At 58.9% G+C, this 55,708-nt stretch carries 60 protein-coding genes and 1 pseudogene (2 of these 61 only partly in view); 27 read left to right on the forward strand and 34 right to left on the reverse strand.

The window, feature by feature from the left end:
• Both N7640_RS06905 and mexE read right to left on the reverse strand, forming a co-directional pair.
• Positions 1-1,092 carry the start of an efflux RND transporter permease subunit gene (locus tag N7640_RS06905; protein ID WP_279902403.1) on the reverse strand. Its footprint begins 2,091 nt before the window's first position, so only the first 1,092 of its 3,183 coding nucleotides appear in the window; its start codon is at positions 1,090-1,092; the stop codon falls past the left edge of the window.
• Positions 1,093-1,200: 108 nt separating this feature from the next.
• Entirely contained in the window at positions 1,201-2,442 is a 1,242-nt protein-coding gene (gene mexE / locus N7640_RS06910; protein WP_279902404.1) for a multidrug efflux RND transporter periplasmic adaptor subunit MexE, read from the reverse strand.
• Between the two features lie 210 nt (positions 2,443-2,652).
• Between mexE and N7640_RS06915 the strand changes: the two genes are divergently transcribed.
• Positions 2,653-3,117: an antitoxin Xre/MbcA/ParS toxin-binding domain-containing protein gene (locus N7640_RS06915; RefSeq protein ID WP_279902405.1), complete on the forward strand. Its 465-nt coding sequence runs from the start codon at positions 2,653-2,655 to the stop codon at positions 3,115-3,117.
• Entirely contained in the window at positions 3,114-3,566 is a 453-nt protein-coding gene (locus tag N7640_RS06920; RefSeq protein WP_279902406.1) for an RES family NAD+ phosphorylase, read from the forward strand. The genes N7640_RS06915 and N7640_RS06920 overlap by 4 nt, the downstream gene beginning before the upstream one ends.
• Here the strand turns inward: N7640_RS06920 and N7640_RS06925 are convergent.
• Complete coding sequence (locus N7640_RS06925; protein WP_279902407.1) at positions 3,563-4,480, reverse strand: LysR family transcriptional regulator; 918 nt, start codon at positions 4,478-4,480, stop codon at positions 3,563-3,565. The genes N7640_RS06920 and N7640_RS06925 overlap by 4 nt on opposite strands.
• 171 nt (positions 4,481-4,651) lie before the next feature.
• On the opposite strand from N7640_RS06925, the gene N7640_RS06930 reads away from it, so the two are divergent.
• From N7640_RS06930 to N7640_RS06960, 7 genes are all read left to right on the forward strand, one after another.
• Positions 4,652-5,683 (forward strand): zinc-dependent alcohol dehydrogenase family protein, encoded by a 1,032-nt coding sequence (locus N7640_RS06930; protein ID WP_279902408.1) that lies wholly within the window; start codon positions 4,652-4,654, stop codon positions 5,681-5,683.
• 153 nt (positions 5,684-5,836) lie between these two features.
• A complete protein-coding gene (locus tag N7640_RS06935; RefSeq protein ID WP_279902409.1) occupies positions 5,837-6,223 on the forward strand; it encodes an MbcA/ParS/Xre antitoxin family protein in 387 nt (128 codons plus the stop codon).
• A 1,008-nt stretch (positions 6,224-7,231) separates the two neighbouring features.
• A complete protein-coding gene (locus N7640_RS06940) occupies positions 7,232-8,494 on the forward strand; it encodes a TolC family protein (RefSeq protein ID WP_279902410.1) in 1,263 nt (420 codons plus the stop codon).
• Positions 8,491-9,951, forward strand: a complete 1,461-nt coding sequence (locus tag N7640_RS06945; protein ID WP_003452298.1) for an efflux RND transporter periplasmic adaptor subunit — start codon at positions 8,491-8,493, stop codon at positions 9,949-9,951. Before N7640_RS06940 ends, N7640_RS06945 begins: the two co-directional genes overlap by 4 nt.
• Entirely contained in the window at positions 9,948-13,097 is a 3,150-nt protein-coding gene (locus tag N7640_RS06950; protein ID WP_279902411.1) for an efflux RND transporter permease subunit, read from the forward strand. Before N7640_RS06945 ends, N7640_RS06950 begins: the two co-directional genes overlap by 4 nt.
• Before the next feature lie 145 nt (positions 13,098-13,242).
• The gene (locus N7640_RS06955; RefSeq protein ID WP_004574339.1) at positions 13,243-13,575 is read left to right on the forward strand and encodes a DUF2790 domain-containing protein; all 333 of its coding nucleotides are present in this window, start codon (positions 13,243-13,245) and stop codon (positions 13,573-13,575) included.
• A 157-nt stretch (positions 13,576-13,732) separates the two neighbouring features.
• Positions 13,733-15,058: an OprD family porin gene (locus N7640_RS06960; protein WP_279902412.1), complete on the forward strand. Its 1,326-nt coding sequence runs from the start codon at positions 13,733-13,735 to the stop codon at positions 15,056-15,058.
• 178 nt (positions 15,059-15,236) lie between these two features.
• Here the strand turns inward: N7640_RS06960 and N7640_RS06965 are convergent, their stop codons facing one another.
• The 6 genes from N7640_RS06965 to N7640_RS06990 all read right to left on the reverse strand — a co-directional run bounded on the left by N7640_RS06965 (position 15,237) and on the right by N7640_RS06990 (position 20,144).
• The gene (locus tag N7640_RS06965; RefSeq protein WP_279902413.1) at positions 15,237-15,680 is read right to left on the reverse strand and encodes a DUF411 domain-containing protein; all 444 of its coding nucleotides are present in this window, start codon (positions 15,678-15,680) and stop codon (positions 15,237-15,239) included.
• On the reverse strand, positions 15,670-16,512 hold the full coding sequence (locus tag N7640_RS06970; protein ID WP_279902414.1) for a cytochrome c: 843 nt from the start codon (positions 16,510-16,512) through the stop codon (positions 15,670-15,672). Before N7640_RS06970 ends, N7640_RS06965 begins: the two co-directional genes overlap by 11 nt.
• A 9-nt stretch (positions 16,513-16,521) precedes the next feature.
• Positions 16,522-17,613, reverse strand: coding sequence for a copper resistance protein B (locus tag N7640_RS06975; RefSeq protein WP_279902415.1), 1,092 nt, complete (start codon positions 17,611-17,613; stop codon positions 16,522-16,524).
• The gene (locus N7640_RS06980) at positions 17,603-17,917 is read right to left on the reverse strand and encodes a hypothetical protein (RefSeq protein ID WP_024616826.1); all 315 of its coding nucleotides are present in this window, start codon (positions 17,915-17,917) and stop codon (positions 17,603-17,605) included. The genes N7640_RS06975 and N7640_RS06980 overlap by 11 nt, the downstream gene beginning before the upstream one ends.
• Before the next feature lie 12 nt (positions 17,918-17,929).
• Positions 17,930-19,744: a copper resistance system multicopper oxidase gene (locus tag N7640_RS06985; RefSeq protein ID WP_279902416.1), complete on the reverse strand. Its 1,815-nt coding sequence runs from the start codon at positions 19,742-19,744 to the stop codon at positions 17,930-17,932.
• Between the two features lie 193 nt (positions 19,745-19,937).
• A complete protein-coding gene (locus N7640_RS06990) occupies positions 19,938-20,144 on the reverse strand; it encodes a co-regulatory protein PtrA N-terminal domain-containing protein (RefSeq protein ID WP_003139535.1) in 207 nt (68 codons plus the stop codon).
• A 290-nt stretch (positions 20,145-20,434) separates the two neighbouring features.
• Between N7640_RS06990 and N7640_RS06995 the strand changes: the two genes are divergently transcribed.
• Genes N7640_RS06995 through N7640_RS07010 form a run of 4 tightly spaced genes read left to right on the forward strand, consistent with a single transcriptional unit; the run spans position 20,435 to position 22,732 of the window.
• Positions 20,435-20,695 carry a membrane protein gene (locus N7640_RS06995; RefSeq protein ID WP_004577564.1) on the forward strand — a complete coding sequence of 87 codons (261 nt, stop codon included), beginning with the start codon at positions 20,435-20,437 and terminating at the stop codon, positions 20,693-20,695.
• A gap of 44 nt (positions 20,696-20,739) precedes the next feature.
• Entirely contained in the window at positions 20,740-21,576 is an 837-nt protein-coding gene (locus N7640_RS07000; RefSeq protein ID WP_279902417.1) for a DUF692 domain-containing protein, read from the forward strand.
• A complete protein-coding gene (locus N7640_RS07005) occupies positions 21,573-22,367 on the forward strand; it encodes a DNA-binding domain-containing protein (protein WP_279902418.1) in 795 nt (264 codons plus the stop codon). The genes N7640_RS07000 and N7640_RS07005 overlap by 4 nt, the downstream gene beginning before the upstream one ends.
• 50 nt (positions 22,368-22,417) lie before the next feature.
• Positions 22,418-22,732 carry a hypothetical protein gene (locus N7640_RS07010; RefSeq protein WP_004374672.1) on the forward strand — a complete coding sequence of 105 codons (315 nt, stop codon included), beginning with the start codon at positions 22,418-22,420 and terminating at the stop codon, positions 22,730-22,732.
• 19 nt (positions 22,733-22,751) lie between these two features.
• Here the strand turns inward: N7640_RS07010 and N7640_RS07015 are convergent, their stop codons facing one another.
• From N7640_RS07015 to N7640_RS07050, 8 genes are all read right to left on the reverse strand, one after another.
• Entirely contained in the window at positions 22,752-22,952 is a 201-nt protein-coding gene (locus N7640_RS07015) for a heavy metal-associated domain-containing protein (protein WP_003246756.1), read from the reverse strand.
• Between the two features lie 97 nt (positions 22,953-23,049).
• A complete protein-coding gene (locus tag N7640_RS07020; protein WP_033725463.1) occupies positions 23,050-24,477 on the reverse strand; it encodes a UvrD-helicase domain-containing protein in 1,428 nt (475 codons plus the stop codon).
• A complete protein-coding gene (locus N7640_RS07025) occupies positions 24,467-26,194 on the reverse strand; it encodes an ATP-binding protein (protein WP_043242879.1) in 1,728 nt (575 codons plus the stop codon). Before N7640_RS07025 ends, N7640_RS07020 begins: the two co-directional genes overlap by 11 nt.
• A gap of 186 nt (positions 26,195-26,380) precedes the next feature.
• A complete protein-coding gene (locus N7640_RS07030; protein WP_279902419.1) occupies positions 26,381-28,744 on the reverse strand; it encodes a heavy metal translocating P-type ATPase in 2,364 nt (787 codons plus the stop codon).
• A 5-nt stretch (positions 28,745-28,749) separates the two neighbouring features.
• On the reverse strand, positions 28,750-28,998 hold the full coding sequence (locus N7640_RS07035; RefSeq protein ID WP_003246761.1) for a DUF2933 domain-containing protein: 249 nt from the start codon (positions 28,996-28,998) through the stop codon (positions 28,750-28,752).
• Between the two features lie 79 nt (positions 28,999-29,077).
• The gene (locus N7640_RS07040; RefSeq protein ID WP_279902420.1) at positions 29,078-29,611 is read right to left on the reverse strand and encodes a plastocyanin/azurin family copper-binding protein; all 534 of its coding nucleotides are present in this window, start codon (positions 29,609-29,611) and stop codon (positions 29,078-29,080) included.
• A gap of 147 nt (positions 29,612-29,758) precedes the next feature.
• Positions 29,759-30,316 (reverse strand): plastocyanin/azurin family copper-binding protein, encoded by a 558-nt coding sequence (locus tag N7640_RS07045; RefSeq protein ID WP_279902421.1) that lies wholly within the window; start codon positions 30,314-30,316, stop codon positions 29,759-29,761.
• Positions 30,317-30,483: 167 nt separating this feature from the next.
• The gene (locus N7640_RS07050; protein ID WP_009686140.1) at positions 30,484-30,843 is read right to left on the reverse strand and encodes a co-regulatory protein PtrA N-terminal domain-containing protein; all 360 of its coding nucleotides are present in this window, start codon (positions 30,841-30,843) and stop codon (positions 30,484-30,486) included.
• A 207-nt stretch (positions 30,844-31,050) separates the two neighbouring features.
• Between N7640_RS07050 and N7640_RS07055 the strand changes: the two genes are divergently transcribed.
• Entirely contained in the window at positions 31,051-31,728 is a 678-nt protein-coding gene (locus N7640_RS07055) for a heavy metal response regulator transcription factor (RefSeq protein ID WP_004577572.1), read from the forward strand.
• Between the two features lie 2 nt (positions 31,729-31,730).
• Entirely contained in the window at positions 31,731-33,107 is a 1,377-nt protein-coding gene (locus N7640_RS07060; RefSeq protein ID WP_021221950.1) for a heavy metal sensor histidine kinase, read from the forward strand.
• A gap of 35 nt (positions 33,108-33,142) precedes the next feature.
• On the opposite strand, the gene N7640_RS07065 is transcribed toward N7640_RS07060, so the two are convergent.
• Positions 33,143-33,802, reverse strand: coding sequence for a DUF6088 family protein (locus N7640_RS07065; protein ID WP_330099523.1), 660 nt, complete (start codon positions 33,800-33,802; stop codon positions 33,143-33,145).
• Here N7640_RS07065 and N7640_RS07070 point away from each other — a divergent pair.
• Positions 33,780-34,014 (forward strand): annotated as a pseudogene (locus tag N7640_RS07070) (AbrB/MazE/SpoVT family DNA-binding domain-containing protein). The gene N7640_RS07065 and the pseudogene N7640_RS07070 sit on opposite strands and share 23 nt — an antisense overlap.
• 141 nt (positions 34,015-34,155) lie before the next feature.
• On the opposite strand, the gene N7640_RS07075 reads toward N7640_RS07070, so the two are convergent.
• The 5 genes from N7640_RS07075 to N7640_RS07095 form a co-directional block, all read right to left on the reverse strand.
• Positions 34,156-34,398, reverse strand: coding sequence for a BPSL0761 family protein (locus N7640_RS07075; RefSeq protein WP_003246767.1), 243 nt, complete (start codon positions 34,396-34,398; stop codon positions 34,156-34,158).
• Between the two features lie 118 nt (positions 34,399-34,516).
• The gene (locus tag N7640_RS07080; RefSeq protein WP_003246768.1) at positions 34,517-34,906 is read right to left on the reverse strand and encodes an antitoxin Xre/MbcA/ParS toxin-binding domain-containing protein; all 390 of its coding nucleotides are present in this window, start codon (positions 34,904-34,906) and stop codon (positions 34,517-34,519) included.
• Between the two features lie 612 nt (positions 34,907-35,518).
• Positions 35,519-36,199, reverse strand: a complete 681-nt coding sequence (locus N7640_RS07085) for a hypothetical protein (protein WP_012018614.1) — start codon at positions 36,197-36,199, stop codon at positions 35,519-35,521.
• Positions 36,200-36,211: 12 nt separating this feature from the next.
• Positions 36,212-36,949 (reverse strand): HupE/UreJ family protein, encoded by a 738-nt coding sequence (locus tag N7640_RS07090; RefSeq protein WP_012018615.1) that lies wholly within the window; start codon positions 36,947-36,949, stop codon positions 36,212-36,214.
• A 47-nt stretch (positions 36,950-36,996) separates the two neighbouring features.
• On the reverse strand, positions 36,997-37,338 hold the full coding sequence (locus N7640_RS07095) for a hypothetical protein (RefSeq protein ID WP_003246771.1): 342 nt from the start codon (positions 37,336-37,338) through the stop codon (positions 36,997-36,999).
• 106 nt (positions 37,339-37,444) lie between these two features.
• Between N7640_RS07095 and N7640_RS07100 the strand changes: the two genes are divergently transcribed.
• The 5 genes from N7640_RS07100 (at position 37,445) to N7640_RS07120 (ending at position 40,244) form a co-directional block, all read left to right on the forward strand.
• Positions 37,445-37,738 (forward strand): metal-sensing transcriptional repressor, encoded by a 294-nt coding sequence (locus N7640_RS07100; RefSeq protein ID WP_003246772.1) that lies wholly within the window; start codon positions 37,445-37,447, stop codon positions 37,736-37,738.
• A gap of 8 nt (positions 37,739-37,746) precedes the next feature.
• The gene (locus tag N7640_RS07105; protein ID WP_279902422.1) at positions 37,747-38,868 is read left to right on the forward strand and encodes a nickel/cobalt efflux transporter; all 1,122 of its coding nucleotides are present in this window, start codon (positions 37,747-37,749) and stop codon (positions 38,866-38,868) included.
• Positions 38,869-39,309 carry a YqaA family protein gene (locus N7640_RS07110; protein WP_003246774.1) on the forward strand — a complete coding sequence of 147 codons (441 nt, stop codon included), beginning with the start codon at positions 38,869-38,871 and terminating at the stop codon, positions 39,307-39,309. It begins immediately after the preceding gene.
• Positions 39,309-40,010, forward strand: coding sequence for a TraX family protein (locus N7640_RS07115; RefSeq protein WP_003246775.1), 702 nt, complete (start codon positions 39,309-39,311; stop codon positions 40,008-40,010). Before N7640_RS07110 ends, N7640_RS07115 begins: the two co-directional genes overlap by 1 nt.
• A 99-nt stretch (positions 40,011-40,109) precedes the next feature.
• Complete coding sequence (locus N7640_RS07120) at positions 40,110-40,244, forward strand: YHYH domain-containing protein (protein ID WP_021489078.1); 135 nt, start codon at positions 40,110-40,112, stop codon at positions 40,242-40,244.
• 47 nt (positions 40,245-40,291) lie between these two features.
• Here the strand turns inward: N7640_RS07120 and N7640_RS07125 are convergent, their stop codons facing one another.
• From N7640_RS07125 to N7640_RS07140, 4 genes are all read right to left on the reverse strand, one after another.
• The gene (locus tag N7640_RS07125) at positions 40,292-40,615 is read right to left on the reverse strand and encodes a rhodanese-like domain-containing protein (RefSeq protein WP_279902423.1); all 324 of its coding nucleotides are present in this window, start codon (positions 40,613-40,615) and stop codon (positions 40,292-40,294) included.
• Between the two features lie 9 nt (positions 40,616-40,624).
• Positions 40,625-41,971 (reverse strand): chromate efflux transporter, encoded by a 1,347-nt coding sequence (chrA, locus tag N7640_RS07130; protein ID WP_237718116.1) that lies wholly within the window; start codon positions 41,969-41,971, stop codon positions 40,625-40,627.
• A 7-nt stretch (positions 41,972-41,978) separates the two neighbouring features.
• Positions 41,979-42,923: a chromate resistance protein ChrB domain-containing protein gene (locus N7640_RS07135; protein ID WP_122959202.1), complete on the reverse strand. Its 945-nt coding sequence runs from the start codon at positions 42,921-42,923 to the stop codon at positions 41,979-41,981.
• Positions 42,924-43,200: 277 nt separating this feature from the next.
• Positions 43,201-44,160, reverse strand: a complete 960-nt coding sequence (locus N7640_RS07140; RefSeq protein WP_003246779.1) for a site-specific integrase — start codon at positions 44,158-44,160, stop codon at positions 43,201-43,203.
• A gap of 179 nt (positions 44,161-44,339) precedes the next feature.
• Between N7640_RS07140 and N7640_RS07145 the strand changes: the two genes are divergently transcribed.
• The gene (locus N7640_RS07145) at positions 44,340-45,329 is read left to right on the forward strand and encodes a DNA-binding protein (protein ID WP_279902424.1); all 990 of its coding nucleotides are present in this window, start codon (positions 44,340-44,342) and stop codon (positions 45,327-45,329) included.
• 175 nt (positions 45,330-45,504) lie between these two features.
• On the opposite strand, the gene N7640_RS07150 is transcribed toward N7640_RS07145, so the two are convergent.
• From N7640_RS07150 to N7640_RS07165, 4 genes are all read right to left on the reverse strand, one after another.
• A complete protein-coding gene (locus N7640_RS07150) occupies positions 45,505-46,476 on the reverse strand; it encodes an AAA family ATPase (protein ID WP_279902425.1) in 972 nt (323 codons plus the stop codon).
• Complete coding sequence (locus N7640_RS07155; RefSeq protein ID WP_200876640.1) at positions 46,466-48,103, reverse strand: DDE-type integrase/transposase/recombinase; 1,638 nt, start codon at positions 48,101-48,103, stop codon at positions 46,466-46,468. Before N7640_RS07155 ends, N7640_RS07150 begins: the two co-directional genes overlap by 11 nt.
• A gap of 4 nt (positions 48,104-48,107) precedes the next feature.
• Positions 48,108-48,683 carry a recombinase family protein gene (locus N7640_RS07160; protein WP_033902375.1) on the reverse strand — a complete coding sequence of 192 codons (576 nt, stop codon included), beginning with the start codon at positions 48,681-48,683 and terminating at the stop codon, positions 48,108-48,110.
• 207 nt (positions 48,684-48,890) lie between these two features.
• On the reverse strand, positions 48,891-49,787 hold the full coding sequence (locus N7640_RS07165; RefSeq protein ID WP_085986662.1) for a cation transporter: 897 nt from the start codon (positions 49,785-49,787) through the stop codon (positions 48,891-48,893).
• 97 nt (positions 49,788-49,884) lie between these two features.
• Between N7640_RS07165 and cadR the strand changes: the two genes are divergently transcribed.
• From cadR to N7640_RS07190, 5 genes are all read left to right on the forward strand, one after another.
• Positions 49,885-50,292 (forward strand): Cd(II)/Pb(II)-responsive transcriptional regulator, encoded by a 408-nt coding sequence (cadR, locus tag N7640_RS07170; protein WP_024015046.1) that lies wholly within the window; start codon positions 49,885-49,887, stop codon positions 50,290-50,292.
• Between the two features lie 130 nt (positions 50,293-50,422).
• Positions 50,423-50,770: a DUF3703 domain-containing protein gene (locus tag N7640_RS07175; protein WP_024015047.1), complete on the forward strand. Its 348-nt coding sequence runs from the start codon at positions 50,423-50,425 to the stop codon at positions 50,768-50,770.
• On the forward strand, positions 50,767-51,276 hold the full coding sequence (gene lspA / locus N7640_RS07180) for a signal peptidase II (protein WP_003452327.1): 510 nt from the start codon (positions 50,767-50,769) through the stop codon (positions 51,274-51,276). Before N7640_RS07175 ends, lspA begins: the two co-directional genes overlap by 4 nt.
• Entirely contained in the window at positions 51,276-52,022 is a 747-nt protein-coding gene (locus tag N7640_RS07185; RefSeq protein ID WP_036992934.1) for an AraC family transcriptional regulator, read from the forward strand. The genes lspA and N7640_RS07185 overlap by 1 nt, the downstream gene beginning before the upstream one ends.
• 68 nt (positions 52,023-52,090) lie before the next feature.
• Positions 52,091-52,957, forward strand: coding sequence for a sterol desaturase family protein (locus N7640_RS07190; RefSeq protein ID WP_036992931.1), 867 nt, complete (start codon positions 52,091-52,093; stop codon positions 52,955-52,957).
• A gap of 431 nt (positions 52,958-53,388) precedes the next feature.
• On the opposite strand, the gene N7640_RS07195 is transcribed toward N7640_RS07190, so the two are convergent.
• From N7640_RS07195 to N7640_RS07205, 3 genes are all read right to left on the reverse strand, one after another.
• Positions 53,389-54,333 carry a hypothetical protein gene (locus N7640_RS07195; RefSeq protein ID WP_279902426.1) on the reverse strand — a complete coding sequence of 315 codons (945 nt, stop codon included), beginning with the start codon at positions 54,331-54,333 and terminating at the stop codon, positions 53,389-53,391.
• A gap of 107 nt (positions 54,334-54,440) precedes the next feature.
• Complete coding sequence (locus N7640_RS07200; protein WP_053069166.1) at positions 54,441-55,304, reverse strand: TniB family NTP-binding protein; 864 nt, start codon at positions 55,302-55,304, stop codon at positions 54,441-54,443.
• Positions 55,301-55,708 carry the 3' end of a Mu transposase C-terminal domain-containing protein gene (locus N7640_RS07205; RefSeq protein WP_279902427.1) on the reverse strand. Its footprint extends 1,413 nt past the window's final position, so only the last 408 of its 1,821 coding nucleotides appear in the window; its start codon lies beyond the right edge, outside the window; its stop codon occupies positions 55,301-55,303. The genes N7640_RS07200 and N7640_RS07205 overlap by 4 nt, the downstream gene beginning before the upstream one ends.

Genomic DNA, 55,708 nt, shown 5'->3' on the forward strand with positions numbered 1-55,708 from the left:
GGTCTGCAGGAACAGGATCACCACCAGTACCACCAGCACGATGGCCTCGAGCAGGGTGTGCACCACCGCCTCGATGGAGCCGCGCACGAAGATGGTCGGGTCGTAGACGATCTCGTAGTCCATGCCCTGGGGGAAGGCCTGCTTCAGCTCGGCCATGCGCTCGCGCACCGAGTCGGAAATCTCGATAGCGTTGGAGCCCGGGCGCTGGAACACGGGGATGGCCACGGCCGGCTGGTTGTTCAGCAGCGAGCGCAGGGCGTACTGGCTGGAGCCCAGTTCGATGCGTGCGATGTCCTTGAGACGGGTGATCTCGCCGTCGTCGCCGGCGCGGATGATGATGTTCTCGAACTCTTCCTCGCTGACCAGGCGGCCCTGGGTGTTGATCGACAGCTGGAAGCTGTTGCCGGCATCCGAGGGCGGCGCGCCGAGGGCACCGGCGGCGACCTGGCGGTTCTGCTCGCGGATGGCGCTGACCACGTCGGTGGCGGTGAGGTTGCGCGAGGCTACCTTGTTCGGGTCGAGCCACACGCGCAGCGAGTAGTTGCCCATGCCGAACAGCTGCACGTCGCCCACGCCATCCAGCCGCGCCAGCTCGTCCTTGACGTTGAGCGCGGCGTAGTTGGACAGGTAGAGCATGTCGTAGCGCTGGTCCGGCGAGGTCAGGTGGACCACCATGGTCAGGTCGGGGGAGGCCTTGTCCACGGTCACGCCGAGCCGCTGCACCTCGGTGGGCAGGGTCGGCATGGTGCGGGTCACGCGGTTCTGCACCTGCACCTGGGCGTTGTCCAGGTCGGTGCCGAGGGCGAAGGTGATGGTCAGGGTCAGCTTGCCGTCGTTGGTCGACTGGGAGGACAGGTAGAGCATGCCCTCCACGCCGACGATGGCCTGCTCCAGCGGCGAGGCGACGGTCTCGCCGATCACCTTGGGGTTGGCACCGGGGAAGTTGGCGCGCACCACCACGGTGGGCGGCACCACTTCCGGGTATTCGCTGATCGGCAGCTGGAACAGCGAGATCGCGCCGGCGATCAGCACCAGCAGGGATAGCACGGCGGCGAAGATCGGCCGCTTTATGAAGAACTGGGAGAAGTTCATGGAGTCCTCGAACTTGGCGCGTCATGCGCGCCAGGCTTGGGTCATTCGCAGGGCGGGTGAAACCCGCGGGTTCGGTGAGGCGCGGGCATTGCCCGCCCTACGTCTGGCTCAGCTACACGGCGAGCGGGGCAGGGTGGTGTTCTTTTCCGCCACGCGCGGTGCATCGCGGTTGTCGACCGCCTGGCGCAGGCTCGCCAGCTGGGCGAGGGTGGCCTCGTCGGCCATCGGCACGGCCTGCGGCTCGACGGTGGCGCCGGGCATGGCGCGCTGCAGGCCGTTGACCACGATTTTCTCGCCCTTGGCCAGACCGGTACGGACGATACGCAGGCCCTCCAGCTTCGGGCCGAGTTCAATGGCGCGGTAGTCCACGGTGTTGTTCTCGCCGAGCACCAGGACGAACTTCTTGCCGAGGTCGGTGCCGACTGCGTCGTCCTTGATCAGAGCGGCCGGGTAGGTGCTGCTGCCGACCAGCTTGAGACGGGCATAGAGGCCGGGGGTGAATTCGCCCTTGCTGTTGTCGAACACGGCGCGGCCACGGATGGTGCCGGTGCGCGGGTTGACCTGGTTGTCGAGGAAGTCCAGCTGGCCGGCGTGTGGGTGTCCGCTCTCGCTGGACAGGCCGAGGTACACCGGGCTGGCGCCACGGGCGTCGCCGCCGGCCTTGCGGGCCAGCTCGATGTACTTGAGGAACACGCGCTCGTCGGCGTCGAAGTAGGCGTAGACCTTGTCGGTGGAAACCACCGAGGTCAGCAGCGACTGGCCGGCGTTGACCAGGTTGCCCTCGGTGATCTCGGCGCGGCTGACGCGACCGTCGATCGGCGAGGCGACGCGGGTGAAGCTGAGGTTGAGCTGGGCGTTCTCCAGCTCGGCCTGGATGGCGGCGACGGCGGCTTGGGCTTCGGTCGCGGCGCTGGCGCGGGCATCGGCCAGTTCGGCGGAAATCGCGTTGCTCTGGCGCAGGCGCTCGCCGCGACGGGCTTCGTTGATGGCCCGGGTCTGACCGGCGCGGGCCTGTTGCAGCTGGGCCTGCAGGCGCTTGACCTCGGCCTCGAATGGGCGTGGGTCGATCTGGAACAGCAGCTGGCCTTTCTTCACCAGGCTGCCTTCGTCGAAGGCGACGTGGTCGATGTAGCCGGAGACGCGCGGCCTCACCTCGACCGATTCCGGCGCCTCCAGGCGGCCGGTGAACTCGTCCCATTCGTTGATCGGCTGTTCGATCACCTCGGCGACGCTGACCTTGGCGGCCGAGGGCTGCTGGCCGACTTCCTCGCCCTTGCCGCAGGCGCTCAGCACCAGCATGGCCGCGAGGGCCAGGGGGAAGCGCCAGGAGAGATTGCGTGACTGTTCCATGTTTGACTCCGCCAGTCGGATTTGTGGATGGGCGGAGTCTGCGGCGCGGAATTTGAAGGCACGAATCGAACGCCACAAATTCAATTATCAATGCGCGTGATTTTGGTTCATCAAAGCAGGGCGTGGTTATGGAGTTGGCGAGGACGGCGCCAGGCAGTATGATTGCCATATGGCATATATTTTAATGCCATCTGACAGAAGGAGTTCTCCATGGCTATCGTAGCTGCCCTGGCCGAAATGCCGCGCTTCCAGCCGCCGCCGCCCCGCGACGGCTCGATCTGGAGCCTTCTCGGCCTTCCCACCGACGTCAGGCTGCTGCAACGCGAGATAGAGAAGGGCATGAACCACGCGCTGATCGAGCGCTTCGCCCGTATCTCGCACCTGGCGCCAACGCAGATCCTGCGCAGCCTCAACCTGAGCGAACGCACCCTGGCCAGGCGCCGCGAGAGCGGCCGCCTGCAGCGGGAGGAGAGCGATCGCCTAGTCAGTCTGCTGACCATCTACGACGCGGCGCTGCAGCTGTTCGGCGGCAACGCCGAGGCGGCTTCCCGCTGGCTCAACAGCGCCGAGCGGGCGCTGGGCGGACAGACGCCCGTCGAGTACCTGCGCACCGAACTCGGCACCCGGGAAGTCCTGGCGCTGATCCATCGTCTGGAACACGGCGTGTTCATGTGAAGCTCTATCGCATCTGCCGGCGTCGCCATCTCGACAGTTGCTGGAGCGGCCTGGGCGCAGAGCTGTACGGTGGTCGCTGGAACAGCGTCGGGCGGCGCGCCGTGTACTGCGCGACCAGCATCTCCCTGGCCATCCTCGAGGTGCTCGTTCACCTCAAGGACGAGCAGGCGCTGGAGGACTTCGTGGTTCTGGAAATCCAGGTGCCAGACGACAGCCTGATGCGCCTGTTTCCCTTGCCCGAGCAATGGAACGCCGAGCCGCTGACACCGACCTCCCAGCAGGCCGGCGACGCCTGGCTCGATAGCCTGGGTTCACTGGGGCTGGTGGTGCCTTCGGTGATCGTGCCGCCGGAGTACAACGTCCTGCTCAACCCCCGTCATTCCGGTTTCGCCCACTGCCAGGCCACGGCCCGCGAGGTGGAACTGAGGCTCGATCCGCGTCTTCTTTAGCCGAGGCTGTCCGGATCGCCGCAGAACATCTGGATGCGCGAGCGCAGCCAGCGCTCCGCCGGGTCGTTGTCCTGCGCGCCGCGCCAGGCCATGTGCAGCTCGAAGGTGCGGGTCGGCAACGGTAGATCGTCGGCCCGCAGTCCGCCCGCGGCGGTCAGCGTGGCGGCGGTGTAGTCCGGCACGGTGGCGACGATGTCGGTGCCTGCCAGCAGGGTTCCCAGCCCGTTGAACTGGGGCACCGCAAGCACCACCCGGCGCTTGCGCTCCAGCTTCTCCAGTTCCTCGTCGATGAAGCCGGTCAGGTCTCCGGCGAACGAAACCAGCGCATGGGGTCTGGCGCAGAAGTCGTCCAGGCTGATGGCGCCAGGTACGCTGTCGGCCCGCAGCAGGCGGGGCTTGCTGCGGCGCAGCACCTTGCGCTTGGCGTTGGCGGGCAGCTCATCGGTGTAGCTCACGCCCACCGAGATTTCACCGGAGGCCAGCAGGTTGGGCATCAGCAGGTAGTTGGCCCGGCGGATCACCAGCACGACGCCCGGCGCCTCGGCGCGCAGGCGTCGCAGCAGCGGCGGCAGCAGGGCGAACTCGACGTCGTCGGACAAGCCGATGCGGAACACCGCGGTGCTGGTGGCCGGGTCGAAATCGGTGGCCCGGCTGACCGCGGTCGAGATCGAGTCCAGCGCGGGAGAGAGGAGGGCGAAGATCTCGTTGGCCCGGGCGGTGGGTTCCATGCTGCGGCCAGTGCGCACGAACAGCGGGTCGTCGAAGAGGTTGCGCAGGCGGGCGAGGGCAGCGCTGATGGCCGGCTGGCCCAGGAAGAGTTTTTCCGCGGCACGGGTCACGCTGCGCTCGTACATCAGCGTCTCGAACACGATCAACAGGTTGAGATCGACGCGGCGCAAATCGTTGCGGTTCATGGCGGGCTTCCACTTTGGGTGTGTGAAAGGTGCGGCCGTGGCAAGATAACGTCAAGCCCGCCGCCGCTCGCGGATCAGCACCGTTTATGGTGACTATCAATCCGTCCGGGTGGTGCCCGAGGGAAAGCCCGTATAGAGTCCGTGGCCATAGAGACTACGGCGAGGTGTGTGATGTCCCGCATGATCCGCTTCCATCAGTTCGGTGACGCCAGCGTGTTGCGCCTGGAGGAACTGCCGACTCCGAAACCCGGCCACGGCGAGGTGCTGGTGCGTACCCAGGCGCTCGGCGTCGGCTGGCGAGACGTGCTGTGGCGGCAGAACCTGGCGCCGGATCAGACCGCCCAGCTGCCGGCGGGCGTCGGCTTCGAACTGGCCGGCGTGATCGAAGCGGTCGGGCCGGGCGTGACGGACTTCGCGCCGGGCATGGCCGTGGCCAGTTTTCCCGCGTTCAGCACCAACCAGTACCCGGCCTGGGGCGACTTGGTGCTGATGCCGGCCAGGGGCCTGGCTCGCTACCCGGATGTGCTCACGCCGGCCGAGGCTGCCGTTCTCTACACCCCCTACATGCTGGCGTATTTCGCCCTGGTCGAACTTGCCGAAGTCCAGCCGGGGCAGCGCGTGCTGATCACCGAGGCGGCCCATTGCCTGGCACCACAGGCGGTGCAGATGGCCAAGGCGCTCGGCGCCGAGGTCGTCGCAGCCACCAGCGACGGCAGCACCCGTGGCTATTTGCGCGAGCTGGGCGCCGACAAGGTGATCGATACGGAAGAACAGGATCTGGTCCTGGAAGTCGAGCGCTTCACCGACGGCAAGGGCGTCGAAGTCGTGCTCGACCAGTGCGCGGGCCCGCAGATGAAGCTGCTCGGCGACGTGGCCGCGACCCGCGGCAAGCTGATCATCTACGGCGTCAACGGCGGCAACGATGCCGCGTTTCCGGCCTGTGCCGCGTTCAAGAAGCATCTCCAGTTCTTCCGACATTGCGTGATGGATTTCACCGGCCAGCCCGAACTGGGTCTGCAGCGTGACGAGGCAGCCGTGCAGCGCGCGATCGTACGCATCAACCAGATGGCTGCAGACAGGTTGCTCAAGCCGACCATCGCCAAGACCTTTGCCTTCGAGGATTTCGTCGCGGCCAACCAGTTCATGGAAACCTGCCCGGCGGGCGGACGCGTGGTGATGACCCTGGATACCCGGGCTGACTGAGTGTCAGTCTGGCTTTGCCGGATTTCCGATTCGAAAGTGGCGTGTGACTTTCCTGATACGCAATACGTTAGTTCGCATAATGGGGCGGATTCACGTTAAGTCGGCACTGGAGACTATCGACATCTCTAGTGCCGATTTAATGTAATCCGCATTATGCTGAAGCCGGTCCCCCTCCCGATCCCGCTACACCTCGTCATGGAAGCGCGTTTGTACGCTCCAGGGCGCTCCGATCTCGATGCCGTTTGCCATGTCCTGCAGGACTATCCCCGCCTTGTCGGTGAAGTCCGCCAGTTGGCCAAGGCGCCTCCCCTCAATGCCGAACTGGATGACTTGCTCGCCGAGCTGCTGGAGCTGCACGAGGGTGATCTAGGGGGTACGCTCCGCTGGCTAACGGCACCGAATATGGCGTTGTCCAATGAGAGGCCGATCGAGCTGCTGGTAACCGAATATGGTACGCGCGCCGTGCGACAGGCTATTCGTGCGATTGAATGCGAAGCCTTCGGATTGCTCTCTGGCGCGAGTTGGGGATGCAGGGATTGAGTCGGAGAGTCAAACCTGCAGCACCAGCACGCGCCAGCAGGTTGAGTTGCATAGCGGCTCGGCTCGGAGCGAAGCAACGAAGCCTGCTTACTGCCTCTGGAAAGCTCGCTGTGGCGTTTTCGCCGTCAGGTGCTGCCCAGGTAGCGGGTTGCCATAGATCGTAAAGCACAGCGTCTCGCTGCTGCCTTCCTGATCAAAGGCTTCGCATAATGTATATTATGTTAAATTAAGAGCATCCCGACAGAACCCAGGAGAGCTGTGGCTCCTGACAATAAAAGAGACAAATCTTGCTCAAAAAAAATACAGATTAATCAATGATATGGAAGCTGCAGGATCCTGGAGACCCTTTCGTTGCCCGCCGATATACAGTCAAAAAAGTGGACTCCTGAAGCAATTTTGACTGGTTAAAAAAAATAAAAACAAGACTAGAAATGCTCTGCTCAGCTCGCCCTGTGAGACTAGACACTCTATTTGATCCAAATCAACGAAGTGCTGTTATCGTCAAAAGGAGCATTCATGGCTCGGGGGCAATCTGCTATCGTCGGCCTATTGCCCCGCCTGGTGAATTGCTGTGCGTCGGATTGGATTGATCCTGCTAATGATTGCTAGCCTCGTGCTGCCGACCTTCGGCGGTGTGGCTTTCAGCATGCCGGCACAACCTTGCCCGATGCAGAGCGCCGATCATCAGGGCCATGCAATGGCCGATGCTCCGTGCTGCGAGCAAATGGACAAGTCTGATGGGGTGGCCAAGAAGTCCCCTTGCAAACCCGGCCAGGAATGCAAGACCGGAGGACTTCTCCAGACCACCGTGATCAAGAGCATATCCCCTCTCCCCTCACGCCCCGAGATATTGCTGACCCAGTCGGTGATTAAGCGAGAGCCCGCAGGACTCTGGCGCCCTCCTCGTTTCGTCTAATGCAGTGATCATCCCGCGCCTTACAGTCAGGCGCATCGTCGCGGTCACGTTTCGTAGTCGCGACTTCGATCAATCGCATTGGAGGCGAAAGCATGTCCGCTTTCCTTTTTCCACGCCGTGGCTTTCTCGGTGTGTTGGCTGCCGCATTCTGGGCAGCTCCCTGGCTTGCCGCGCAGGCGCAGCCCCTAACTTTCGAACGAGCCCAAGCTCTGGCCGAGCAGAGTGCCCCTGAGAACCTCGCGCGCCAGGCGCAGGTGGCATCGGCACAGCAGGCTGTCGAGCCCGCAGACGCCCTGCCCGATCCCAAGCTGATTCTAGGCATCGACAACCTGCCGATCGAAGGCCCTGACCGTTACACGCTTAATCGTGACTCCATGACCATGCGCCGCATTGGGTTCATGCAGGAAGTCCCCAACAGTGACAAGCGTCAGGCTCGGCGCCAGTTGGCCGAGGCTTCAGTAGGCCGAGCCGAGGCCGAGCAGCGTGCCATGCAGTTGGAGATCAAGCGCCAGACGGCAGTGAGCTGGCTGGATGTGTACTACGCCGAACGCAGTGTTGGCCTCTTCGATCAACTGGACCGTCAGATCGAGATGCTCCGCTCGACCGTGCAATCGCTGATTGCCGGCGGTAGTGCTCAGTCTGGCGAGCTGTTGCAGGCCGACCAGGAAGCTTTGGCGTTACAAGATCGGCGAGATCAACTGAATCGCGATGTGGCAGTAGCTCGTGCCAAGCTGCGCCGCTGGATAGGCAACGAGGCTGACCAGCCTTTGCAAGGAGGTGTTCCCAGTCTGAACCTGGTGGCACCGCACCTGCAGCAACGCATTGCCTCACACCCTGAGTTGCGCGCTGCCTCCGCCCGAGTCGGCGAGGCTAGCGCCGAGCTGAACGAGGCCATCGCCGAGAAGACCCCCGACTGGGGTGTTGAGTTTGCCTACAACAATCGCGACAACCAGTTCGGCGATATGGTGATGGTGCAATTTACCTTCGACCTGCCGTTGTTCGTAGGCACACGTCAGGGGCCCAAGATCAACGCCAGACAACAAAGCGTGTCGCAGATGGAAGCCGAGCAGGAAGCATTACTGCGCGCCCATCAGGCTGAGCTGGAAGGCGGTATTGCCGAGCTTGAGCAACTGCGCAGGACCTTGTCACGCACCGAAAAAACCTTGATCCCGCTTGCAAGCAAACGTGCCGATCTCGAACTGGCCGCCTACCAAGCCGGTAACAGCCAGCTCACATCCGTTATTACTGCCCAGCGCGACCTGATTGATGCGCAACTGCGGCAGATTGAACAACAGCGCAAGTTGAGCCAGCTCTCCGCAAGCCTGTACTACGCCTATGTGGAGGGCCTGAAATGAAGATATCGACATTTGGTTTTGCGGTCGCCGTGCTGACCGTGGGCATTGGCGCGGCGGGCGGTGGCTACTGGCTGGCCCAGCGGCAAGCCAAACACGAGCTACTGCCTAGCTCCGCACCGACGGACGAGCGCAAGGTGCTCTATTGGTACGACCCGATGCAGCCTGAGCAGCGCTTCGATAAACCGGGCAAGTCACCTTTCATGGATATGGAGCTTGTCCCTAAATACGCAGGATCCGAGCAAGATCCGTCTGTCCTGAGCGTCCCCGCTCAAGCCGTGCAGAACCTCGGAATGCGGACCTCGACGGTGATCCGCGGTGTACTGCCCTCGGATATCGAGGTGGTCGGCTCCCTGGCCTATAACCAGCGAGAGGTAGCGAACCTCCAGGCCCGCGCTGGCGGATTCGTCGAGCGGGTTTACGGGCGTGCCCCTGGCGATGTACTGCCAGCTGGAACACCCTTGGTCGACCTGCTGATTCCCGAGTGGTCCGCCGCGCAGTTGGAGTTCCTCGCGGTACTGCGTACCGGTGACGCCCGCTTGATCACTGCGGCCCAAGAGCGCCTCCGCCTGCTCGGCATGCCACAAGCGTTGATAGAGCAGGTTCGCCGCAGCGGCAAACCGCGGGCAGTGCAAACCCTCACCACACCTATCAGCGGCGAGCTCCAAGCCTTGCAGGTACGCGCCGGGATGACCGTTGAAGCCGGGCAGGATCTGGCGTTGATCAACGGGCTGTCCAGTGTCTGGCTCGATGCGGCGATACCCGAGGCCATGGCCGGAAGTATCCAGGTCGGGGACGAGATCCGCGCCAACCTGACGGCCTTTCCTGATCGACCGCTGCTGGGCCGCGTCATAGCCTTGCTGCCGAGTGCCGATCCGCAAACGCGCACGCTCACGGTACGCAGCGAGCTACCCAACCCTGCCGGTAAGTTGCGCCCCGGCATGTTCGCCGCCGTACGCCTGAACAGTGCCGTCGAACAATCCACGCTTCTTGTGCCGAGTGAAGCCGTGATTCGCACCGGGAAGCGTGCATTGGTGATGCTGGCCGAAGGCGACGGACGCTACCGTCCCCAGGAAATCACCTTGGGCCGCGAGGCCGATGGGCGTCTGGAGGTGTTTTCCGGTCTTGAGGAAGGTCAGGCGGTCGTTACCTCCGGCCAGTTCCTCATCGATTCGGAAGCCAGCCTGCAGGGCATCCTGGCCGGCAATGCAGAACAGGACAGCACGGAGGGGCTGCATGTGTCTCACGGCGTTATTCGCGCACTGGACGGGAAACAAGTCACCCTGGAGCATGGCCCCTTCGAGAGCCTGAATATGCCAGGTATGACCATGGCTTTTCCTCTGGTCAGCTCCGAAGTAGCTGTGGGACTTAAGCCAGGAGATCACGTACGCATCGCCGCACGTCAGACAAACTCCGGCCTGCTGATCGAGCAGCTCCGCAAGGAAGGAGACCAGCCATGATCGCGCGCCTGATCCATTGGTCGATCGGCAACCGCTTCCTGGTACTGCTGGCCACCCTGTTCATCACCGCCCTGGGCCTCTGGTCGCTGCGCAACACGCCGTTGGATGCACTGCCGGACCTATCTGACACCCAGGTCATCATCAGAACCAGCTTTCCCGGACAGGCACCGCAGATCGTCGAGAACCAGGTGACCTACCCACTGGCCACAACCATGCTCTCGGTACCGGGGGCGAAGACGGTGCGCGGCTACTCGTTCTTCGGCGACTCCTTCGTCTACGTGCTGTTCGAGGACGACACCGACCTCTACTGGGCGCGCTCGCGGGTGCTGGAGTACCTCAACCAGGCGCAGGAACGCCTGCCCGAGGGTGTTACCACCACCCTTGGGCCGGATGCCACCGGCGTGGGCTGGATCTACCAGTACGCCTTGGTCGACCGCAGCGGCCAGCATGATCTTGCCCAGCTGCGGGCACTGCAGGACTGGTTCCTCAAGTACGAACTCAAGAGCCTGCCCAACGTAGCCGAAGTGGCCACCCTCGGCGGCATGGTCAAGCAATACCAAGTGCTGCTCGATCCGCAGAAGCTGGTGGCTTATGGGGTAACTCAGCAGGAGGTCGAAGCGGCGCTGAAGAGCGCCAATCAGGAAACCGGCGGCGCCATCCTGGAGCTGGCAGAGCGCGAGTACATGGTGCGGGCTTCAGGCTATCTAGAGAGCCTGGCGGATTTCCGCAATGTGCCGCTGCGGGCTTCGGCCAGCGGAGTTCCGGTGCTGCTGGGTCAGGTGGCCACCATTCAGCTGGGGCCAGAGATGCGTCGTGGCATTGCCGAGCTGGATGGCCAGGGTGAAGTGGTAGGCGGCGTGGTCATCTTGCGCTCCGGAAAGAATGCCCGCGATACCATCGCCGCGGTGAAGACCAAGCTGGACAGCCTGAAGGGCAGCTTGCCGGCCGGCGTCGAGGTGGTCACCACCTATGACCGTTCGCAATTGATCGACCGCGCCATCGATAACCTCAGCTACAAGCTGCTGGAAGAGTTCGCGGTGGTTGCCCTGGTTTGCCTGATCTTCCTCTGGCACCTGCGCTCGTCGCTGGTCGCGATCATCACCCTGCCCCTGGGCATCCTGATGGCCTTCATCGTCATGCGCTACCAGGGCGTCAATGCCAACATCATGTCGCTCGGCGGGATCGCAATCGCCATCGGCGCCATGGTCGATGCCGCCGTGGTGATGATCGAGAACGCGCACAAGCACATCGAGGCCTGGAAGGCTCGACACCCCGGTGAACCGCTTCAGGGCGAGGCGCACTGGCGGGTGATCGGCGAAGCTGCGGCCGAGGTCGGGCCGGCGCTGTTCTTCAGCCTTTTGATCATCACCCTGTCTTTCCTCCCGGTCTTCACCCTGGAGGCCCAGGAGGGTCGCCTGTTTGGCCCGCTGGCATTCACCAAGACCTATGCCATGGCTGCCGCTGCTGGCCTCTCGATCACCTTGGTACCGGTGCTGATGGGCTATTGGATTCGTGGGCATATCCCCAGCGAACAACAGAACCCCTTGAATCGTTGGCTGATCGGTGCATACCGGCCGGTGCTGGAGTGGGTGCTGGCTTGGCCTAAGGTGACCCTAGCGCTGGCCTTGCTAGTGTTTTTGTCCAGTCTCTGGCCCCTCAGCAGACTCGGAGGAGAGTTTCTACCGCCGATGGACGAGGGCGACCTGTTGTACATGCCATCAGCCCTGCCCGGCTTGCCGGCCAGCAAGGCCACCCAGCTGCTGCAGCAAACCAACCGGATGATCCTCGCGGTGCCCGAAGTGGCACGGGTATTCGGCAAGGCCGGGCGAGCAGAGACCGCCACCGATCCAGCACCGCTGGAAATGTTCGAGACCACGGTGCAGTTCAAACCACGCGATCAATGGCGCGCGGGGATGACACCCGAAAAGCTGATCGAGGAACTGGATCGCGCGGTAAAAGTTCCGGGGCTGTCCAATATCTGGGTGCCGCCCATCCGCAACCGCATCGACATGCTGGCGACGGGGATCAAGAGCCCCATTGGGGTGAAAGTGTCCGGAACCTCCTTGGTCGACATCGAGCGCATAACGCGCGATATCGAGGCCGTGGCCAAAGAGGTGCCTGGGGTGAGTTCGGCCTTGGCAGAACGCCTTACTGGCGGCCGTTACGTGGACATCCAGATCGATCGACTGGCCGCGGCGCGCTATGGCCTGAGCATCGCCGATGTGCAGGCGGTGGTATCGGGCGCCATCGGCGGCAGCAATATTGGTGAGACGGTTGAAGGACTGGCCCGCTTCCCGATCAACCTGCGCTATCCCAAGGAGTGGCGAGACAGTCCGCAGGCACTACGGCGTATGCCGATCCTCACGCAAGCCGGCCAGCAGATCACCTTGGGCACCGTCGCCCAGGTTAGTCTGACCGAAGGGCCGCCAATGCTGCGCAGCGAGAACGGGCGTCTGTCCGGTTGGGTCTATGTCGATGTCCGTGGGCGCGACCTGGCATCGACCGTGCGCGAGTTGCAGCAACGCGTAGCTGAGCAGGTACAACTCGATGCTGGCATGACCGTCTCCTACTCCGGTCAGTTCGAGTTCCTGGAGCGCGCCAATGCACGGCTGACCTGGGTGGTACCGGCGACCTTGTTGATCATCTTCGTGCTGCTTTACCTGACCTTCAGCCGCTTCGGTGAGGCCCTACTGATCATGGCAACCCTGCCCTTCGCCCTATCGGGCGGCATCTGGCTGCTCTACTGGTTCGGCTTCAACCTGTCGGTTGCCACTGGGGTCGGCTTTATCGCCTTGGCCGGCGTCTCGGCGGAATTTGGGGTGATCATGCTGCTGTACCTGAAGAATGCCTGGCATGCACGTATGGATGCCGGGCGCAGCGGTGACCCGGCACTACTGGAGGCAATTCGTGAAGGCGCAGTGCTGCGCGTGCGGCCCAAGGTGATGACGGTGGCCGTGATCATCGCCGGCCTGTTGCCAATCCTCTGGGGCGGAGGTGCCGGATCTGAGGTGATGAAGCGCATCGCCGCGCCCATGGTCGGCGGCATGATTACCGCGCCGCTGATGTCCATGTTGGTTTTGCCGGCCGCGTACTGGCTGATGCGAAGGCAGCGTACACAGAAGGTTCGCGCACCGCAGGAGCTATAGCTTTACAAACCCGGGCAAGCCACGCGCCAAGCTGACTCGCCCGGGTAACGCGGCAGGAAGCATTACGGCGATGTAACTTTGACTTCATTTTTATGACAGGTTGAGCGGATATATTTTAATCACCACCTTGAAGGAGTGATTTAACATGAAAAGCCTCAAAGTTATTGCAGCCCTTGCCGCTATGGTTGTTTCCTCTGCCACTCTGGCAGAAGGCGGCGCTGATCGTGTTTATGGTCGGATGATTCAGGCCAATGAGCAGGCCATGCAAGAGTATGCTGCCGCTAACGGAAAGAATCCGCCTGAAGTTATTCATTACCGCTACGGCATGAAACTCGATATCGCCAGGGTCGTGGCCACTACCCCGACGGACTCTAGCTGCGGTGTGATGCCGGCCCAGATGACCTACGAGGACTCCAATGGCGATCTGAATATTCTTGAATACCGGGCAGCCGGGACAGGTTGCCGTAATCAAAACTAGATAAATGACATCGCGCTGACTGAAATGTAATTTCCAAGTCACCCTGACGTTATTTGGCATGTGGAAATATGACCAAGGCGTGCCTGGCTATGCCCGGCGCGCTTGGCACATATATGCGACCACACAATGACAACTGCCAATAACATCAGGAGCATTTATGAATAACAGAACCCTGTTAGGACTTTCTCTGCTCACTCTGAGCGTCAGTACCGGGCAAGCTGCAATGGCCGCCGGCGAGAAAGGCGAGGGATTTATCGAAGGCAGCAGCCTGACCATTCTCAATCGAAATCTCTACTTCAACCGCGATTTCCGTAAAGGCCAGTCCAGCAGCTCGGGTAATGGCTATTCGGAAGAGTGGGCGCATGGCGTGATAGGCCGATTCGAGTCTGGCTTCACCGAGGGCACCATAGGCTTCGGTGTCGATGCCTTTGCCATGCTAGGACTCAAACTTGACACCGGCGACGGCCGTTCAGGAGCCGGTGGCTCAGTCGATGTGCTGCCTTACAACAGCCTCGGGCAGGCTGAGGATAACTACTCCAAACTGGGTGGCGCGGTGAAAGCTCGGTTCATGGATACCGAGATCAAGGTAGGCGACGTCTTTCCTGTCAGCCCTGTCGTCCAATACGGTGATGCGCGGCTTTTACCGGAGAGTTTCCGAGGTATCACCGTGCTCAACAGCAGCGTGGAAGGACTGTCGCTTCAAGGTGGTCGCCTCCACTCGATGAGCCAACCCAATACCAGCAGCATGCGCGACGGCTTCGCTACCTTCTACGCGGGCGAAGTGGACTCGCCATGGATCGCCTATTTCGGTGGTGATTACACGCTTAATGACAACGTCGGCTTTAGTCTCTACACCAGCCGCCTCAAGGATGCCTGGAATCAATATTACGCGGGCACCACGCTGAGCTACCCGCTTGCGGACGATGTCGCCTTGATCGGCGGGCTGAACTACTACAAGGCGGTCGATGAAGGGAGGCAGCTCCTCGGGAGCTTCGATAACAACATCTGGAGCGGCAAGGTCGGCATCCAATTCGGCGCTCATACAGTGCTGGTGGGTCTCCAGCGCAACAATGGCGATGATGACTTCGACTACTTGCGCCAATCGGACTCCATCTACCTCGACAACTCCATCCAGTACAGCGACTTCAACTCGCCGAAGGAGAAGTCATGGCAAGTGCGCTATGACCTGGATATGGAGCCTTTCGGTGTGCCTGGATTGAGCTTCATGACTCGATATGCCCAGGGCTGGGATGCCGACTACAGCAACGCCAACGAAGTCTATATGCGCCGTGATGACAACGGCGATCCGTTGACCAACCAGAAGCGCTGGGAGCGGGACATCGAGGCCAAGTACGTTGTGCAGTCTGGGTCGTTGAAGGACATGTCCTTTCGCATTCGACAAGCCACGACTCGCGCCACCGACTTCGAGTCGGATTTGGATGAGTTCCGCCTGATTGTCGAGTACCCGCTGGAAGTTCTCTAACCCTGGCAAGCGAGCGGGTTGATTGCCCCGCTCGCTCCTTGGTCCTGCTGTCCCCTCGTAGTGCTCCTTTGGTTTGGAGACAGCCCTTGGCGCCCTAGGGCGCCTTTTTTACTTAGGTTAAAGGACGTATGAAAATGAGTCGGCCACTACACACAAGCGGCCGTGCTGGCAGGCAGTACTACTGGGCGGGATATTCTGCAACGACCTGATCAGAACCCGTCTTGGTCAAGCCAATGACCTGGTAGGCATGCTGTACGCCATCGACTTCCATGCCGGGGGAGCCCGCCGGCATCCCGGGAACAGCGATGCCCACGAGATCATCGCGCTTGGTGAGCTCGATGACCTGAGCCGCCGGCACATGACCTTCGACGAACTTGCCGTCAATCACCGCGGTGTGACAAGACGCCAACCGCGGCGCAACGCCCAGACTTTGCTTCACTGCCGACATGTTGCTTTCGACATGGTCGACGACTTTGAAGCCATTCGCTTCGAGGTGTGAAATCCACTTCTTGCAACATCCGCAATTGGCATCACGATGGACATCAATCGTCAGGGCATCAGCTGCTTGAACTGCAGATGTGACGGAGAGAGCGGCCAGCAAGGCCAGATATTTAGCTTTCATGCACGTGCTCTTTGCCATCGGCGTGGGTGTGGGTCTTGGGCGAGGCGTTCGGAGCCTGCTCGGCGTGATGATCACCTCCGTTGGACGACGCCTCATCCCCAGCATGGTGGTCATCGCCACTCATATCCGAATGGTGACCTGCCTTAGGTGCGGAGCCACCCTCGCTATCCGTAGCCGCGGCATCGTGATGACCAGGCTCTCCAGCATCACCTGATCCATGATGGTCATCGCCACCGCCACTATTGTCATGATGGCCAGGCTTGTTGTCGCCGTGCTGTCCTTCATGATTGTGCATTTGCGTTTCCCCACCACCATGCTGATGGCCGCCACTGGATGCGACGAGTGCTTGGTATTGCTTGGCATCCATCGTCGGCAATTGGTCAATGAAGGCAACCATGCCCCAGATGTACTCATCGCCCATGCTCTTGCCCCACGCAGGCATACCCGTTGCCTTGATGCCATGCTTGATCACCCAGAACGCTGCTGACGGATTGCCATCGACACCGATCTTGGCGAGGTTGGGAGGCGCAGGGTAAAGCGATTGGCTTAGCTCGGTCTCCGCCACACCTGGCGCCAAATGACAGCCGATACACATGGAGTTGTAGTTGCCCGCACCGGCGCGAATAAGAGCTTGATCATCCAGGTTGGGAACCTCGATGTCCTGCGAACGGACTTCGATAGAGCGGTCGCGGGCCATCGTGAGAAACGCATACACTGCAGGAAAATGGGGATCATCGGCCCCCACGTTGACCACGCCAAAGTAGGCGCCGGCCAGGACAGCTGTGCTACCGACCACGCCGGCCGCCACCAAAGTTTTAATTGTTCTTTTCATGTCAGGTTCTCAAAACCACATCCGGATACCGGCGACAAAACGCGCCTCGTCTACATCACCGCCCTCGTCACGCACCATGTCTGCCGTGTTGCCATAGGAGCGGCTCCAGGAAACCCCGATATAGGGGGCAAACTGTCTGACAATCTCGTAACGCAAACGCAAACCGAGTTCGGTATTGGCCAACCCAGACCCCACACCTCGTTCAGGATCGTTCTTGCCGTAGAAGTTCATTTCGGCAGTTGGCTGGAGAATCAGCCGGTTGGTCAGCAGAATGTCGTACTCGCCCTCCAGTCGGGCAGCAGTTTGGCCATTCTCGCCGACGAAGGCCGTGGCTTCGGCCTCAAAGGCGTAAAGCGCCATGCCCTGGATACCGAAGGCGGCCCAAGTCTGCGGCGACTCCGGTTTGAAGTCCTGGCGAACGCCCGCGACGACATCCCACCAAGGGCCGATCGAGCGGCCGTACAGCAGCTGTAATTCAGCATCCTCGGTCACGCCGTTGGTACGCTCGCCTTCGGAGCGGAACCAGACCCGGTTGATATCACCGCCTACCCAGCCCGACGCATCCCAGGCCAGGGTGCTGCCCTCATCTGCGTCCTGGTATTCGAGCTGATCGAGCAGGAAAAAACTGTTGATGGCGCTGTCGTGAACCTTGTGGCCAGGTAATGGCGGGAAAGCCGCTTGGCGATCAGCATCCGTCAGAACGGGAATCGGCGTACGGCTGGTGGTTCTCGGGGCTTCAGCGGAGCCATGGTTCATCTTTGAATGATCCATGCCCTCCATCTGTCCTTGCATGGCGCCATGCCCCATCTTGCTGTGATCCATAGCCTGGGCCTTCTCTTGGCTCTGGCCGTGGCCCATCTGGCTATGATCCATGCTGCCCGAAGCACCCTGCATGGCACCATGGTCCATCTTGCTGTGATCCATGCCCTCCATCGGCGCTTTGGCGGAACCGTGGCCCATCTGGCTGTGGTCCATCGACATGGAGCCGTGCCCCATTGCCGAATGATCCATTTCTTCCGCAGCCTGGGTAACGCCGCCGCTGAGTGCACTCAGCGACACGACCAGCGCTATGAGGGACGGGCGTGAAAACCTAGTGGTCATGGTTCGAACCTGCTTCGGCTTCGGTGCCGCCATGCTTATCCATCATCTTCTCGTGCCCCATATCGTCATGGTTCATGCCCTCATGATCCATGGTGCCATGATCCATCTGCTGGCCAGCGGCCTTGCCTTTCGATTGATCTGCAGGCTTGTCACTGATGGCCTCGGGCGCAGCCGACTCGGCAGCATGTTGTTCGTGCTCGCTGTGCCCCTCACCTGCCAATGACGTCGGCGCGTACAAAGCAGCCAAAAAACTGAACATCGCTGCGCTGCCAAACAGGGCATTACGCTTCATAAAAGTACTCATCAGAAATCTCCTTTACTCATCCACACGGACTTCACGGAACATGCCCATTTCCATGTGGAGCAACAGGTGGCAGTGGTAGGCCCAACGCCCCAACGCATCGGCGGTCACCCGATAGCTGCGCTTGGAACCTGGCGGCATGTCGATGGTGTGTTTACGCACCAGGAAATTGCCGTTCGCATCCTCCAGATCACTCCACATGCCATGAAGATGGATCGGGTGAGTCATCATGGTGTCGTTGACCAGCGTGATGCGAACACGCTCGCCGTACTTGAGGCGTAGAGGCTCGGCGTCAGAGAACTTGATTCCATCGAAGGACCAGGAGAATTTCTCCATATGCCCGGTGAGGTGCAGCTCGATGGTGCGACTTGGCTCACGCCCGTCCGGATCAGGGAAGGTGCTGCGCAGGTCAGAGTACGTCAGCACGCGCCGGCCGTTATCACGCAGGCCGATACCTGGGTCGTCCAGCTTGTGCGTCGGCGTCATGGTCTGCATGTCGACCAAAGGATTGTTGGTCTCTGAGGCCGGGTGTGCCTGCATGTTGCCAGCCATGCCAGCCATGCCAGCCATGTTTGAATGATCCATTCCGGCCATCTGGCTGTGATCCATACCAGCCATGCCACCCTGCATGCTGCCATGATCCATTCCCGCCATATTGCCCTGATCCATCCCGGCCATGTTCCCGTGATCCATACCGCCCATGCTGCCGTGATCCATACCCATGTCGCCCATGGCAATCAGCGGACGCCGGTCGGGGCTGGGTACTGGTGCACTCAACCCCTCCTGTACAGCAAGGGTGCCGCGCGCATAGCCAGTGCGGTCCATGGATTGGGCAAACACGGTATAGGCCTGTTCGCTGTCTGGTTCGATGATCACGTCGTAGGTCTCGGCCACGGCGATACGGAACTCGTCGACGCTGACCGGTTTGACGTGCAGACCATCGGCCGCAACCACAGTCATCTTCAGGCCTGGGATGCGCACATCGAAATAGGTCATAGCCGAGGCATTAATGAACCGCAGGCGGATCTTTTCGCCTGGTTTGAATATGCCGGTCCAGTTGCCATCAGGTGCCTGGCCATTCATCAGGTAGGTGTAGGTGTAGCCACTGACGTCAGCGAGATCCGTCGGGCTCATCTTCATCTCGGCCCACATCTTGCGATCGGCTACGGCGGCGGACCAACCCATCTCGCTTACGTCATCGATGAAGTCACCAACGGTGCGTTTGTGCTGGTTGTAGTAGTCCGACTGTTTCTTGAGCTTGGCCAGTACCCGCGTTGGATTTTCATCCGTCCAGTCGCTCAGCAACACGACGTAATCACGGTCGTAACTGAAGGGCTCGGGCTCCTTGGCATCGATGACCAGCGCGCCGTATACGCCGACCTGCTCCTGCAGCCCCGAGTGACTGTGATACCAGTAGGTACCGTTCTGGTTGACCTTGAACTTGTACTCATACATGCCGTCAGGGGCGATGCCATGGAAGCTCAGGCCAGGAACACCATCCATGTTCGCCGGCAGGATGATGCCGTGCCAATGGATGGAGGTGTCCTCCTTGAGGCGGTTGCGCACGCGCAATGTGACGGTATCGCCTTCGCGCCAACGAAGAATCGGCCCAGGGAGCGAGCCGTTGATGGTCATGGCCGTGCGCGCTGCGCCGGTGATGTTCACCGGGGTTTCACCGATGAATAGGTCGAATTCGTTACCAGTCAGTACGTTGGGCTGGCCGGGGCTGTTCACCGCCCAGACCGGCGTGCGCCACAGGCCAAGTCCGCCGATAATACCGGTGGCTGCCAGGCCTTTGACGAAGGTGCGCCTTGTGGTTTTGCTTTGCATGCCGTTTTGTCCAATCCGTCAAATGAGCCGGTGATGGTGTGCCCGGTCTCGGGTTCATGGCTGCTTCAATGTCGGGGATTTACCCCTCAATTTTCCACGTCGGTGCATTGCACAAGCCTTACCGACGATGAGCAGTATGAAACTGCCATATCCCAACCATCCGGGTGATTACATTTCTGTAAGGTAGATGACTTCAGCAGTTGGTGTGCTCTGCTTGCTCGGTTGGACTGCTGGCTACAGGAGCCTCAACTTTCTGCTGCTGGGCCACCCGGTAGGCCTCCAGAGACGTCTGGCGTGCCTGCTCCATGCGCGCGAAGGTTCGGTCAGCACCACCTTCAGCCATTGCCAAGCTGGAGATGCTCAGAGCAGTAACTACAAGCAGAGCTTTGATCGATTTCATTTTGGGTATTCCTCGTAAGTTAAGTGGTCCCTGCAACTGCAGAGGCCGAGCTTTAGGCTCGATGTCACGTTAACTAAGAGGGCCTGTCAGCAACCTGAGCCGAACATTACAGTTCTGTCAGGTTGCTATTTCTTTCTTGTAGCCCATCCAGAAGGCTCGGTACTGTCTTTCATGCCCTCATAAAGCCTTGCGAATTTCTTGAGAGGGCATGCTCGGCAGCGATGCCTAAGCTACTCAGGGTCATTCGCACCCGCGGATAAGACCACCAACAATTAAGAGAGATTGTCACTATGTCGAATAAATCCAACGTCGCTACCGGTGCCGCTCTGGCTCTCGTGGCCGCCAGCCTGTTTGCTACCCTGCCTGTCCAGGCCGCCCAGGACACCAAAGCAGCTGAAGTGAAGTGCTTCGGCGTCAACGGTTGCAAGGGCCAGAACGACTGCATGACCGCCAAAAATGCCTGCAAAGGCCAGGGAGAATGCAAAGGCCAGGGCTTCAAGCTGATGACTCAGGCCAAGTGCGATGAGGCCGGTGGCAAGACCAGCGAATAATGCCGTTGCGGGGAGTGCCTGCCACTCCCCTGCTGGAGTCTTGAATGAGTAAGCGCAAAACACTGGGTTTCGGTCTTGGCCTTCGCAGTGAGTATTACCAGCAGATTCTTGAACAGCGACCTGCGGTCGACTGGTTTGAGATCATTTCCGAGAATTACCTGGTGGGAGGCGGCAAGGCTCTCTACTTCCTCGATGCGATCGGCGAGCACTACCCCCTGGTGATGCACGGGGTGTCTCTTTCGATTGGCGGCTCACATGCCTTGGACATCGACTACCTACGACAGCTCAAGCAACTGGCAGATCGGGTGCAGCCTCAGTGGGTGTCTGATCACTTGTGCTGGAGTCGAGGCAACGCCCATCAACTTCACGATCTGCTGCCGCTGCCGTTTACCCAGGAGAGCCTGCTGCATGTCGCGGCCCGGGTGCGCCTGGTGCAGGATGTTTTGGAGCGTCCCATCGTGCTGGAGAACGTTTCCTCCTACGTGCAGTGGACAACATCCAGCATGAGCGAGTCTCAGTTCCTCTCGGAGCTCAGTTACCTGACCGGGTGCGAGCTGCTTCTCGACGTGAACAACGTCTACGTCAGCGCACGAAATCAGGATTTCGACCCATGGCAGTTCATCTTGGAATTGCCGCACGAGCGGATTCGTCAAATTCATCTGGCCGGGCACAGCGATTACGGGCAGTACCTCATCGACACCCATGACCAGCCCATCGCTGATCCGGTTTGGTCTCTCTACAGCAAGACTTTGAGCTACTTGGGCCCGACATCGACCTTGATCGAGCGGGATGACCAGTTTCCGCCGCTGGAAGAGCTGTTGTCCGAATTAGCACATGCCCGTGCTATCGCCAAATCTGTGATATCGGGGGCCACCCCTTGAGCCTGATCGCCCTACAGACTGCATTTGAAACTTACCTGACAGGTGACAGTGCCCTGCCCTCCAACGAGCTTTTGGAGCAGATCCGAGGTAGCACAGCGCTGAGTGCTCTCGAAGGCCTGCAGATCTACCACAACGCTTACCGTTCGCGCCTGCTTGCGGTCTTGCGAGAAGACTTCCCTGCCCTGCTTCACTGGATCGGCAACGAATCATTCGAGCAGCTCGCACTGGCCTACTTGGCCGCCTGGCCACCACGACATTTCAGCATTCGCTGGCTGGGCGAGAAGCTGCCCGAGTTCATTAGCAGCTACGTCGAAGAACCCCAACTATCGCCGATGCGCGAACTCGCGGAGCTTGAGTGGGCTTTTACACTGGCTTTCGATGCTCAGGACGTCGAAGTGCTTTCACTGCAGGCCATCAGTGATTTTTCGGCTGAAGACTGGATTTCACTCAGGGTTTCCCTGACTGCATCTGCCCGGTGGTTGCAGCTGCAGTACAACACGCTGGAGTTGTGGAAAGCCGCCAAGTCCGGCAGCTTGCTGCCTGATATTACCCGCCTGCCAACGAACCTAGCCTGTCTTGTTTGGCGTCATGAACTCGTCTGCCAGTACCGGAGCCTGGAGCCAGCGGAGGCTTCGGCATTGCAGTTTCTCATCGAGGGCGGATCGTTCGCTGAACTCTGCGAGTCGTTGAGCGCCACGCATGGCGAGCAAGCTCCCTTGCAAGCCGCGACCTGGTTTAAGTTGTGGGTCAACGACGGTTTGCTAAAGCGCGGCCAGCTATTACACGAATGACCCGGAACCTTTAGGCTAGCGCTCTCTCTTTGGCCACTCCGAGCGCTTCTATGACTCACCGCATCATTCATTTCAAACAGCAAGCCTTGCTTGACCCGGAGACCTATCAGGCAATGCTGGCCGACGGCGTTGGTCACTGGGAGCGGCTTGCAGGAGAAGTCGTCGGCATAGAAGACGAAAAAAGCCACGAGTTCGCTGCATTGAAAAGCCTGTTCAAGCGCAAGCGGTACTCCTATGACACGCTGGAAATGCGCGAGCCAGGCGATCACTCAAACTGGCTTCGCGGCCGAGATGGTTCAGAAGGTATGACCAACGAGGTCACCAGTATCCCAGGGCTAAAAGAGCTCTCAGAACTGGAGATTTAGTGGGATAGCAGGTCAGCGCTCAAGCGCTGACCTGGGCCGAATAGCCAAGCTCCTGGATGAGTTCGCGGATCGATTCGGCACTTTCTGTGCTCTCAACGGTGACCTTGCCGGCCGCTCGATCCACTTCTACTCGTGCATCCTGATCCAGAGCTTGAATGGCCTTCGTGATTTTGCTCACGCAACTGCCACAGCCCATCCCCGCAACACTCAGACTAAACATGTCTTTCACCTCATTTCGTCCGCGGCTCAAGTTACCGCACGGACAGCATCGACCTTGACACGATGGCAAGGTCAAGCCCGTAAGCGCTACAAAAGGATCAGCCGTTTACCACGGGCGTAAGGATGGGGGTTGGTGAACACACCACGACATGCCTTGCGCCCCTCGTCAGTGCGACGTATAGATTCTGGGGGGTCATAAGCTCAGGATGCAGGACAACCGAGACATCCGCCTCCAGCCCCTTGAGAAGTAATGTGCTGCCTACAGAGCGTCTTGCGATCGGTCGGGCAAGGTGTCTATTGCGCTCTCGCGCTTGAATGGCTGCACTCAGAAAGTCGGCAGCACCTCCCACCACCGCTTGCATTGCAGACCGGCAGCAGTACAGAACCTCCGGTCGGTATACACGTGCCCCGTGCTGCTCAGCGAGCGTATCGATCACACGGAGCGCTTGCCCCAATGTTGGCGCTGCTACGAAATCGATCGCCGCAGCCTCGGCCGCGGTCGGAGGCGTTCGGGCCCTTCCTGCACGCAGCGACTCCACGCGCGTTCGCAGGTTTGCTGCACCTACCCCCGTCATTACGCTGGAAGCAAACTCCACAAGTTGTGCCAGAGCATTGGCACCCTGCAAGTCAAAGTTCCTGGCGAAGTTGACGAGATCTCTCAGGTCGACGGCTTCTACGGCCATGGCACCGGGTGTCTGGCTCGTGAGCTGATGGCGACCTTGCACGTTGATGGAGTCCCCGATGATGAGGACGCTGCCCTGAGCGTTGGGAGCTTCGGTTCTCGCGGCCACCAGTCGCTGCTGAACTTCGGTTCCGGCGTTTAGCTGCACCCAACGCACTTCTGCTGGAGCCGTGCGCAGATCCACCGGCTGACCAGCTTGAAGTTGCTGCCGTATGGCGAGCAGCCACTGCCCGAGGTTCTCAGCTCCAGCCAGCCGCCAGCGCCACGGTATCCTCAACTCTCCCGCTGCGGGAAACAGGGGTTGCACCTCATTCGCCCAATGCACCAGTCGATTGCCACGGAAGCTGAATATGGCTTGCATCGGGTCACCGAGCACGCAGGTCGGAAGCACCTGGGCCAAACCAGACACGATGGCGTGCTGGACGACGTTGCAGTCTTGGTACTCGTCGACAAGCAACCGTGCATAGGTGGCGCGAAGGGGCTGAGCGAGGTGACCGGCCTGCAACAACTGCATGGCGGCCTCCCGAATTGCCGGGTAGTCAGTATTGGGTTGATGCAGCTGTAGGATCTGCGGGTTATGGCCGCTTCGCGCTGGGAACTTAGCGATCAGGCGCATCGAGAATCCGTCAATGGTGGAGACTCGATATGCGGAGTTAGGAACACCGGCTCGTCTCAGGCGCGCCCGTAAGGCCGCAACGCCGGCGTTCGTATGTGTCAAGACGAGGATGGGTTTGCTCTGCGTATGCGCGATGAGCGTCTCGGCAATCAATTGCGTTTTTCCACAACCTGCGGGGGCCGTTATGGAGCCACGCTCGATAGCGAAAAGATCAATCTCAGGGGGCACTTGTAAACGTCCAGAGCTGATTCGTGACTGCCATGAAGCCCGGTTCGGCGTTCTGTAAAGACGGACCGACGATGTCCCTTGCAACCTCCTGATAGGTTGTCAGCGACTTGAACCAGCCGCTGTTGCGGATACGGGATGCGGTTCCCAGCAGCTCTCGTCTCTCAGGTGAGTACCCATCCACGAGTCGCTTGGCTCGGATATCGTTCAGCGTCACGCGGCCTTGGGACTTCGTCTGAATGTGTGCGTTCATCAGCTCTGCACCCACTATTGTTTCGGCTTTCGCCAGAAGTGCATCGAGTGCTTGCTCACTGAGATGGCGGAAGATCTCGTCCTCCAACGTGAGGCCTGGTCGCCATGTAAGAATTTGCCCGCCGGCGGCCAAGAATGCTTCAGCGAGCCCCGCGGTCGAAGGCTTGTCGGCATCTACAAAAACCATCACGCGGTAACCCAAGTTCAGAAGTGCTGTTCCCCGGATAAGACTGTTATCGGGGCTTCCCCCGCCGGCGTCCACATACGCGCCGCCATGGGCCAGGAATGAGGTAGCGCCAAGACTGACCCACCATTGGTCAAGGCCACGCGCGAAGCCAACCTCGCTGGCCCCCTCGCAAACGATGATGGATTTGGCGAGGAATGCTTCGGGGTCCTTCCGAAGGGTACTTTGTACCTCGTTGGCTTCCCCAGCTGGCATAACACTGTGGCGCTGAGGTGCTGACCGAACAACGAATAACTGGCTGCCGGACAGCTCGCGCAGCGCGACCGGCGAGTGCGTCGTCATGAACACTTGCAACGGAGCGGCAGCGTCCTTTGCACCCAGCGAGTCCAGGAATCGCATGAGCCGATGAGGTTCAAGCCCGTATTCCACCTCATCAACCAGGGCAATTGGCGCGGCGCTGGCCGCAGCCCTTTGAAGCCCTGCCACTAGCAAGCGTGACGAGCCCGTGCCAAGGGAGCGCAGCGGAATACCTGTTTCACTGTGCAGCGCGATCGCCCCCTCGCCAATCGACACAGAATGTGCGTCAAGGAGCGCCTGAGGCATAGCCCCGACCGAAACGCCAAGATGCTGTGCTGTGCGTTGCACGACCTCAAGCGTCTGGGTCAGATGTTCGGCTGCTTGATTGCCAAAGTTCGCTCTTGCTTGCCTAGCGGCGCGCGCCAGTTCAGCACCAAGCTCGGCGCGCTCATCGGTAAGTCGATTGAGCACTGAGCCACGACTCCACGACAGGTTCGAGCTCGCAAAGCTGCCGATACGGGCGGGCGCTAGTGCCGCTCGTTCTTTCCAGGGAAGAGTGCGTTCAAGTTGCTGCTGCTCCGCGCGCTCGGAGAAAAGTGTCCAAACAGGCTCCAAATCGGCACCAACTTGCAGACGCAAGGTGATGACGGTCTCCAGCCCCGCTCGCGGTTCGTCTTCGACTTCCCCCGTACCGGGATGGAATCCACGCAAGAACTCGCCGTAGACATCGATATCCATCAGCGATAACGGCAGATCGCCAAGCGCCACGCTGATGGTGATGGGTACATCGACGTTTAATGCGAAGAAGTCCATGTCGCCGAACGTGCCGCCTCGGCGGGCGCCGACGCAAAGGTCAATCGCGTCCAGGATGCTGGACTTCCCACTGTCACCCGGACCAATGAGGCAGTTAATTCCGGGGGCCGGCACCCAGTCGAGCGCCTGGATAGACCGGAAGTTGCTAATTTGCAGTCGGCGAATGCGGGCCACGGAGAATCCTCATGGGGTAACGACTGTCAGTCTCCTACTCGCAGCGGGAACGATCCATAGAACGTCCCCTCGTCATCAGGTGATGCGACTGATAGGTCAAGTTGCAAGCTACCGTACGGTATTTTCCGGTCAGATGCGCATTTAAAAAATCGCCCTGCAGGTAGGCACATCGTCTTGTCTAGCAGACTAGCCAACGTCCGTTGCTTTCAACCTAAGCGCATTGAAAACCACCGAGGCTGAACTGACGCTCATTGCCAGAGCAGCGATCAAGGGCGACAGAAGATGTCCTGTCAGCGGATACAGCAGCCCGGCCGCTAGCGGGATTCCCATCGCGTTGTAGAGGAATGCAAAGGCAAGGTTCTGCCTCATGTTCTTCACCGTGGCCACCGACAAGGTGCGCGCCCGCAGGATGCCCATCAGGTCTCCCTTGACCAGGGTCACTTGGGCGCTGTTCATCGCCACGTCGGTGCCCGTGCCCATAGCGATGCCTACGTCGGCCCTGGCCAAGGCCGGCGCATCGTTGATGCCGTCGCCCGCCATGGCAACACGCCGGCCATAGCTCTGCAGTTCGGCGACTAATTTCTCCTTGTCCTGCGGTTTCACCTCGCCATGCACCTCCTCGATGCCTAACTGCTTCGCCACGGCTCTTGCTGTGGTGAGGCCATCGCCAGTGGCCATGATGACCTTCACGTCAGCGTTCTGGAGTTGAGCAACAGCCTGTTGGGAGGTCGGTTTGATTGGATCGGAAACGGCCAGGAGACCCGCCAGGCGACCATCGACGGCCAGATAGATGATGCTGATGCCCTCCAGGCGCAGTTGCTCTGCACGGTTACGCAGCGGAGTAATATCGACGCCCGCCTCCTCCATCAACGCTGTGTTCCCAAGCTGCAGTTGATGGCCATCGACCTGTCCGCGTACACCAATACCTGAGCCAGATTCGAAGGTCTCCGGTTTCACCAGGGCAAGACCCTGTTCACGCGCATGATCGACAATGGCATGCGCCAGCGGATGCTCGCTGCCCTGGTCGAGACTAGCAGCCAGGCGCAGCACTTCATTGGAGTCGTAACCGCCTGTCCCTTCCGCACTATGAAATACGGGACGCCCCTCAGTCAGGGTTCCAGTCTTGTCGACGATGAGCGTGTCGATCTTGCATAGATTTTCGATGGCGCTGGCATCGCGGAACAACACACCGCTGCTAGCGGCCTTGCCAGTCGCAACCATGACGGACATCGGGGTTGCCAGACCCAGAGCGCAGGGACACGCAATGATTAGCACCGCCACCGCATTGATCAGGCCAAATACCCAGCCTGATTCCGGCCCTAATAGCCCCCAGCCGAAGAAGGTCAGAATCGCGATCAGGATCACCCCGACCACGAAATACCCTGCCACCGCATCAGCCATACGCTGCATGGGGGCCTTGGAACGTTGGGCTCTGGCCACCATCTGAACGATCTGCGACAGCATGGTCTCGGCACCGACCTTCTGCGCCTCCATCACCAGGCTGCCGTGGGTGTTCAGGGTGGCACCGATAAGGGCATCCCCTACCCGCTTGGTCACGGGTAACGGTTCTCCGGTAAGCATCGACTCGTCGACGGCGCTCTCCCCCTCTAGAACCGTACCGTCCACCGGGACTTTCTCTCCCGGCCGGACACGTAGGTGGTCGCCCTGATGGACATGTGTCAGCGGAATATCTTCTTCCTGGCCATCGGGCTTGATGCGACGCGCAGTCTTTGGTGCCAGCCTCAGCAGTGACTTGATGGCTGCCGAAGTCTGCGAGCGGGCCTTGAGTTCGAGCATTTGGCCCAACAGCGTGAGTGAGATAATCACCGCGGCTGCTTCAAAATAGACGCCGATACGTCCGTCCTGGGCAAAAGCCGCCGGAAACCACTGCGGAACCAAGGTAGCGGCCACGCTGTAGAGGTAGGCAGCGGCCGTTCCCAAACCGATCAGGGTCCACATGTTGGGGCTGCGGTGGCGGATGGAGTCAATGCCGCGGGTGAAGAATACCCAGCCACCCCATAGCGTCACGGGCGTCGCCAGAGCCAGCTCGACCCAGTTCTGGGTCGTGCCATGAAACAGTTGCAAGGAATGGCCGGCCATCGCCAATACGGTCACGATGACGGTCAACGGTAGGGTCCACCAGAACCGCAGCGAGAAGTCCTTCAGCTCTGGATTTTCCTCCTCTTCCAGCTCCGGGATGACAGGTTCCAGCGTCATCCCGCAGATCGGGCAGTTTCCGGGAGCCGGTTGACGGATTTCTGGATGCATCGGGCAGGTGTATTCAGCACCTACAGGTGTCGATGTGGGTGCTGGAGTCGCGTGCTGGTGATGCTCCCCATGAGACTGATGGCTCATGTACTGATGAGGATCTGCTTGGAATTTCTCTAGGCACTTCGCACTGCAGAAATGATAGGCCTTCCCTTCAAAGCTCTCGCGATAAGGGCCATCAGGTTTGACCTCCATGCCACACACCGGGTCGCGCTGGCTCTCGGAGTGGGCGTGCGAGTTATGTGAATGATCCTGGTCATGATGGCAGGAGGTCTTTTGCATGCGATCTATGTCCTTTCTTCGTCCTTGGAAACAGCGGTGCTGCTGGAGTGGGAGTGCCCGCCGTGATTGTGGCCAAACAGATGCATCAGCGGGCATAGCAGCAGGATGAGGTACGGCAGGGCCTGCGAAAGATGACCGTAATGCTCACGCGCTACATAGAAGATGCCGATTACGGCCAGCATGATCAGCGCAATGCCAATCTTGCTCTTCCAAAAAGGCGGCTCAGTGGTACTGGTGTGATGGGTATGGTCCACGACAATAGCCTCGTTTCAATGGCGGCCGGATCACTATAGGTGTCTCAGACTGGACGGAGTTGGCGAGTATCAATAAACGTCAGCGTACGGTCACCTTACCGACCATTCCCGACTGATAATGTCCTGGAATATTGCAGGCGAACTCCAGTTCGGTGGCGGCGGAGAAGGTCCAGATCAACTCTTCGCGTGCTCCAGGTTCGACAAGAACACTGTTGGGATCGTCGTGCTCCATGCCGACCATCTTCATGCCGCCCATGGCGTGGTCCATTTTGCTCATGTCATGCGCTGCAGTCGGGGACAGCGTGCCGTTCTGAAACATCGCAGCCATCTCTTTCTGATGCGCAGCATGGGATGCCGCTTTGCCAAGGTTGAACTCGTGCAGCAGGGCTCCCTCGTTCAGCAGTACGAAGCGAACCGTCTCGCCCGCCTTGATTTCCATTGTCTTGGGTTCAAAGAAGATGTCCCCCATCCGGACTTCGATGGTGCGATCTACTGCCTGACTGTCTCCCGGTTGCCCGATACTGTCTTTCTTGTGGCCCGGGCTGGCCAGCGCATTGGCAGCACTGAGCAGTAAACCAAGGGTGGTGATTATGAAAGCGGGTCTGAGTTTCATGGTGTGCCTCTGAGGTGTTGAGGAGGGATGAGTCCCGATGCTAATGAGGTGCAACTGGCGGTACGCTGACGCGAAAACTACATCGCAGTAAGGTTCGTCAGATCGGTGCTACCCAGCCCGCGGCCAACGGGTAGCACCGGTGCCGGACTAACGCAGAGCAAACTCACCGACCATTCCCGCCTGGTAATGCCCAGGCAATGTACAGGCGAAGCTCAAACTGCCCGCCTGAGGGAAGGTCCACACGAACTCTTTAGTTGTGCCGGGCTCGACGAGAACCGCGTTCGGGTCGTCATGCTTGGCTTTGATGACTTCCGGATAGCCTGGAGGGTTGGAGTCTCCCGTGCCATAACGCTCATGCCAGACAATGCGCTCGGCCATGCCGGTCGGGGTCAGTGTGCCGTCCTTGAACAAGGACGCCATCTTGCGCTGGTGCTCCAGCTGGGACGCTGCCTGCCCGATGTTGAACTCGTGCATCAACGCGCCCTCGTTCTTCAGAACGAAGCGCACGGTTTCACCTGGCTTCACATCGATCGTTTTCTGGCTGTAGTTGATGTCGTCCATCTTTACCGAGATGGTACGAGTCGCTGGCGTCGCCTGGGCCTGCTGCCCAATGCCATTGCTACTGCCGCCGACCTCGGCAAATGCCGGAAAGGTGGTGCTGATGAACAGAGTGCTGATCAGCAGTTTAAGGGGTAAGCGTTTCATGGTGAGACCTCGCGATGGGTGCTGGAAATCTCATGCTATTCCCCGCTTGCTGCCAGGCCGCTGACCCCAGAACTACAATTGCGTCAGCTGGGAAAAAGCACGGCGCCACAAAGGCGCCGCTAGGCCAAAGGAGCAATCACGAAAGGCCTGGAAGATGGGGGAAATCTTTACTGATGGCATTCCTTATCGGCCATCATCAACTTGTGCTCTCGAATCATTTGACCCAGCACGTCGTCTACCAACTTGTCATGCTTTTCCATCCAGGCCAGATGCTCTTCGGCAGACATGTTCGGCGCGGGATGCTCGTTGTGCAGCTGGCTCATGATGTCTTCGAGCATGTTCATATGCGCCTTCATGTGCACATGCCGCTCGCCGACCGGGGCCTTCTCCGCCTGGTTCAGCACGACTTCTGCTTTGTCGCGCATCTGCTGGATGCGCTCGAATACACGGTCGCTGCCCCCCTCGGCCCAAGCCATAGAAGAGAGCAGTAGCGAGCCAACCAGAAGCAAAGGTTTCAGCGATTTCATGGGACAGTCTCCATCAGTGCAAACTATGGCCGGCACCTCTGCTTTTGGTCTGTCGCGGGCCGAGAGCACAACCTAGTGCTCATGCTTGCACCTTAGACAAGCCACCCTGTCAGCGAGCTGAAGCCAGAATTACATTTTCGTAAGCTTCTGGTTGGGGCCGCGGTTTGCCTGCAAACTCAGGCCACCCGATATTTGGAGTCTGCTCGCATGAAACTACTGGTAGCTGAAGATGAACCCAAAACCGGTGCATACCTGCAGCAAGGCCTCAGTGAAGCGGGCTTCAATGTCGACCGGGTTATGACCGGTACAGATGCTCTACAGCACGCTCTGAGTGAGTCCTATGACCTCCTGATCCTGGATGTGATGATGCCTGGGCTGGACGGGTGGGAAGTGCTGCGCATGGTGCGCGCCGCAGGAAAAGACGTCCCCGTATTGTTCTTGACGGCACGCGATGGTGTGGAGGACCGCGTTAAAGGGTTGGAGCTGGGCGCGGACGACTACCTGATCAAGCCATTTGCTTTCTCTGAACTTCTGGCCAGGGTCAGAACGCTGCTGCGTAGAGGCAATGGCTCACCCACGCAAACAACGATGAAAATTGCCGATTTGGAAGTCGATCTGATGAAGCGTCGCGCCATCCGCGGCGGTAAACGAATTGACCTGACCGCGAAGGAGTTTTCACTGCTGGAACTGCTACTGCGCCGGCGCGGCGAGGTGCTCCCGAAGTCGCTGATTGCCTCTCAGGTTTGGGACATGAATTTCGACAGCGACACCAATGTTATTGAGGTTGCGGTACGCCGGCTACGCGCAAAAATCGATGACGATTTCGATCTCAAGCTGATTCATACCGCCCGCGGCATGGGATACATGATGGATGCTCCGGAGTGAATATGAAGCACCTTTCGCTGACCGCACGCATGAGCCTGATGTTCATGTCCGCGGTAATTGCAGTCCTGACGGTAGCAGGGCTGAGTTTCAATATGCTCAGCCAGCACCACTTCAAGATGCTGGATCGGCAGGCCCTGGTGGAGAAACTCGAATCCGCCAAACATATCCTCAACAATGCTCGCGGTGAAGCGAGCCTTTCGGAAGAATTACCGCAGTTGCGAGCTTTGCTGGGAGCCCATCAGGATCTGGCCGCCACTATCCTGGCCAGTGACGGTTCTGTACTGTTTTCCGACCCCAGAGCAGTCGAAGTACCTGAGCGTTTCAGACGTGCAAATGAGCAGAGCATGTGGGAGTGGCAGAACGGCCAACACATGTACCGTGGCATGACGGAGCAAATCTCGGTAGCCGATCAGGCTGAGCCGCTCACTGCGTTGCTGATTCTTGACGTCACCGATCACACACACTTTTTCGACACGCTGCAACGATGGTTTTGGATTGGATTGGTCATCAGCGCCCTGTTCAGTGCCACACTCGGCTGGGTGGTTGCTCGCAGCGGCCTTAGGCCTCTGCGGCAAGTCACTCATGTGGCCTCCGGGATGTCCGCTCGCTCGTTACAGGAGCGAATCCCTCTCGAACCAGTGCCGCGGGAACTTCAGCAACTGGTTCTCTCCTTCAATGCGATGTTGGCTCGGCTAGAGGATGCCTTCGTTAGGCTCTCCAATTTTTCGGCCGACATTGCCCACGAGCTACGAACTCCAGTCAGCAATCTGATGACCCACACCGAGGTCGTGCTGAGTAAAAAACGCGATATCAATGCCTATGAGGAGAATCTGTACTCCAACCTGGAGGACTTGAAGCGCATGTCTCGGATGATTGATGACATGCTGTTCTTGGCCAAGGCTGATAATGGCCTGATCATCCCCGAGCAGGCCAGGATCGAACTGGCTGACGTAGTCTTCAAGCTGTTTGACTACTACCACCTTCTGGCCGAAGAGCGCGGCATTGAGCTATCGCTCACAGGCAAAGGCCAAGTGCTGGGAGATCGGCTGATGCTTGATCGCGCGCTATCCAACTTGCTGTCCAATGCGCTGCGCTACACGCCGGCGGGACAGACAATTTCGGTTCTGATCCGCGAGACAGAGGACTCCACTACCTTCAGTATCGAGAACCCAGGGGACACAATCAGCTCAGAGCATCTAGAGAAGCTCTTCGACCGCTTTTACCGGGTTGACCCCGCTCGGCGGGAGGGCAGCCCGAGCAACGCCGGGCTCGGGCTTGCAATCACCCGATCCATCATTGAGGCTCACAAAGGCCGCATCTGGTGCACCTCAGCGGCTAGCCTCACGGGCTTTCACATCGAATTGCCCCATCCCAGATAATGCCGGTCTGGCGGTAAGTAGGCTACAGCTAACCGCTAGCCCAACTTGACAGGGTGGGTGCAGGTGCAACTCGACTGAGCGCAGATTGCATTCGCCATCCAGATAGGTAACGAGCGGTGAGCTGACACAAGAGCACCCCATTCGCTCTCGGGTAGCAGCTCATGAAGTTTGGAAACTGCATCCCCCGCGCTTGCCTCGCCAAGCCAAACCAATGCTCGGATGGCGTCCCCCGCTCCAGTAGCGCCAAGAGCCATTAACCATTGAGGCGCATGCCGAATCGATACGGTGGACTTGCCAACCTGAAGCTCCCTAGAACGTCCGGTGGTTAGAAAGACATACCGAATAGGAACCTGCGTTGTCAGCCCCCATTTGTTTGCGGCGCTAGCCCCAGTGGCGACTATCAACTCACCCCGCACGTTTGCCAATGAGCGGACGACCGTCTCAGGTGCCGGTGCGCGCACGCCGAACCGAGTTTCGACTGCTGCAACATAAAAGCCCCGAGCAACGCGAAACAGCATTCCACCCTCGACCAGTCGAGAGAACCCTCGCTGCACAGCATGTCGATTCCCCTGATGCAGGAATCTGCCTGGTGTCAGAATTTCACCCTCTGGAAGCTGTTGAATGATGTCCAGGGTTTTCTCGGGAAGAGTCTTCATTGGCCGGCCAGAGCAGATGAAATCGATGCAGTTGGTCATCGAAGACTGGGATGGCGACGGAGCTATTTCACATTCCCGACGAGGTGCTCCAAGAGCTCGGTGTCGACGTCGGGGACAGCCTTTTCCTCATTGAGGAGTATGTCGGTACCGCCCGCTGTTTTGTGCTCAGTAAGTCGCCACAGATCCCAGATCGGGTAGATGAGCTTGTGAGCACCTGGGAAGCCTCCGTTCCAAAGCCCCCAGTAAAATGAATTGGTTTTGCAATCCCCTGCAGCTACTCTATGTCTGCAGCCCAAGAGCTTCCTCTCCCGGGCGCTGTACCGGTGATGAAACTTGGTTCGAGGCGGCCTCTAAGGCCGCCTTTATCATTTCTGCCCCGCCGAGCGATATACCTAGCCTGTAATTGAGGAGCTGAAGACTGGTCCCAAAGCCCCCAGTGGCAAGGTCTCCGACTGCTCTTCTATTCGCCCTGCCAGAAACACATCGTCCTGTGTAGGGAAGTGCCGCAAAAGGAACTTGGCATCTCGCCGCACCTTTTCAGGCAGGCTGCTATCTCGGGACAGTTCAACGAGAAAGTCTCGAGTCATTATCACCGCGCGAGAGCGCTCGTTCGGCATTGTCATTTCTGTCTCCATTGGAACCACGACTCCTCTGGCAGCATACGCCTGGGTTCGTGATTGCCCATACTGACGCAGCCAGACGCAGAGCCAAAGCCCCAAGATATCTTTTCCGGAAGCAAGAGCAGCGGCTCAGTCAGACCGGCAGTCCGTACTCAATGGCAAGCATCACCTGGCGTACAGCTCGACCGCCGACTTCGGTGCTCAGCAGGGAAACGGGTTGCACATTTCCTAGCGCAATATTTGGCGACGTGAGCCAGCGAGTCGCTGCGGCTTGATCTGATTCCAAGACACTCATCAGCACGTCGACAAGATTCGCCAGTCGACAAAACGCATCGCCTTCTGCTGAAGTCATGAGGGAAGCCTCTGGAGCGATGCCGATCCAGCCTGCCACGACGCAGGCATCAATACCCAACTCCTCCGCCAAGCGCGAGGTTAGCTCAACCGGGAGTCCTGTTATGGTCGCCTGGTGCAGGCTCTTATGGCTGTGGGGCAGCCCAAGTCGCTCGATAAGACTTTTCATCATGCCAATCTCTGGTTGTGATGTTGGCACCTACCCCGACATTGGTACTGGTCGAGTATTCACATGAAAGCTGCCAGTCATTTGCACAGCCGCCAGCATTCAGTTGCACGCATAACCAACAGGCTTTCGTATCGTCCGGTCCTAGGTCTTGCACGCTTGGCCTCTGTTGACTGCTACCCTACCGCCGTAAGCGGACAGCGCAAATCAGACGTCCAGAACGAATTCTATAATCGCTCTATAATTGACTTTAAAAACCTATAAACCCCATCCTAGAGCAGCCTAAGCAACCCAGGATGCTTCATCGCGAAGCCGATAAATTCCTTGCACTGGCGCATGGCCCCAACCAATACAATCGTAGCTATCCGGGCTAGAAGAAGCGAGGTGAATGGTTGTTTTCTGCCAGAGGGTCCTACCACGCAAGCCTTCAAAGACATCAGGATGCAGCGTTTGCATGACCAATGCTGCCGCAACGCGCCTGCAAACTCACATATGGCCGGCCAGCAGCGTCCTGTAACGCACTCCTGCGGGAGATTGAGGCCGTCCACCCCCTCTGTTTCACGACATCCGCCGGCGCAGGGCCTAGTGGCAGCCCCATCGGGGCTGCCTGGTAAGGGGTCAGATGACCCGCTTGATGCTGATGTAGTCGCCCTGGGTGCGCAGGGTGACGGTCACTGGTTCGCTAGTGCGATTACGCCAGAACCAACCGTGCTTGCCATCGAATGCGGCCTCCAGTACACCTGAATCTTCTGGGGTCGAGCGTCCCTTCCCATAGCCGTGGTAGAAGTCGCGCGGTGCGTTGTAAGGATCGCCATGGGTGTCGTAGTTAACGACGCCGCCGTTGGCAGTCCAGAGGTACTTCACCTTGGCACCTTGCTTCATTTCCAGTTTCACCTCGGCGCCTTGATTCGGGCTCAGGGTGATGCTCATTTCATGCTGAAGACCAGGTGCTGGCTCAGGTGCCGTCGATTGCTCCGGAGCGGGAGTGACCTCAGTAGGAGCGGCCGGGGTAGTTGCCGGGGCTGCGGGTACTGCGGCGATAGCTTCAGTTGGCTGCGGAGTGGGCGCTGGAGCTGCGGCCTCATCGGCCAGAGCCTCTTCAGCCAACTGGATCTTCACCTCACCCATCTGGGTGAGTCCAAGTGCTCGGCCCACGCCAGTGGGGTCGATCGCATACTCCGAAGGCATCACCACGGTAACCAGGAGCACGCAGGCAATGATTGCTGCGGTGATCGTGGAGCGAAGCAGCTGCGCTGTCGATGGGAGTTCGTTGAGGGTCGGAAGCTTGGTATTGAACATTGAGAGAATTCCTTACTGAGAGACGATCAGGCCAGTGATCTGGTAGCCCATGAGCAAGAAGCCGGCACTCATCATGGCGACGTTCGCGGTATAGGCATGGCGCCAGAAGCTGGCAGTACGTCGCCAGTAGCCCATCAAAATGAGAATGCCGCCGAGGGCCAGTAGCTGGCCGATCTCGACACCTACGTTGAAGGCAATCAGGTTGGCGATCAGGCCATCAGGAGAAATCTCGAACTCCTGGATCTTGGTGGCCAGACCGAAGCCATGAAGCAGGCCGAAGATCAGCGTTGCTGCACGGGTATCGGGCTGGTAGCCAAACCAGCGCTGGAAGGCGCCGAGGTTATCCAGGGCCTTGTACACGACCGAAAAGCCGATGATCGCGTCGATCACATACGAGCTGATGCTGATGTTGCTGAGCACTCCAAAGAGCAGAGTGATCGAGTGGCCAACTGCGAACAGCGTGACGTACAGCCCTACGTCCTTCAGGCGGTAGAGAAAGAAGATCACGCCGAACAGGAACAGCAGATGGTCGTAGCCGGTAATCATGTGTTTGGCGCCCATGTAGATGAAGGGCATCAACATCACGCCGGTACTTTCCTGGATGAAGCCTTTGTCTCCTTCGGGCACGCCGTGGGCTAGCGCCTCAGGCATGACTGCCATCAGTAAAGCGAGGGTAAGCAAGGGCAGAAAGAGCGATCGACGCAGGCGTGCGATCAGCGCCGTTGCCCCGCTTAGGGGAAGCGAATTCATAATGATTTCCTAGGTTGTAGTGGTCTGGGGCCGCGAGGCGGCCGGTTTCAGAACACGAACCTGGAGCGTGGTGGCCGTTCGATCAGGTAGATCGGCACTTCAGGGACAGTTGTCCGCAACGCGTTGGGAGGGGTTTCCCGCTCGGGGCGTGACAGCAGTGTCAGCGCCGACCCGAGATAAGGGATCTCATGGCTATGGTCAGCCGCATGTTTGTGGCTCAGGAACGCCGGCGCGTCCACGTCATGGGAATGACCATGGGACACAGCACCAGAGTAATCCCCCGGTATCAGCGGTACTTTGATGGCGGCCAGCGAATGCCCTACCCAGGCCAACAGCAAGGCCAGTATCAATGCGATAACGGGTTTCTTCGAGGCACTACGGCGAGCCATTTTCCTATGTCTTGCAGCTTGCAAAGGGCCAACAGGGTCGTTTGACCATATCCCCCCCAGGGGGATAGGATGCGAGCGTAAATCATCGAGGCATAGGACTCAAGGCATGAGCGATCACGAACACAGCCATGGCCACCGACACCAAAGCCACAGCGATGTCATGAAGCGCCTGAAGCGCGCCGAGGGCCATCTGCGCAGCATCATCACCATGATCGAGGATGGCCGTGAGTGCGTGGATATCGCGCAGCAGCTGCATGCCGTGGAGAAGGCCGTATGCCAGGCCAAGCGCACCCTGATTCAAGATCACATCGATCACTGCCTGGAGCACACGATGGACGCCCTCGCTACTGGCGAGCGCACCTCCCTTGAAGACTTCAAGCAGATCACGAAGTACCTGTAGGTATCCCCATGTCGAGCTTTGCCGAATTGCTGCAGCAGGGTGCGTCTCACGCCTGGCTGTACTTCCCCAGCGCCATCCTCCTAGGGGCATTGCATGGCCTGGAGCCAGGCCACTCGAAGACCATGATGGCGGCCTTCATCGTAGCCATCCGCGGCACCGTGAAGCAGGCGGTATTGCTGGGGCTGGCGGCAACCATTTCGCACACCGCGGTGGTCTGGCTGGTGGCCATGGGCGGCATGTATCTGGGCCAGAACCTGAATGCTGAAACGACTGAACCCTATTTCCAGCTCGCGTCCGCCGCGATCATCATCACCATCGCGCTCTGGATGCTGTGGCGAACCTGGCGTGGCGAACAGATGTGGCGTTTCGAAGAAGGTGATCATGCGCATGATCACCACCATGGCGAGCTTCGCCGAATCGATACCGGACACGGGCGAATCGAACTCTCGATCTTCGAGGAAGGGGTTCCCCCGCGCTGGCGTCTGCGCACTCTGAGTGGTCACTCTTGGCCAGCAGAAGACGTGAATCTGTCGACGACGCGTCCTGACGGGACAGCTCAGCTGTTCCGCTTTGTGCATCGCGGCGAATACCTGGAGTCGGTCGCAGAAATTCCCGAGCCTCATCAGTTCACCGCGCGTCTAAGCCTTGGTCACGCGGGCCATTCGCACGACTATGACCTCGATTTCCATGAGCACGACCACGGCCACGACCATTCCGATCTACAGGGCCTGGAGCTGTCGCTGGAGGGATACCAGGATGCCCATGAGCGAGCCCACGCCAACGACATCCGCAACCGCTTCAATAACCGCAACGTCACTACAGGCCAGATCATCCTGTTCGGCCTGACCGGAGGACTGATCCCCTGTCCTGCCGCGATTACGGTGTTGTTGCTATGCCTGCAGGTGAAGGAAGTCGCACTCGGGGCTGTTCTGGTGCTGTGCTTTAGTGTCGGCCTGGCGTTGACCCTGGTGTCCGTCGGTGCAGCTGCTGCGGTGGGCGCTCGCCAGGCCTCCAATCGTTGGCCTTGGCTGGGGGCAGTCGCGCGTCGTGCGCCCTACCTCTCGAGCGTGCTCATCATTGGTGTCGGTATCTATGTCGGCGTTCATGGCTGGATCGGTCTGACCGCCTAAATGTGGGAGCTATCAGGCTACCTGGGCCTATTCCTCGCGGCCTTCAGTGCCGCGACTTTGATCCCTGCACAGTCCGAGGCAGTGCTCACCGGCCTGCTGATAAGCGGCAATTACTCGGTGGTCATACTGTTGGTTGTGGCTACTACAGGCAACGTTCTGGGTTCAGCGGTCAACTGGCTGCTCGGTTTCTATATCGAGCGCTATCGGCACAAACGCTGGTTTCCGGTAAGTGACGACAAGCTGTCCCGCGCGCAGCGGGCCTACCACCGCTACGGCCGTTGGTCACTGCTGCTGAGCTGGGTACCGATCATTGGCGACCCGCTGACCCTGATTGCCGGTGTCATGCGCGAACCCTTCTGGAGCTTCTTTTTGATCGTGCTGCTGGCCAAGGCGGCTCGATACCTGGTGCTCACCGTGGTGACCCTCGGGATCATGGGGTAATGCGCTCGACCAGCCTGGATCTCGTCAAATGGCTCGCCATGCTGACAATGGTCATAGACCACCTGCGCTATCTCTGGCCCGAAGCAACAGCATGGCTTTTCGTGGTTGGACGCTTCGCCTTTCCGCTGTTCTGCCTTGGCATCGCCGCCAATGTGTCGCGTTCCCACCCAGGAGATCTGTACAGCGAAAATAACTTTCGCTACTTGAGTTGGATTCTGGCCTTCAGCCTCATATCCGAGATGCCGTATCGGGCGCTGTCCGAGATGAGCAATACGCTGAATGTGATGCCGACACTGATGTTGGGGCTCATAGTTGCTTGGAGCGTCCATCACAGCGATCGTACAGGCTTGGTGCTGGGGCTATTCACGCTGACCGTTTCGATAGTGCTGCATGATCGGCTGATGTACGGCGCGTTTGGCGTCCTGCTGCCGGCGACCATGGTGCTGGCAGTGCAGCGCCCCTGGATTACCTGGCTCATACCTGCAGTCTTCAGCGTGTTGGCCAATAGCCGTGACGGCTGGATCGGAGCTGCTCCCTTTGGCACCTGGTGGGCCATGGCCACGACCTTTGCGGCTCCGCTGGTTGGCCTGTGGCTATTGCGGCAGAAAATCACCCAACACATATGGCCAGTGGGGCGCTGGGGTTACTACTTCTACCCCGGCCATCTAGCGGTGCTGGCGTTGCTTCGTGTGGCTCTCTGACCGATCGATCAAAATTCCCTTGCTCAATGCAGGCCTTTTGCCATAATCCGGAGCGTGACCTAGATCACATATAAGAGCTAATCGAAACGGAGTTTGAACATGAAGAAGCTTTCTGCCGCCCTGATCGCCACCGTGATTGCCCTGTCCTCCGCCGCTGCCATTGCCCATAGCGGCGGTACCGACTCGAAGGGCTGCCATACCAACCACTCCACAGGGGCGTACCACTGCCATTGATTAAGGCAGCGCTGGTCGCCTCTCGCGAGGCGGCCAGAACCAGATGGCTAGACCAAATCGCACACCGGCTGCTTGGCTTCACGCCACCCTGCAAAGCCGTCGACGAGATACCGCGCATCCAGTCCCATCGCCCAGAGAGTAGCGGCACCCCCTTGGCTGATTTCATGCCCATGCGCGCAGTAAAGAATCACGGGGCGATCCCGTGGCACCTGATCCTTCCAGGAAAAAAGCAGTTCGGGGTCCTGCCATTTCGCGTTGGCGATCTGTGCCCCGTCGGCGTTGCGCACGATGGCTCGGCGCACATCGAGCAGCTCGAAGCTGCGACCAGCAGCCTGCCACTCAGCGAACTCGTGAATCGATATGCGCCCCATAACCCCTCCCTAACGCAGCAGGTGGATAGCCAAGCCCACCAGCGCGCAGCCCAGCAACACCTGGATGACTCCACGCTTGAAGCGGAACAGCGCCACTGCGGCACCGACAGTGATCAGCGCGGAGGGCCAATCGAAGCTGCCAGCAAAGCCCTCAGGCCACAGCACGTGATAACCGAAGAACAGCGCTAGGTTGAGGATGACGCCAACCACCGCGGCAGTGATGCCGGTCAGTGGTGCCGTAAACTTCAATTCGTTGTGGGTAGACTCCACCAGCGGCCCGCCGACGAGGATGAACAGGAACGAGGGCAAGAAGGTAAACCAAGTTACGAGGCTGGCTGCCACAGCGCCGGCAAGGAATGCCTGTTCCGGCCCAAAGACCTGATGCACATACGCGCCAACGAAGCCCACGAAGGCCACGACCATGATCAGTGGCCCGGGGGTGGTTTCGCCCAATGCCAGGCCATCAATCATCTGGGTAGGGGTCAGCCAACCGTAATGGCCTACCGCGCCCTGATAGACATACGGCAGTACCGCATAGGCACCGCCGAAGGTGAGTAGAGCGGCCTTGGTGAAGAACCAGCCCATCTGGGTCAGGGTGCCGTCCCAACCATAGAGGGCAGTCAACAGCCCCATCGGCAAAGCCCACAGCACGACTCCTACTGCGGCCAGCAGAGCCAAGCGCGACCAGCGGAAGCGCGCATGGGCCGGTGGTGGCGTGTCGTCGTCGATCAATGCTGGCCCATAGGACTGCTTGGACGCGCCATGCCCGCCACCGATGCTGAACTTGTCGGGAGCATAGCGTCCGCCCAGGTAGCCGATCATGGCTGCTCCCAGGACGATCAGCGGGAACGGGAGGTTGAGCGCGAAGATCGCCACGAAGGAGGCGGCAGCGATCGCCCACAACCAGTTGTTCTTCAGTGCGCGTGAACCGATACGGTGAGCAGCCTGAACGACGATGGCGGTGACGGCGGGTTTGATACCGTAGAACAATCCCGCCACCACGGGCACTTCGCCGAAGGCGATGTAGACCCAGGACAGGGCAATCAGGATGAACAGTGAGGGCAGCACGAACAGTGCGCCGGCGATCACCCCACCCCAGGTGCGATGCATGAGCCAGCCGATGTAGGTGGCCAGTTGCTGAGCCTCCGGGCCTGGCAGGAGCATGCAGTAGTTCAATGCATGCAGGAAACGGCGTTCCGAGATCCAGCGCCGCCGCTCCACCAGCTCCTGGTGCATGATCGAGATCTGCCCGGCAGGTCCACCGAAGCTGATGAATCCCAGTTTCAGCCAGAACAGGAATGCCTCGAGTAGGCCGACTTTTTCTACCTTTTCCTGGTCTTGCTCCGTCGCTTGCATGGCCGTCTCACTCATCACGTTGTCCTTCCTTGCCGAATGCGGCCAACAGCCCATCGAAGATGGCGCAGGCTGCGGCCAATAACTGATCGTCGTCCTGGATGCTGGCTCGCAGTCCAGCCAGTACGCGCTCTACACCCGTCGCTTCTGTGGGTTGCGCGCCCCCCACGTCCAGGTAATGAACCAGTGCCCCTACGCGCTGCAGTCCTGGAGCCTCCAGCCCGAAGCTAGCCTGCAGGGTTTCGAAGGTGACCTTGTTGCCGACGTGGCTGAACCGGGCACCATCGAAATCGAACCCAAGTGCTTCCGCAGGACATGCATCAGGAGAGGGAAGCCAGAGGATGCTGGCACCCGGATCGATGAAGCGGCGGATCAGCCAAGCGCTGGCCAGGCGGTCTACCCAGGGGCGCTGGCGAGTCGCCCAGGTTCGCCCTTCGTAGTCCCGCGGATCGAGCTGCTCAATGGCTTGCTCATGGCTGGTGGGCTCGTCCTTGGAAAGCGCCCGGTTGATGGCCACTTCGAGATCACGCAGCAGCGCGTCTGTCTGTTGCAAAGGTTCGCCCGGAAAGAAGTCGATCGACTGGATCTGAGCGAACGACTTGCGCAGCTTGCGGGCCTGGCGAGCAGTCGCCAGTGCATTCTCAGGAGTCAACTGGGCCAGTTGGGGCTCAACCTCCGAGCGCAACCTGGTGTAATCATCGCTGCGATCGAAGAGAGGTATGAAGCGCTCACCCTGGGGATCAGTGACCGGCAGGAGCGACGCCGAGCCACCGCTATCCAGTACGTCACGCTCGACGGACTCCAGTACCTCACGACTAGCCGAGCCATCTGGCAGGAGATAAACCCCATCGCGTAGTACCGCAGCGCCAGCGCTTTTCAACGTGCGCCAAGCGCGCATTCGCTCGGCGGCATTTGCCGTAGGCAGTGCCATCACGAGACATAGCCAATTAATCAATGTAGTTATCTCACCAAATATGTTCGATCTCTACATTACTCTGCGGTTGCTCTGTTTGGAACTGCGATATGGGCTCTGCAGCGTCAGTGACTGCTTATCTCCAGGTACCGGCAAAGCGAACTGTCGGTGTGGTGCGAATGACTGTCGGAGGGATGCGAATCGGTGTCGGTGGCGTGCGAATGGCTGTCGGAGGATGCGAATAGGTGTCGACGTGTGCGAAAGGCTGTCGATTTTGAAAAACCGCGTTGTGTCGGTTTTGCGTGCGAATCAGTGTTGGTTAGGCATGCGAATTAGTGTCGGAACCAATGCGAATACTCACACTCAGCTGCCCAGGGAACACTCCTGTGCTCTCCACATAGCGCAATGCGGATTGGCCATCGCTCCAGCCTACGTACTGCATCAGCGCTTTGAGATCCCAGCCGCTGCGGGTGGCCCAGGTGGCAAACCCGCGGCGCAGCGAGTGACTACTGTACAGCTCCGCAGGCAGCCCTGCCGCCTGCAGTACGGCGCGCATGAGTGGGACAACGCTATTTGGGTGCAAACCCTGCTCACCTAAATGCCCCCAGCGATCAATTCCACGGAATACCGGCCCACGCGCGATGCCCGCCACGCTGATCCAGTCGACGTAGGCTTGTACTGGGCACAGCCTGGCCAACGCCGGCGCGCTGAAGGTCTGGCCTTGGTTGTCGCGGTCGCCTTTGCTCCACGGCAGAAACAGTTGCATCCCCTCCCCGGCCCGCACCTGGATGTGCTCGACTTGCAGGCGGCACAACTCATCACTGCGGAACGCCCGCCAGAAGCCGATCAGGATCAACGCGCGGTCACGCCAACAGCGCAGCAACCGCGGCCAGTCGTCCTCCGCTCGTGCTCTACCCTCGGCCTGCTCCAACCACAGCACGCACTGCTCGAGCTGGCGCAGCTGCAAGGGTTCGGCCTGCTTCTCCTGACGCGGATGCAGCGTACGGATGCCTTTGAGAACCTGACGGACCAGTGGGGTCTTGGTTGGATCCGGAAAACCCTGGCTGACATGCCACTGCGCCAGGGCTGCCAGGCGCAGCTTGAGCGTGTTGCTGGACAGCGTGGCGGCGTGGTCGACCAGGTAGCGCACGATGGCATCGCTGGTCGCCGGCAAGAAGCCGCCCCAAGTCACCTCGAAGTGCTCAAGCGCCTGCTGGTAGCTGCGCCGCGTGTTGGCGCGGGTGCCGGCCTGCAGGTACCGCTCAATCTCCTGGCTCATCTGAGCGCATCCCCTTGGTGTACCGGTGAGCGACTGCCAAACGACGAAAATGGCGCTTCACCTTGGATAATTCGTGATTATCCAATTTTAATTCAGCTTCCTTCTAGTGCAAACTTTCGCTGAAACATAGAATGTAAATACAGGGTATGTAATACAGTACGTAATTGTAGGAGGCCAACATGGCGCGTGGCGGTATCAACAAGGCGGTGGTACAGAAGGCTCGCACCGCCCTCCTCGCCCGCGGCGAGCACCCGAGCATCGATGCGATACGGGTTGAACTGGGCAATACCGGTTCGAAGACCACCATTCACCGCTACCTGAAAGAGCTGGAACCCGCCGACCGCAGCCGCGGGGCGGTGCCGCTTTCGCTGAGCGAGCAATTAGCCAACCTGGTGAGCCAACTGGCCGACCAGTTGCAGGAGGAGGCGCAAGCCGCCGTCGCCGGCGAGCGGGAACAGTTGGGCCGCGAACGGATCGACTACCAGCAGCGGATTCAACAGGCCGAAAGCCGCATCCAACAGCTGGAAGGTCAGGCTGCCCTCGACGCCGAACGACTTCAGGCGACTCATCACGAGCTGCAGCAAGCACGCGAGCAGCGGCAGCAGACCGAGGTCGAGAACGCCCGCCTGCAGCAGGCCAATCGCGATCTGGAGGAGCGGCTACAGGATCGCGACGCACAGATCCATTCGCTAGAGGAAAAGCACCAACATGCACGCGACACCCTGGAGCACTACCGGCAGGCCAGCAAGGAACAGCGCGAACAGGAACAGCGTCGACACGAGTCGCAGGTGCAGCAGTTGCAACTGGAAACGCGTCAGCTGCAGCAGACGTTAATCGTCAAGCAGGACGAACTGACCCAGCTGAATCGCGACAACGCGCGCCTTCTCACCGAAGCAAGGCAGCTGCACAAGGATCAGCAGGCCCAGCAACGTCTGCTGGATCAGAAAGCTCTGGCCCTTGAAGCTCTGCAGAGCCAACTCAGCGCGATAGAAGCCATCAAGCTGGTCCTGGAGCAGCGCAATCAGGATCTACAGGGCGAACTGGACCGCTTGAGCAAGTCCAAGGCCAGGCGAGGCACCCGCCGACAGCCACGGAATGCCGAGCGCGCAACCGTGGCAGTAGATAAATCGGCTCCGCCAGCAAAAAGCAAAGCTGGCCGAGACGACTAGATGTAGCGGCCTGCATTTAAAAACGTCCCGACCTGCAATCAATACGATTTTCGACCGGAATTAACTGCGACTGACCGGCCCGGCAAACCAGCATTAACTGCGAATGAGCCTGCATTGATCCGCGCCGACCTGCATTCCATCGTCGCCAGCCTGCATTATTTGCAAATGACAGGACTCAGATAGGCAAGCCCGCTGCCAGCATCTTGTCACGTAACTCAACCGCCCGCGCCGGGTCTAGCGCATTACTGAACAGAGCCTTGATTTCGGTGGGTTTGGCATCGAATTGCTCCACTAGATCCTTGATGCGGTAGCCGTGACGAGTGAGGGTTGGCTCCAGATCATCCAGTTGGCGCGACAGCACCGATTGCACGAGTTCCGCCGAAACGGGTTTCTCGCCGGTCAGGTAGCCGGCTTCCAGTGCCAGGCTGAGGTGCAGTTGGATTTGCAGTGGCGTGCGCAGTTTAGTGGCGAGTAGGTCGATCGCGTCTTCGGTCAGAATCGACTCGGGTTCGACCTTCCCCGCAGTGCAGGTTTCCAGCAGCCACTGAATGTATTCCCGCTGACTGCCAGCAATGCCATCGAGCGAGAAGATGTCGGTGCGGTAGCCGATTTCCTCCATCGTCGGTCGGCGCAGGTCGTTACGCAGCTTGGGATGCCCGGCCAACACGATCGACAGCCGCCCGTCACCGTCCTCCACCAGCTCCATCAGACGCTTAAGACCGGTCAGGGTATGGCCGTTGAGGTCATGGGCCTCATCGACGAACAGGGCGACCGGGCGCTTGTTCTTCCTCACCAACTCGCGTAGGTCACGCTCACGCTTTTCGCCCTGGGTGGGGATGCGTACCTGCTTCTCGGTGGAGAGGTCATAGAAGAGCGCTGCGATGAAAGTGGCCAGCTTGATGCTGTGCTTTTCAATGGCGAGAGACTTGGAGACCGTGATCTTCTTTTCCTCTTCCATCGCTTGTTGAAGCCGGCGCAGCATTACGGTCTTGCCGCTGCCGATGACGCCGCACAGTGCAACCAGCCGTCCTTCGAAGATCGCCCCCTTGATGTCCTTGATCAACTGCTGATGGTGGGCGGTTTCAAAATAGCCGGCCTGGTTCAGTGGCAACGCCAGTCCGTAGTGCTGCATTACTTCAGCCCGCATGTTCTTCTCCTGTTTTCTTATGGCGGAAGTAGCCCCGCACGCGCTCCAAGACAATGCGGCGTGTCAGGGTTTCGCTCAGCACCTGATGGATGAAGGCTTGATCGTCGGGAGAGAGCTTAGCCAACGGCTGCGCTAGGTCATCGGCAATGGCGAGCTTGGCGGCGATGGCATTGGGAAACCGGTATTCGTGCGCCTCGGCATCGAAGGGTTGGCGTGGCAGTGCCGTCGGAATAATAGAGGGTGTGAGTCGCACATCGTCGCCAGCCAATGCGGCGATAGGCAGGCCAAGCTGGCCGGCTAGCAAGCGGATGCGATCAGAGCGCTCATCCGCCTTGCCGCGTTTGAAGGCGCGGTAACGATGTAGGGGAATTGGCCCGGAGACGGGGTAGTAAGGTCCGAAGCGCTCCCCCTCGAACTCGGCATAGAGTTCGTCATCGAACAAGCCCCAGAGCAACACCACGGTTTCGCCCGCCATGTCGGGCTCCACCTCGTAGGCCGTGCCGTCGATGGTGACGCGGGCATCGACGCCGACCTTGCGTCGTTCCGGCTCGCGGGCAAAGCGGCAAAACTGTTCCCAGGTGCACATTTCGCGCAGGCCCTCGACGGGCAGGTTGGCCAGCCAGTCCTCAATCCGCGAATGCGGTTCGGAGCGATGATCCTGCACGTTGTAGGTGCGCACCAGATAACGCAGCAGCCACTCATTGGCCTGCGCTTCGGTTTCCGGTTTGTGGAAGTGATACAGCGTCTCGTGGGCTTCCTTCACCGTGCGGAAGGGGCGCTCCACTTTGCCTTTCGAGCGAGCCGTGGTGCGGGTGCCATCCTTGCCGGCCGGGATGTGTGTCTGCCATTCGATGTCCAGCGCCTGCATGACGTTCTGGAATACTCGGCGTTTGGCCACCGGGCCGTTGTCCAGGTAGATCATCTTCGGGCGGCCTTGGAAGGGAAAAGTCGGGTCCGCCTTCAGCGTCATGGCGTTGAACAGGAAGCGCAGCGCTGACTCCGCGTCCTCGCCATATACACAGTGGTACTCCTGATAGGCCACTCCGCTGCGGTCATCCACCACGCTGAACAGCATCAGCGTCGGCATGCCCCTAGCCGGATCGATCCAGTCCGGCTTATCGATGTGCTTGAGGTCGGAGGGCGACAGGTCGAACTGCCAGCAGTCATTGCTGTGCGCAGCCTGAAAGCGGGTGGCCGGTGGTTGCCGCAACAGCCGCGACTGGTCCAGGTGCCAGCGGCTTAGGTACTCGTTCACCGTGCTGCGGGTCAGAACCCCTTTGGGCGCCTTGACCAAGCCTTGCTCGGTTTCCACCCCATAGCCCTCCAGCAGCTCGATGGCACGGCGGGTAGATAGGTGCCGCCCTTGTTTGTTGGTGGTGCGCAGTTTCAGCGCGGCAATTAGCTCGCAGTAGCGCTCCAGCTCGGCCTGCTGCAATACCCGCGGCTTACCATGGTCGGCGCGGTGAGCCGCGTGGGGTTTATGGATGAGGTTCAGCGCCCGGTATACGGTGCTTGGGGACACGCCGTACAACTCGGCTATCGCGGCCACCTGAGTAATCCGTTCCGGGCTTTTCTTGGGCAGACGGTCGAGCCGCTGCCGCAACTGCATCAGCGAATCGGTCGGGATGGCTTTACGCCGCCCGCTGGGCATCACGCTCGGCCTCGGTGAGATAGTTGTAGAGCGTCGAGCGGCCGATGCCCATCATCCGACAGATTTCCGCCACGGTATGTTTCCGCTCATGGTAGAGGCGCAGGGCAAGCTCCTGCTTGGCCGGGTCGAGCCGTTTCTTGCGTCCGCCCTTGCGGCCTCGCGCCCGTGCAGCGGATAAGCCGGCTTGGGTGCGCTCGCGGATTAGGTTGCGTTCGAACTCGGCCAAGGCACCGAACAGGTGAAACACCAGGCGGCCACCAATCGAGGCGGTGTCGATGTTTTCCTGCAAGCTGCGCAAGCCGACGCCGGCGGCGTCCAATTGCTCAACCAGCCGGATCAGATCCTTCAGCGAGCGGCCGAGGCGATCCAGGCGCCAAATCACCACGGTGTCGTCACGGCGTAGCGTGGCCAGCAAAGCGGTCAAGCCAACCCGCTCAGCCTTGGCACCGCTGGCGGTATCCTCGAACACCCGCTCGCAGCCGATCTTCGCCAGAGCATCGCGTTGCAGATCGAGGAGTTGGTCGTCGGTCGAGACGCGGGCATATCCAATCAACATGGCGTTGTCCAACTATTCAGCGATAGTTCAGTGTAGTCGGATACTGAAAGATGGAGACTGTAGTTGGATGCCAACGATGCGGGTTTGCGTGGGAATTGCCTGCTCAGAGCGTGGAGTCCAACAAACGAAGGTTTATTGGACTGTCCGTACCATTGATGTTCACTTGTAGAAAGTGAGCCCATCGCGATGGAATACAGGATCGGTTGGTCAGGCTTTCAATGCCAGGATTCGGCGCGCACCGTTCAATACGATGAGGCCAACGACCGTACCAATCACCAAGTCTGGGTAGGGAGAGCCCGTCCACGCAACCAGCGCGCCGGCGACGATAACGCCAATGTTCGCGAGCACATCGTTGGCCGAAAAAATCCAGCTCGCTTTCATGTGTGCACCGCCTTCGCGATGGCCATAGATCATCAAGAGACAGCTGGCGTTTGCGACGAGTGCAACTAAGCCAATCCCCATCATCAGCATCGACTCAGGTTCGCTGCCATAGTGGAAGCGTCTAGCCACCTCCACGAGTACGCCCAGTGCCAACAGGATCTGAAAGAAACCCGCCAGGTGCGCAGCGCGAACTTGCAGCTGTGCACTGCGGCCGACGGCAAAGAGAGCCAAGCCATAGACGGCAGCATCCGCAAACATGTCCAGCGAGTCGGCAATAAGGCCCGTCGACTGAGCGATCAACCCTGCGCCCATCTCGATAACAAACATGGCAGCGTTGATGCCGAGCAAAATTTTCAGGGTGCTCGCCTCTTTCGACGCCGCTAATTCCTCATCAGCGCGATTGGTCGAGGCTGCTTCCTGACTAGCTGGTTGAGTCCCCAGTAGCGCTGCCCCTAGACCCAGGGACTCCAGCTTGGTAGTGATTGGGTCAACCGCCCCGTCATGGAAAGCGAGTACCTGCCTGCTGCTCAGATCAAAGGACAACGAACGAAGCTCAGGCAAGCTATTCAGCGCGAGCCGAATCATTCGCTCTTCCGAAGGGCAATCCATCTTGGGTACAGAAAAATGGCTGACCCAGGCTCCTTCGGTCGAGGGCGCGCTCGCTGCTTCAGCAGGCGCTGACACTGAACCGCAGCCACAGGATTTTTCACACGAGCTCATGATCCGCCTCTCCTATCAGGTTCAATTCTGGCAATTGAAAACCATATAGCAGGTATAGGGTCAAGCCTGGATATACTGGCTGTTTATCGAGGAGCAGCCTATGCGCATTGGTCAACTTGCACAGCTGACGGGAGCGGACATTCAGACCATTCGTTTCTATGAGCGCCAGGGCCTGCTTGCATCGCCCAATCGCCAGGCAAATGGCTACCGAGCCTACGAAGCGGATCATGTGGAGAAACTGCTGTTCATCCGCCGTTGCCGGTCCTTTGGCATGTCGTTGGACGAAATTGGTGTTTTGCAGAGCGTTCAAGCACAGCCGCAGCAACCGTGCGCGGCGGTCAATACGCTGCTTGATAGCCATATCGCCCAGGTCAGGGCCCAGATCGCATCCTTGCAAGCCCTGGAAAACCAGTTGGTGACGTTACGCAGCTGCTGCGATGACGAACGACAAAGCCTGGACTGCGGAATACTTTCGGGTCTAGTGGAGGGAGGCAAACGGCTTCCATAAGGCGCGCTAGAAAAGTGCCATTCGCTTCTGCTCAAAGCGTAGAGCTTGACCCTATAGCGGCTACAGGGTGTTCACTTGCACGATCGGCCCAGAATCATGGCCTTCCAACTGCTGCGCAAGTGAGTTCCAGATGAATACCGCCCTCCGCAATGCCATCGATGAAGCCTTTTTCCAGGCAAGGACAGCACTCCGTGAAAAGGCGCCAACCGAGGCATTCCCCTGGCTCGAGCGCGCCCACATCTTGAGCCAGCACATGCCCGTCCTGCATGCGCGGAGCCATTGGTTGATGCTAAGGGCTGGCTGGCAGTTGCGCGACTACCGGGAAATGTTCGGCCAAGCACCACGGATCATCGCTGCCGTGTTGTTCTCGAAGATCTGGGTACCGCTCGGCAATACCGGACGCGCGAGGATCAGTGCATTCGCGCCGATGCCCGTCTCACCCGGATTGCAGCGACTGTTTCAGGGAGCGAAACAATGAAATCGCCACTTGGAATGGCGCACCGTATCACTCCCGGGCTCTGGTGGACGCTATCGCTAGCCGTTGCCCTGGCCGACCAGGCGATCAAATATGTAATTGAGGGTTCGCTCTCGGTCGGCGCCGTGGTTCCTCTGACCCCAGTCTTCAATCTGGTCCATTTCTGGAATACCGGCGCAGCGTTCAGCTTCCTAGCTGACGCGGGCGGTTGGCAGCGCTACTTCTTCATTCTCCTCGCACTGGTTGTTTCGATTGGGCTCGCGTTGCTCTTGCGTAAGCCCAGGGCCAAGCTCGAAGCGCTGGGCTATAGCCTCATACTGGGAGGGGCAGTGGGGAATCTGATCGATCGCAGCTTCCGAGGCCATGTGATCGACTATCTGGATTTTTTCTGGCAATCCTGGCATTGGCCTGCATTCAACTTGGCGGACATCGGCATCGTGGGCGGTGCCGCCATGTTGCTCCTGAGCAGTGTGCTGAGTCCAAGCGCGGAACTGGACCGGGGCAGATAATGCGAAGCTCGGATGCCGCAGAAGTGGCTCGCTGGTCAGGCCATGCCTGGGTCGGCCCCGGTATCGGCGTCTTTCTCGGCCATGCCGCCCACCAGGATTGGCACCATCATCAAGCACATCAAATTGCAGTGGGGCTCGACGCCGCGATAACGGTTGAAACGCCGTTGGGTGGGCAATCTGGGGCTGCCATCTTGATTCCGGCAGGCTTGAAGCACCGGCTCAGTGCTGGGCAGGTCCTGTCGATCTACCTGGATGTGCTGTCCGATGAGGCGCGTGCCTTGCGGGTGAGCGGAGCCGTGAGGCTGATGGAGATCGTAGCGGCCGATATTGCTGCGATGGTCGAGGCACTGAGGGCGTCGGGGCATTCGCCTGTCCAGTTGCAGGCGCAGGTACGTCGGCTGTTGCGGCTTGCCGATCCACCAATCCCTGATCCGCGCTTGACCAAGGTCACCGCAGCGCTGCGCGAAGGCCAAATGGGGCGTGAGGCAATGGCCGCGTTGGTGCATTTGTCACCCACGCGTTTTTCCCATTGGTTCGTGGAGCAAACCGGCCTGCCGTTGCGCAGCTATGTCAAATGGCTGCGCCTCACCCAAGCCCTGCAACACCTGGCCAAAGGGGGACGGCTGACCGAAGCCGCGCATGCGGCGGGTTTTTCCGACTCGGCGCATTTCTCCCGGACATTCAGGGCGCTGCTGGGCATCGATCCGTCCTCCGCCCTGGCTGCGGTCGATCTCCAGAAGTCATAGCTCTTTCGTTCAAGTCGAACGTCGTCCTCTGCACCTACCGTGAAGGCTCTCTACATAGGAGCTGAGCGATGTCCACTTCTCTTCGATTCGCCCTACGCTGGTTGAGCTATCCGCTCGTGTTTGGTGGCAGCGCCGCCTTCATGGTCTGGGCCTTGTACGCCGGGGTGCCGTACTGGCCCAGCACACCCTTGGTAGCCGCAGTCGGTCTATTGGCCGTCGCGGGGCTGGAGCGTATCCAGCCTTTCCGGGAGGGCTGGCTGGAGGATCACCAGGACACCCTGACCGACCTGGTGCATATGCTGGTGAATCTTTCCGTCATCCAGTTCACCGCCGAAATCCTGGCCAGGCTGGGCGATGCAGTGCCGGCTACAGTTCGTCTCTTCCCAGTCGAGAGTCCACTTTGGGTTCAGCTGCTGCTGGTCGCCGTCGTGCTCGATCTGAGCCTGTATGCCATGCACCGCATCAGCCACCACGTACCCTGGCTGTGGCGTTTTCACATGATTCACCACAGCGCCGAGCGCTTGTACTGGATGAATGGGGAGCGCCGGCATCCCCTACATGCGATGCTCATGGCTGGCCCGGGATTGGTGCTGCTGTTTGCATCCGGCGCGCCTTCGGCAGTGGTTGCCACCTGGTTCGGCATTCTGACCGTTCACTTGGGCTTTCAGCACTCGAACCTGGATTACCGGCTGGGTTGGCTGCGCCATGTCATCGGGGTGGCTGAAATTCATCGTTGGCACCACAAGCGCGACTTCGAAGATGCCCAGGTGAACTTCGGCGAATTTCTGATGGTGTGGGATCGGCTATTCGGGACGTTCTACGACAGTACAGGAAAGCAGGGCGACGCCAATGTCGGCTTGCGTGAGAGGGACTATCCCAAGGGTTACCTTGGTCAGTTGACCGAACCCTTTGGGCGAGACCGAGCCCGCACATAGCGTAGTGGGCCTCAAAGCTGTAGGCCCCATGTGTTTGCCTGGAATGATCTGGCTCGTGGGCGGAAGAGACTAGATGTTCCCGCATGCCAAGCAGACATGCGCTCTAACGAGGCAATCGATTCACTACCTATAAGCCCCGTCATTTGCAATTAATGCTGGTTGGTAGCCATGGAATGCAGGTCAGCGCGGATAAATGCAGGTTCATTCGCAGCTAATACTGGTTTGCCGGGCCGGTCAGTCGCAGTTAATTCCGGTCGAAAATCGTATTGATTGCAGGTCGGGACGTTCTCGTTTGCAAGCCGTTACAGATAGGAATTACTTGCTTCAGCTTGTCAATTTTCCGCAGTACCAAAATACCTTTTCATAGGCAGAAACAAGATTCACGATTTGTCATATTTATGCACGAACAGAATTGCGTAGACTAACAACCGCTAGTCAAGAACTGTTCCGAACAAATGCAGACCGAGCACACCCTCACGAGCATATCTGACCTCTTGGAGTTGAAGGTGGCGATCCAATAACGGAAAGTCCTTCCTGGGAAAACCACCCAAATAACGATGCAGTGCTCTATACCCGGCCCCATCGACATAAGGAAAGGCTGCAGCCCGATGTAAGTCCCTAGATATTAGTAGACCAATCTTTGCATCCTCACACGCTTCAATGAACATCAAAAATCTTGAATAAGGAATAATATCTAGCAATGAAGCAGCAAATATCATGCTTCCAAATCTACTTGGCGGGTCCGCGATGGAAGCCCCCTTGAATATGCTTTGCTCAAAGGAGGTCGGATCAGAAAACCGCATACCTCTCTCTGTCTGAAAATGGATTCTCGCAGATCCACCTCGACCACCATGAAAAGGAGCTTGAAGAAAAATACAGAATAACTTATTGAATAAATCAACCACGATATATCTCCGACTAGCTCTGCTACCAGTAAGAAAGTGCTCAATCTTCATAAGAGTGGTACAGCGGAAACGTGAAAACCATGGGTCTTCCGCCACATTACTTCTTGAGACCGAATTACATTCTTGGACAAAAGCATCCCACGCTTTCGAGTAACGAGACGCATCAGATAGCGCGACCAATTCCTTTTTATGCATACTGCAAATACATGAATGGGAATAGCACCAATTTTTTCGCCATATAGGTAAATGACCATTGGCTACGTCATTTCGCAAACAGTCCGGACAAAAGAAACGGCGATAACTCCATTCAACTGCAGTTCCATTACGTAAACCGAAATAAACACTCAACCATTCTGGATTAATGTCCTCACGCCCTTCCCCCAGGCGTTGAGACGCTGAAAAAAAATCAACATCTGGATCAGCGGACCTGAACTCTAGCCCTTCCCACCAATGCAACGGACGTTCGGCCAATTCCAGGCGCGTAAATTTTATTATATGCCGATTAAGGCTGCACCGAAAAAGCCATGACGATAGCGTCTCGTCAAAATTCGGCGTTAGTAGCGCACTTAATCTCACATCTAGTAGCCCCAGAGATTTTTGTTTGCACGCTGCAGCATATTCAGATCAATTTTCTCAACGCCTAGCTTTACTGCATAACATGCAGCACTTCTAATCAACTCGAGAGTCTTGTCCATTCGGCCATAGGTAATAGATAAAATCGACCTTACCATCTCCTCAGAATAGAGCTGCGATGGCATTCGCAATGGCAATGATTCCTCGACTTCTAGCAAGAACGATCTAAAACCCTCATCTTCACACCAATCCGTAAGCGTAACCTCATGAAATCGCCTTTTAAATTCATCATTGGACTGCAGGGCATTCCGCGCGCTAACGGTGCCAAAGCAAAATAACTTCAATCCATACTCGACCCCAAGTAATTTCTTGAGGATTGACATATTAACTCGCTGCTCTTGCTTAGGACGCAAAAGTGCATCATGAAATTCATCGATAACCAAGCCCCAAACTCTTCTAAGCCTGATAACCTCTCTAATTTCATTTGGGATAATATCCGAGCCGCTTTTAGGTCTCACCCCAGAGGCTAGAGGCAAACCGAGAGCCAAGGCGAGTTCGGCTTTAAGGCTTTTCTTGACGCTTATCTCAGGCGACTCGGCCATGGATATAACAACCAATCCTTCACTATTCTTAATTCGCTTCGGGATTTGTGATATTATGGCCGTTTTCCCCGAACCACCAGGGCCGATCACGAGCAGCGCGGGGGCATTAATGCGATCTGGGACTTCCGCAATATTATTCATCATTCTAAAAACTGCTTCGCTGGAATTATTATCAACCCAAAGCTCATTATGAATTGCGGCTATTCGAGTATCCACATCGGCGGATAAATACTTCTGTATGTCAGATCGAACGTGTTCGCTACTCATTTGCTCCCCCCAGATCTGAATCTTTCCGGAAGAGCTGAATAGTCAGGCTTGACTTTTTCGGGCTTAACTGCCGGATTGTCGCCAATAGGACCAGGGTAGGCATCAAGATAGGCTTTTTCCGCAGCTTTTCGGCGTCTTTGCTTACGCGTTAAGACGATGCTCTCTTTCTCGATGCCCTGCTTTTCCCTGTAGGCTTTAAGCCCTCCAGCACTATCAATTGCCCCGACTCGAACTGGCCGCCTATGTAACCTGCTTGCACGATATTCTTCATAACTTGGTGCTTGGATCGTTAAGTCGGATAGACGAATTGAGCAGAACTGTCCATTTAACTTAACCCACACCTCATTCAAATTAAACGGATCAAATTTAACAACCGCCTTATTAGTCCCAACAAAGGGCACTAA

The sequence above is a fragment of the Pseudomonas sp. GD04015 genome (assembly GCF_029837675.1).
GTDB lineage: Bacteria > Pseudomonadota > Gammaproteobacteria > Pseudomonadales > Pseudomonadaceae > Aquipseudomonas > Aquipseudomonas paralcaligenes.

Bases quoted from the DNA above. Each gene is read 5' to 3' on its own strand.
- mexE (WP_279902404.1), bottom strand. From the start codon at position 2,442: ATGGAACAGTCACGCAATCTCTCCTGGCGCTTCCCCCTGGCCCTCGCG.
- N7640_RS06915 (WP_279902405.1), top strand. From the start codon at position 2,653: ATGGCTATCGTAGCTGCCCTGGCCGAAATGCCGCGCTTCCAGCCGCCG.
- N7640_RS06925 (WP_279902407.1), bottom strand. From the start codon at position 4,480: ATGAACCGCAACGATTTGCGCCGCGTCGATCTCAACCTGTTGATCGTG.
- N7640_RS06930 (WP_279902408.1), top strand. From the start codon at position 4,652: ATGTCCCGCATGATCCGCTTCCATCAGTTCGGTGACGCCAGCGTGTTG.
- N7640_RS06935 (WP_279902409.1), top strand. From the start codon at position 5,837: ATGCTGAAGCCGGTCCCCCTCCCGATCCCGCTACACCTCGTCATGGAA.
- N7640_RS06940 (WP_279902410.1), top strand. From the start codon at position 7,232: ATGTCCGCTTTCCTTTTTCCACGCCGTGGCTTTCTCGGTGTGTTGGCT.
- N7640_RS06945 (WP_003452298.1), top strand. From the start codon at position 8,491: ATGAAGATATCGACATTTGGTTTTGCGGTCGCCGTGCTGACCGTGGGC.
- N7640_RS06950 (WP_279902411.1), top strand. From the start codon at position 9,948: ATGATCGCGCGCCTGATCCATTGGTCGATCGGCAACCGCTTCCTGGTA.
- N7640_RS06955 (WP_004574339.1), top strand. From the start codon at position 13,243: ATGAAAAGCCTCAAAGTTATTGCAGCCCTTGCCGCTATGGTTGTTTCC.
- N7640_RS06960 (WP_279902412.1), top strand. From the start codon at position 13,733: ATGAATAACAGAACCCTGTTAGGACTTTCTCTGCTCACTCTGAGCGTC.
- N7640_RS06965 (WP_279902413.1), bottom strand. From the start codon at position 15,680: ATGAAAGCTAAATATCTGGCCTTGCTGGCCGCTCTCTCCGTCACATCT.
- N7640_RS06970 (WP_279902414.1), bottom strand. From the start codon at position 16,512: ATGAAAAGAACAATTAAAACTTTGGTGGCGGCCGGCGTGGTCGGTAGC.
- N7640_RS06975 (WP_279902415.1), bottom strand. From the start codon at position 17,613: ATGACCACTAGGTTTTCACGCCCGTCCCTCATAGCGCTGGTCGTGTCG.
- N7640_RS06980 (WP_024616826.1), bottom strand. From the start codon at position 17,917: ATGAGTACTTTTATGAAGCGTAATGCCCTGTTTGGCAGCGCAGCGATG.
- N7640_RS06985 (WP_279902416.1), bottom strand. From the start codon at position 19,744: ATGCAAAGCAAAACCACAAGGCGCACCTTCGTCAAAGGCCTGGCAGCC.
- N7640_RS06990 (WP_003139535.1), bottom strand. From the start codon at position 20,144: ATGAAATCGATCAAAGCTCTGCTTGTAGTTACTGCTCTGAGCATCTCC.
- N7640_RS06995 (WP_004577564.1), top strand. From the start codon at position 20,435: ATGTCGAATAAATCCAACGTCGCTACCGGTGCCGCTCTGGCTCTCGTG.
- N7640_RS07000 (WP_279902417.1), top strand. From the start codon at position 20,740: ATGAGTAAGCGCAAAACACTGGGTTTCGGTCTTGGCCTTCGCAGTGAG.
- N7640_RS07010 (WP_004374672.1), top strand. From the start codon at position 22,418: ATGACTCACCGCATCATTCATTTCAAACAGCAAGCCTTGCTTGACCCG.
- N7640_RS07015 (WP_003246756.1), bottom strand. From the start codon at position 22,952: ATGTTTAGTCTGAGTGTTGCGGGGATGGGCTGTGGCAGTTGCGTGAGC.
- N7640_RS07030 (WP_279902419.1), bottom strand. From the start codon at position 28,744: ATGCAAAAGACCTCCTGCCATCATGACCAGGATCATTCACATAACTCG.
- N7640_RS07040 (WP_279902420.1), bottom strand. From the start codon at position 29,611: ATGAAACTCAGACCCGCTTTCATAATCACCACCCTTGGTTTACTGCTC.
- N7640_RS07045 (WP_279902421.1), bottom strand. From the start codon at position 30,316: ATGAAACGCTTACCCCTTAAACTGCTGATCAGCACTCTGTTCATCAGC.
- N7640_RS07050 (WP_009686140.1), bottom strand. From the start codon at position 30,843: ATGAAATCGCTGAAACCTTTGCTTCTGGTTGGCTCGCTACTGCTCTCT.
- N7640_RS07055 (WP_004577572.1), top strand. From the start codon at position 31,051: ATGAAACTACTGGTAGCTGAAGATGAACCCAAAACCGGTGCATACCTG.
- N7640_RS07060 (WP_021221950.1), top strand. From the start codon at position 31,731: ATGAAGCACCTTTCGCTGACCGCACGCATGAGCCTGATGTTCATGTCC.
- N7640_RS07065 (WP_330099523.1), bottom strand. From the start codon at position 33,802: ATGACCAACTGCATCGATTTCATCTGCTCTGGCCGGCCAATGAAGACT.
- N7640_RS07075 (WP_003246767.1), bottom strand. From the start codon at position 34,398: ATGGAGACAGAAATGACAATGCCGAACGAGCGCTCTCGCGCGGTGATA.
- N7640_RS07080 (WP_003246768.1), bottom strand. From the start codon at position 34,906: ATGATGAAAAGTCTTATCGAGCGACTTGGGCTGCCCCACAGCCATAAG.
- N7640_RS07085 (WP_012018614.1), bottom strand. From the start codon at position 36,199: ATGTTCAATACCAAGCTTCCGACCCTCAACGAACTCCCATCGACAGCG.
- N7640_RS07090 (WP_012018615.1), bottom strand. From the start codon at position 36,949: ATGAATTCGCTTCCCCTAAGCGGGGCAACGGCGCTGATCGCACGCCTG.
- N7640_RS07095 (WP_003246771.1), bottom strand. From the start codon at position 37,338: ATGGCTCGCCGTAGTGCCTCGAAGAAACCCGTTATCGCATTGATACTG.
- N7640_RS07100 (WP_003246772.1), top strand. From the start codon at position 37,445: ATGAGCGATCACGAACACAGCCATGGCCACCGACACCAAAGCCACAGC.
- N7640_RS07105 (WP_279902422.1), top strand. From the start codon at position 37,747: ATGTCGAGCTTTGCCGAATTGCTGCAGCAGGGTGCGTCTCACGCCTGG.
- N7640_RS07110 (WP_003246774.1), top strand. From the start codon at position 38,869: ATGTGGGAGCTATCAGGCTACCTGGGCCTATTCCTCGCGGCCTTCAGT.
- N7640_RS07115 (WP_003246775.1), top strand. From the start codon at position 39,309: ATGCGCTCGACCAGCCTGGATCTCGTCAAATGGCTCGCCATGCTGACA.
- N7640_RS07120 (WP_021489078.1), top strand. From the start codon at position 40,110: ATGAAGAAGCTTTCTGCCGCCCTGATCGCCACCGTGATTGCCCTGTCC.
- N7640_RS07125 (WP_279902423.1), bottom strand. From the start codon at position 40,615: ATGGGGCGCATATCGATTCACGAGTTCGCTGAGTGGCAGGCTGCTGGT.
- chrA (WP_237718116.1), bottom strand. From the start codon at position 41,971: ATGCAAGCGACGGAGCAAGACCAGGAAAAGGTAGAAAAAGTCGGCCTA.
- N7640_RS07140 (WP_003246779.1), bottom strand. From the start codon at position 44,160: ATGAGCCAGGAGATTGAGCGGTACCTGCAGGCCGGCACCCGCGCCAAC.
- N7640_RS07145 (WP_279902424.1), top strand. From the start codon at position 44,340: ATGGCGCGTGGCGGTATCAACAAGGCGGTGGTACAGAAGGCTCGCACC.
- N7640_RS07150 (WP_279902425.1), bottom strand. From the start codon at position 46,476: ATGCGGGCTGAAGTAATGCAGCACTACGGACTGGCGTTGCCACTGAAC.
- N7640_RS07160 (WP_033902375.1), bottom strand. From the start codon at position 48,683: ATGTTGATTGGATATGCCCGCGTCTCGACCGACGACCAACTCCTCGAT.
- cadR (WP_024015046.1), top strand. From the start codon at position 49,885: ATGCGCATTGGTCAACTTGCACAGCTGACGGGAGCGGACATTCAGACC.
- N7640_RS07175 (WP_024015047.1), top strand. From the start codon at position 50,423: ATGAATACCGCCCTCCGCAATGCCATCGATGAAGCCTTTTTCCAGGCA.
- lspA (WP_003452327.1), top strand. From the start codon at position 50,767: ATGAAATCGCCACTTGGAATGGCGCACCGTATCACTCCCGGGCTCTGG.
- N7640_RS07185 (WP_036992934.1), top strand. From the start codon at position 51,276: ATGCGAAGCTCGGATGCCGCAGAAGTGGCTCGCTGGTCAGGCCATGCC.
- N7640_RS07190 (WP_036992931.1), top strand. From the start codon at position 52,091: ATGTCCACTTCTCTTCGATTCGCCCTACGCTGGTTGAGCTATCCGCTC.
- N7640_RS07200 (WP_053069166.1), bottom strand. From the start codon at position 55,304: ATGAGTAGCGAACACGTTCGATCTGACATACAGAAGTATTTATCCGCC.